The organism is Streptomyces sp. CA-106110 (assembly GCF_050936285.1).
Taxonomy (GTDB): Bacteria; Actinomycetota; Actinomycetes; order Streptomycetales; family Streptomycetaceae; genus Streptomyces.
In genome coordinates this window covers 9,711,432-9,765,517 of the sequence record NZ_JBNJNB010000001.1, presented here as the reverse complement: position 1 = coordinate 9,765,517, position 54,086 = coordinate 9,711,432, and the positions used below count along the sequence as shown (strand labels likewise).

The window sequence follows — 54,086 nt, the reverse complement described above, 5'->3', positions numbered from 1 at the left end:
CATGCCTGCATGCGGGGCCTCCAGCTTGTTCTGTTCGCCTCGGGAGCGCCTCGGCCGGTGCCGGGAGACCTCGCCCGCGCTCAGCCGGGGGACCCCGGGCTCTCTCGCCTCCGACGCGCCCCTTCGGCTCACATCGTGTCCGACCGGGCTCGGACGCATACTAAGCGGTCGCTTGCTGATCAGGGAACAGTCGCGCGCGTCACGGCGGAGGTGTCACGGACGGCTCGGCCGCGCCCGCACATGCATCCGCTCCCCCTGCGGCCCGAAGAGGCTGAGGAACTCCACCGGCCCCTCTCCCGTCGACCCGAACCAGTGCGGCACCCGTGTGTCGAACTCGGCCGCCTCACCCGCCGTGAGCACCACATCGTGCTCCCCCAGCACGAGCCGCAGCCGGCCCGAGAGCACATACACCCACTCGTAGCCCTCGTGTGTCCGCGGGTCCGGTTCGAGCTTCCGCTTCGGTTCGAGCACCTTGAAGGCCTGCAGGCCGCCGGGCTGCCGGGTGAGCGGCCAGTGTGTGCGCCCGTGCCGCACGATCGGCCTGGCCCGCACGCGCGGGTCGCCGACCGGCGGAGCACCCACCAGCTCGTCCAGCGGCACCTGGTGGGCCTGGGCGATCGGCAGCAGCAGTTCGAGGCTGGGCTTGCGCAGGCCGGACTCCAGGCGCGAGAGGGTGCTGACGGAAATGCCCGTCGCCTCGGCGAGCGCCGCCAGGGTCACCTCCCGCTCCTTGCGGATCCGCCGCAGGCGCGGGCCCACGTCGGCCAGAACGTCATCGGTGCTCATGGCCGTATTGTCGCGCGTCTTGCTGAATCGGCAAAGAAGTTTGTCGATTCGGCACCATCCGGGCGACCTTCTCCTCGGAGGTGGTCAACCCATGACCGAGAAGTACGAAGTGGTTGTCGTCGGAGGCGGCGCGGCCGGACTGTCGGCGGCTCTGGTCCTCGGGCGGGCACGGCGCCGCACGCTCGTGGTGGACGCCGGTGAGCCGCGCAACGCGCCCGCTGCCCATATGCACGGCTATCTGTCGCGTGACGGCATGCCGCCGGCCGAGTTCCTCGCCGTGGGGCGTGAGGAGATCGCCCGGTACGGCGTGGAGCTGGTCCGGGACCGTGCGGTGAACGCCGTCCGGGACGCGGACGGCGAGTTCGGCGTGACGCTCGCCTCGGGGCGGACCGTGCACGCCCGGCGTCTGGTGGTCGCGACCGGACTGAAGGACGAGCTGCCCGCGGTGCCCGGCGTCGCCGAGCGCTTCGGACGCGATGTGCTGCACTGCCCGTACTGCCATGGCTGGGAGGTGCGCGACCTGCCGTTCGGTGTGCTCGCCTCGACTCCGATGAGCGTCCACCAGGCCCTGATGGTCTCCCAGTGGTCGAAGGACGTGACCCTGTTCCTGCACACGGTCGCCGAGGACGACATCCCGGACCAGGACCTGCGCAGGCTCGCCGCCGCCGGGGTGGCGGTGGTGCCCGGTGAGGTCGCCGGGCTCGAGGTGGACGACGACCGGCTCACCGGGGTGCGGCTCGCGGACGGTACGGCCCACGAGCGCTCGGTGCTGTTCGTGGCGCCGCGTGCCGTGCCGCAGACCGCTCTGTTCGAGCAACTGGGCGCCGAGCTGAGCGAGACCCCGTTCGGCACCTATCCCGTGGTCGACGAGAGGGGTCTGACGACCGTGCCAGGTCTGTGGGCGGCGGGCAACGCCAGCGGGTTCGCCGAGCAGGTGGTGAACGCCGCCAGCCGCGGATACCGGGCCGGTGCCGCGATCAACGGCGAGCTGCTCATGACCGACCTGGACGCGACCGCGGGGGTGTAGACCGGGCCTCGTCGGTGCACCATGACTGCATGCTGCTGAGCCGGCTCGCCCGTGTGTCCCGGGAGGTCGCCGCCACGTCGGCGCGGTCCAGGAAGATCGCGCTGCTCGGCGAGCTGTTCCGGGCCGCCGATGCGGAGGACGTCCCGGTCGTCATCCCGTATCTGGCCGGGCGCCTGCCGCAGGGGCGGCTCGGCATCGGCTGGAAGCTGCTCGGTCAGCCGGTGGCACCCGCCGCCGAGCCGAGCCTCACCGTCCGTGACGTGGACGCCCGGCTGACCCGGATCGGTGGCGTCACCGGCACCGGCTCGCAGTCCGAACGCAAGCGGCTGGTCGGCGAGCTGATGGCGGCGGCCACCGAGGACGAGCAGCGGTTCCTGGTCGGGCTGCTCACCGGTGAGGTCCGGCAGGGCGCGCTCGACGCCCTCGCCGTCGAAGGGCTGGCCGAGGCGACGGGGGCGGATCCGGTGGACGTGCGCCGGGCCGTCATGCTCGCCGGATCGCTGCAGACCGTGGCGCAGACACTGCTCGAGCACGGGCCGGCCGCCCTGGACCGGTTCCGGCTCACGGTGGGCCGCCCGGTCCTGCCGATGCTCGCGCAGACCGCGTCGTCGGTCGCCGAGGCCGTGGAGAAGCTGGGCGCGTGCGCCGTCGAGGAGAAGCTCGACGGCATCCGTGTCCAGGTCCACCGGGACGGCGCCGAGGTCCGCGTCCACACCCGGACCCTCGACGACATCACCGACCGGCTGCCGGAGGTGACCTCGGCCGCCCTGGAACTGGCCGGCGAGCGGTTCATCCTGGACGGCGAGGTCATCGCCCTGGACGAGCAGGGACGGCCGCGCTCGTTCCAGCAGACCGCCGGGCGGGTCGGCTCCCGGGTGGACGTGGCGACCGCCGCCGCGGCCGTCCCCGTCTCCCCTGTCTTCTTCGACGCGCTGTCCGTGGACGGCCGGGACCTGCTGGACCTGCCGTTCCGCGACCGCCACGCCGAGCTGGCCCGGCTCGTACCGGAGCCGATGCGGGTGCGGCGCACGGTGGTGGACGGGCCCGGGGATGTCGCCGCCGCGGAGGACTTCCTCGCCGAGACCCTTGAGCGGGGCCACGAAGGCGTGGTGGTCAAGGCGCTCGCCGCCCCCTACGGCGCGGGCCGGCGCGGTGCCTCCTGGCTCAAGGTGAAGCCCGTGCACACCCTCGACCTGGTGGTGCTGGCCGCGGAGTGGGGCCACGGCCGGCGCACCGGCAAGCTCTCCAACCTGCACCTGGGCGCGCGCAACCCGGACGGCTCCTTCGCCATGCTCGGCAAGACGTTCAAAGGCATGACGGACGCGATGCTCACCTGGCAGACCGAGCGGCTGAAGGAACTGGCGGTGGACGACAACGGCTGGGTGGTGACCGTACGCCCCGAACTCGTGGTCGAGATCGCGTACGACGGACTGCAGCGGTCGAGCCGCTACCCGGCGGGCGTGACCCTGCGGTTCGCCCGGGTCGTGCGCTACCGGGAGGACAAGCGGCCGGAGGAGGCCGACACCGTGCGGACGCTGCTGGACGCCCACCCGGGCGTGGCACCGTGAGCGACCGGGCCAGGCGCAGCGCGGGTCTGCTGTTGTTCCGGCGCGGCGACCAGCATCTGGAGGTCCTGCTCGGTCATATGGGCGGCCCGTTCTTCGCCCGCCGCGACGCCGGGGCGTGGACGATGCCCAAGGGCGAGTACGAGCCCGGGGAATCCCCCTGGGAGGCCGCGCGCCGCGAGTTCCAGGAGGAGCTCGGGCTGCCGCCGCCCGAGGGGCAGGCCGTCTCTCTGGGCGAGGTGCGGCAGGCGGGCGGCAAGCTCGTCACGGCATGGGCGATCGAGGCGGACCTGGATCCCGCGATCATCGAGCCGGGCACCTTCACCATGGAGTGGCCGCCGAGGTCGGGGCGCCTGCAGGAGTTCCCCGAACTGGACCGCGTGGCGTGGTTCGCTCTGGACCGGGCCCGGGACGTGATCGTGAAGGCACAGGCCGCGTTTCTCGACCGGCTCGTGGAGCACTCGGGCTGAACACGGCCCGCGTTGCGGGAGTCACCGCCCCGCGGGAAGGTCGGAACAGACCCTGTTCTCAGGAGGTCAGCCATGCCCATCGCCACCGTGAACCCGGCGACCGGCGAGACGCTCAAGACGTACGACGCCCTGGGCGAGGAGGAGATCGAGCGCAGGCTCGCCGCCGCCGACGCCGCGTTCCACACGCACCGCACGACCACGTTCGCCGAACGGGCGCTGCGCATGCACAAGGCTGCCGACCTGCTCGACGAGGACCAGCAGCAGATCGCCCGCATCATGACCACCGAGATGGGCAAGCCGATCAAGCAGGCCCGCGCCGAGGCCGCGAAGTGCGCGAAGGCGATGCACTGGTACGCCGACCACGCCGAGGAACTGCTCGCCGACGAGGAGCCCGCCGAGCAGGACGTGAAGGACTCCGGCGCCTCCTGGGTGCTCGTGCGCTACCGGCCGCTCGGCCCGGTGCTCGCCGTGATGCCCTGGAACTTCCCGATGTGGCAGGTGGTGCGGTTCGCGGCACCCGCCCTGATGGCGGGCAACGTGGGCCTGCTCAAGCACGCCTCCAACGTCCCGCAGACCGCGCTCTACCTGGAGGACCTGTTCCGCCGGGCGGGCTTCGCCGAGGGCTGCTTCCAGACCCTCCTGATCGGCTCGGGTGCGGTCGAGCGGGTCCTGCGCGATCCGCGGGTCAAGGCGGCGACGCTCACCGGCAGCGAGCCCGCGGGCCGGTCCGTGGCCTCGGTCGCCGGTGACGAGATCAAGAAGACGGTCCTAGAACTGGGCGGCAGCGACCCGTTCGTGGTCATGCCGTCGGCGGACCTCGTCAAGGCCGCCGAGGTCGCGGTGACGGCGCGGGTGCAGAACAACGGGCAGTCGTGCATCGCGGCCAAGCGGTTCATCGTGCACGCGGACGTGTTCGACGCCTTCGCGGAGCGGTTCACGGCCAGGATGAAGTCGCTGAGGATGGGCGACCCGATGGAGGAGGACACCGAGGTGGGGCCGGTCTCCAGCGAGCGAGGCCGCGCCGACCTCGAGGAACTCGTCGACGACGCGGTCGGCGCCGGCGCGCGCGTGCTGTGCGGCGGCGAGCGCCCCGACGGGCCGGGCTGGTTCTACCCGCCGACGGTCCTGACCGACATCACCCCGGGGATGCGGATCCACCACGAGGAGGCGTTCGGGCCCGTCGCCACGCTCTACCGGGCCGCGGACCTCGACGAGGCGGTGGCCCTCGCGAACGACTCGCCGTTCGGGCTGAGTTCCAACGTATGGACGCACAACGGGATCGAGGTGGACCGCTTTGTGCAGGACCTTCAGGCCGGCGGGGTGTACATCAACGGGATGACGGCATCGCACCCGGCGTTCCCCTTCGGCGGCGTCAAGCGTTCGGGATACGGGCGTGAGCTGTCCGGGCACGGGATCCGCGAGTTCTGCAACATCACCACGGTATGGCACGGGGCGTGAGCGTTCCGCGGCTACGATCCGTTGTGTGAACCGCGATGTGACCCTGCCTCTGATCGTCGACGACCACGGCACGTTGCAGGTTGCTGCCGCGGACGTCAGCAAGCTCCTGCGCACGCTCGGCGGCCGGTGGCTGCGGCTGGTCGAGGCCGGTGAGGACGGGCTCGACGAGGACACGGTGGCAACGCTGACGATCGAACTCGCCAAGCTCGCGGACCGCATCGACGTGGCGTGCATCGCGCACAGTTCGCGTCGATGAGCCGCGCCGGGGGCGGCTTTGCGACCAGCATTTATCGCTTTGCGTAAGCGAACAATTACTGTGCGTTCGTCACTGAAGTGGAGTAGGCCGACGCGATATCCCCACGTCGCCGGGTGATCGTGGGTGGGCACCCCGCGTACGGGTGAACCCGCTTCCGCCGGGGGACCGCAAGTCCCCCGCCAAGGCGAAAGAAGGCGCGCTCCATGGCGACTCTGTGCAGACCCGCGGTCTCGGTTCCGGAATACGTGATCACAATGGAGGAGACGCTCGAACTGGCGCGCTCCCACCACCCTGACCACCCCCAACTCCCGCTGGCACTGCGACTGATCGAGAACACCGGGGTCCGCACCCGGCACATCGTGCAGCCCATCGAGGAGACCCTCAAACACCCGGGCTTCCAGGAGCGCAACAACCTCTACGAGGCGGAGGCGAAGGCTCGCGTCCCCGCGGTCATCCAGCGTGCACTGAGCGACGCCGAACTGCTGACCACCGACATCGACGTGATCATCTATGTGTCGTGTACCGGGTTCATGATGCCCTCACTGACCGCATGGCTGATCAACACGATGAATTTCAAGACCGACACCCGGCAGATACCCATCGCCCAGTTGGGCTGCGCCGCGGGCGGCGCCGCCATCAACCGGGCGCACGACTTCTGCACGGCCTACCCGGACGCCAACGCGCTGATCGTGGCCTGCGAGTTCTGTTCGCTGTGTTATCAGCCGACCGACCTGGGCGTCGGCTCCCTGCTGTCCAACGGCCTGTTCGGCGACGGCATCGCGGCCGCGGCCGTCCGCGGCAAGGGCGGCACCGGGATCAAGCTGGAACGCAACGGCTCGTACCTGATCCCCAAGACGGAGGAGTGGATCGCGTACGACGTCCGGGCCACCGGCTTCCACTTCCTGCTGGACAAGCGGGTTCCTACGACGATGGAACCGCTCGCCCCGGCGCTGCAGGGCCTGGCGCGCCAGCACGGCTGGGACGCCTCGGAACTGGACTTCTACATCATCCACGCGGGCGGCCCGCGGATCCTGGACGACCTGTGCAAGTTCCTGCAGGTCGCACCGGAGGCCTTCCGCTTCAGCCGGGCCACGCTCACCGAGTACGGCAACATCGCGAGCGCCGTCGTCCTGGACGCGCTGCGCCGGCTCTTCGAGGCGGGCGGCGCCGAGCACACGGCGCGCGGGCTGCTGGCCGGGTTCGGACCGGGCATCACCGCGGAGATGGCCCTGGGCCGCTGGCACATCGCCGGCAAGGGCACCAAGTCCGGATGACATGACGGGCGGCACAGGCAGGGAGGCGGCATGAGATGACCGAAGAGACGATCACCGGCGCCATGCCGCCGGTCCACCGGTGGCCCGCCGTCGACCCGACGGGCGTGGACTTCGACCCGGTCCTGACCGAGTTGATGCACGAGGGCCCGATCACCCGGATCCAGCTGTCCGACGGCAGGGGCTGGGCCTGGCTCGTGACCCGCTACGACGATGTGCGGACGGTCACGAAAGACCCTCGCTTCAGCCGCGAGGCGGTCCTGGACCGGCTGGGTACCCGGCCCGCTCCGCATCTGGTCCCGCCGCGGGGCGCGATCGGCTTCCTCGATCCGCCCGACCACAGCCGGCTGCGCCGGGCGGTGGCCGCGGCCTTCACGGCCCGCGGCGTGGAGCGGGTGCGCGAGACGTCACGGCGGATACTCGACGAACTCGTCGACGAACTCCTCCAGGACGGGCCGCCGGCCGATCTCGTCGCCGTCGTGCTCAGTCCCTTTCCCATCGCCGTGATCTGCGAGCTCATGGGCGTGCCGGCCGCCGACCGGCGGAACCTGCACACGTGGACCCAGCTCGTCCTCACCCCGGCGGACGGCCCGGCGGACAGTGAGCGGGCCAAGGCAGCGCTGCGGGCGTACTTCGCCGAGCTGATCCATGTCCGTGAGGGCAGCATCGACGAGGACGTCACCTCCCTGCTCGGAGCCGCCGTCGGCCGCGGCGAGGTGACGCTGGACGAGGCGGTGGGTCTCGCCGTCCTGCTCCAGGTCGACGGAGAGGCGGTCACCGAGAACAGCGGGCAGTTGTTCTACATCCTGCTGACCCGCCCCGACCTGGCACGGCGGCTGCGGGCCGAGCCGGAGATCCGGCCGCAGGCCGTGGACGAGCTGCTGCGCTTCATCCCGCACCGCAGCGCGGTGGGCTTGTCCCGCATCGCGACGGAGGACGTGGAGATCCAGGGGGTGCGGATCCGGGCGGGTGAGGCGGTCTACGTGTCGTATCCGGCCGCGAACCGCGACCCGAGCGTGTTTCCCGAGCCGGGGACGATCGACTTCGCGCGATACCCGAACGCTCATGTGACGTTCGGCTTCGGCCCGCACCACTGCCCGGGCGGGATGGTGGCCAGGCTGGAGTCCGGACTACTGGTGGACGCCCTCCTCGACCGGGTGCCGGGAATGCGGCTCGCGGTGCCGCCCGACCGGGTGCCGTTCAGCAAGGGCCCGTCGATCCGCGGGCCCGAGGCCCTGCCCGTGACGTGGTGAGCCGCTCATGACGACGACCGAGGGAGTAGTGCCCGCCGAGGGAGCGGGAGCCGTCGAAGGGCTGCTCGTGCCACCGGGCCACGGCCGGGTGGTGCGCACGCCGGCCCAGCACGTGACATTCAAGGTGACGGGCAGGCACTCGCGTACGGCCTCCACGTTCGAGGTCGTCGTGCCGCCGGGGTTCGACGTCGGCGCGCATCTGCACACACGCAGCGAGGAGCTGTTCTACGTGCTCGAGGGCGAGCTGGACGTGCTGGCCTTCGAGCCCCGCATCCGGACTCCCGACCACTGGCAGAAGTGGGAGTCCCGATCGGGCAGCCGGGTGGTACGGGCGACGCCCGGCACCGTCATCGTCGTGCCGCCGGGCTGCCCGCACGCCTTCGCCAACCCGACGGAGGCCCCGACGAAGATGCTCTTCCAGGCGTCCCCGCCTCCCGATCACGAACGCTACTTCGAGGAACTCCTCGAGATCCTCGGCGAGGACGGCCCGCCGGATCACGAGGCGATCGAAGAGCTGCGCAGGCGGTACGACATCGAGCAGCTGACGCCCCTGAAGCATCGTTGACCCGGGCCGCACCGCCCCCGCCGCCTAGCGAATGGGCATCCCCGCCAGCGTACGGGCGATCACCAGCCGCTGGATCTCGCTCGTCCCCTCGAAGATCGTGTAGATGGCCGCATCGCGGTGCATCCGCTCCACCGGGTACTCCCGCGTGTAGCCGTTGCCGCCGAGGATCTGTATCGCCTGGGCCGTGACCTTCTTGGCCGTCTCGCTCGCGAACAGCTTCGACATGGAGCCCTCGGCCGCCGTGAACTGCTTGCCGCTGATCGCCATCCACGAGGCCCGCCAGACCAGCAGACGAGCGGCGTCGATCTGCGTCCGCATGTCCGCGAGCTGGAAGGCGACACCCTGGTTGTCGATGATCGGACGCCCGAACTGCTCACGCGTCTTCGCGTAGTCGAGTGCCACCTCGTAGGCGGCCCGGGCGGTGCCCACGGCCATCGCGCCCACGGCGGGCCGGGACGCCTCGAACGTGGCCATGGCCGCGTTCTTCACCCTCTCCCCCGTCCCGCCCGCCTTCGCCTTCTCCCGGGCCCTGGCGAGCCGCTCGTCCAGCTTCTCCTTGCCGCCGAGCAGGCAGGAGCCGGGGACGCGCACGTTGTCGAGGATCACCTCGGCGGTGTGCGAGGCACGGATGCCGTGCTTCTTGAACTTCTGGCCCTGGGCGAGGCCGGGGGTGTTCGGCGGGACGATGAACGAGGCGTGGCCCTTGGAGCCCAGCTCCGGATCGACGACGGCGACGACGACGTGGACGTTGGCTATGCCGCCGTTCGTCGCCCAGGTCTTTGTGCCGTTGATCACCCACTCGTCCTTGGCCTCGTCGTACACGGCCCGGGTACGCATGGAGGCCACGTCGGAGCCGGCGTCGGGCTCCGACGAGCAGAAGGCGGCCACCTTGACATCGTTGACATCGCCGTACATCTTGGGGATCCAGGTGCCGATCTGCTCCTCGGTGCCGTTGGCGATGACGCCCACGGCAGCGAGGCCGGTACCCACGATGGAGAGCGCGATACCCGCGTCGCCCCAGAAGAGCTCCTCCATGGCCATCGGGATGCCGAGGCCTGTGGGATCGAAGTACTGCTGAGTGTAGAAGTCCAGGGAGTAGATTCCGACCTTCGCGGCCTCCTGGATGACCGGCCAGGGAGTCTCCTCACGCTCGTCCCATTCGGCGGCCGCGGGGCGGATCACATCGGCGGCGAAACCGTGCAACCAGTCCCTGACCTCCTTCTGTTCGTCGTTGAGCTCCATGGTGAACTCGGCCATGTCCCCTCCAGCACTGCGCTAGCGTGTTACTTGCGGTAACCGCAGTCTGTTACTCACCAGTAGGAAAGTCAACTCCCTGGCCGGAGCGGCACAGCTTCACCGGGCGGTCGGCAGCTCGTTCGATACCGACCTGCGTTTCAGTGTTAGTTTGCGCAGGCGTCACCGATACAGCACGGGTGGGGAGAGATCATGGACACCACGCAGCGGGCCGAGCAGCAGCGGTCCGCCGACCGCCGACGGCGCGAGCTGCTGGAGGCCGCCGACCGGGTGGTGCTGCGCGACGGCCCTGGGGCCTCGATGAACGCCATCGCCGCGGAAGCCGGCATCACCAAGCCGATCCTCTACCGCCACTTCGGCGACAAGGGCGGCCTCTACGCCGCACTGGCCAAACGGCACACGGACGCGCTGCTCGCATCCCTGCGCGCGGCGCTGGACGCGCCCTCCGACCGACGGGAGCGGGTCGAGTCCACGCTGGACACCTATCTCGCGGCCATCGAGGCACGACCCCAGGTCTACCGCTTCCTGATGCATCCGGCGGAGGGTGCCTCGCAGAGCGACCAGGCCAGCGACCAGGGCTTCGACACGGGACGGCACTCCATTCCGGTGCTGCGCCGGATGGGTGAGGAGCTGGCCGTCTTCATCGAGGAGCGGCTGGACCTCGGGCCGGGCAGCCACCAGCTCGCCCGGATCTGGGGACACGGCATCGTCGGCATGATGCACGCGGCCGGAGACTGGTGGCTGGGAGAACGTCCTTGTTCCCGCGCCGAGTTGGTACGGAGTCTGGCGGATCTGCTGTGGGGCCGGCTGGCCGCTGCCGGGGACCGCATCGGAGGCCCCGGGTTCTGAACCGCCCCGAAAGAGGCGCGGAGCCGTGCCGTGTGCGCCTCCGCCGCATGGGGCGACCGGCCACGGCCCTAGCGGCTCCAGGGCGCCCGGGCGGCCTGCCGCATCACCTTGCGGTGCCGCCAGCCGGTGAGCCGGTCCACGTACAGGCCTCCGTCGAGGTGGTCGCACTCGTGCTGCAGGCACCGGGCGAACCACCCGGTGCCGTGCACGGTGACCGGCTCGCCGTCCACCGTGAACCCCTCGACGACCGCGTGGTCGTACCGCTGTGTCCCCGCTTCGAGCCCCGGCAGCGACAAGCACCCCTCGGGTCCGCGCAGCACCAGGCCGTCGGCCTCGACGAGCCGCGGGTTCACCACATGCCCCACATGCCGGACGTCCTCGTCGTCCTCGCAGTCGTACACGAACACCCGCAGGGACTCCCCGACCTGATTCGCGGCCAGGCCCACGCCCTGGGCGGCGTACATCGTGGCGAACATGTCCTCGACCAGCCGGGCGAGTTCGGGACCGAAGTCGGTGACCGGCTCGCAGGGTGTGTGGAGCACACTGTCACCGAGCAGGGTGACGGGCCTCACGCGCCCTCGCGCGCCCGGGATCGAGCCTTGTCGCATGGCGGCAAGGGTACGGTCCGAAGAGCCGTGCAGGTGCCGGGATGGTGCCGCGATTCGGGTGCGTGAATGGATCTCGATAGGCTGAGGTCCAGACGTTGCCCGGGACAGCGCGCGGCGCCGTACGCAAGGAGGATCGAGAACTGATGGCAGGCAACTCGGACCCGCTGACGCCGCGGGCCAAGCTGGCCGTGACCGCGGGCAAGGCGGTCGCTGCGGCATCGCGGGCCGCGGGGCGCGGCAGCGGATCGGTGATCGGTGGCCGAGTCGCGCTCAGACTCGACCCCGACCTCCTCGCCCGGCTCGCCCAGAACCTGGACGTCATTCTGGTCTCCGCCACCAACGGCAAGACCACGACCACCCGGCTGATCGCGGAGGCGCTGCGCGCCGCGGGCCCGGTCGTCTCCAACGCGCTCGGCGCCAACATGCCCGCCGGTATCACCTCGGCGCTGGCCGGCGGCTCGGAGGCCAAGTTCGGCGTGATCGAGGTCGACGAGAAGTACCTCGCCGGGGTCGCCCGTGACACCGACCCGAAGTGCATCGCGCTGCTCAACCTCTCCCGCGACCAGCTCGACCGCGCCGCCGAGACCCGGATGCTGGCCGAGAACTGGCGTGAGGGCCTGGCCGGTTCCAAGGCTGTCATCGTCGCCAACGCGGACGACCCGCTTGTCGTGTGGGCCGCCTCCTCCTCGCCCAACGTGATCTGGGTCGCCGCCGGCCAGATGTGGAAGGACGACGCCTGGTCCTGCCCGAACTGCGGCGGTGTGATGCAGCGCCCCGGCGACGACTGGTACTGCGGCGCGTGCGGCTTCCGCCGGCCCACCCCGTCCTGGGCCCTGTCCGGCGACCACGTGCTCGACCCGCACGGCTCCGCCTGGCCGATCCACCTCCAGCTGCCGGGCCGCGCCAACAAGGCCAACGCCACCACCTCGGCCGCCGTCGCCGCCGTCTTCGGCGTCCCCCCGCAGGTCGCCCTCGAGCGCATGTACCAGGTCCAGGCGGTGGCCGGGCGCTACGACGTCGTCCAGTTCCAGGGCCGCGACCTGCGCCTGCTGCTAGCCAAGAACCCGGCCGGCTGGCTGGAGACGTTCTCGCTGATCGACCCGCCGCCGGCCCCGGTGATCCTCTCGGTGAACGCGCGCGGCGCGGACGGCACCGACACCTCCTGGCTGTGGGACGTCGAGTACACGCGGCTGACCGGCCACCCGATCTTCGTCATCGGCGACCGGAAGCTGGACCTGGCCGTCCGCCTGGAGGTCGCCAACCAGTCCTTCCAGGTCTGCGAGAACCTCGACCAGGCGGTCCAGCAGGCCCCGCCGGGCCGGATCGAGGTCATCGCGAACTACACCGCGTTCCAGGACCTGCGCCGCCGCGTCGGCAACTGACCACGAAGGACGATCATCGATGAGTGACAACAGCCTGCGTCTGGTGTGGATCTACCCGGACCTGCTGAGCACCTACGGCGACCAGGGCAACGCGCTCGTCGTGGAGCGCCGGGCCCGCCAGCGCGGCCTCGACGTGGCGCGGCTCGACGTGCGCAGCGACCAGCCGATCCCCACCTCCGGCGACATCTACCTGATCGGCGGCGGCGAGGACCGTCCGCAGCGGCTCGCGGCCGAGCGGCTACGCCGCGACGGCGGCCTCTACCGGGCCGTGGAGAACGGCGCGATCGTCTTCTCCGTCTGCGCCGGTTACCAGATCCTGGGCCATGAGTTCATCAACGACCTCGGGCAGCGGGAGCCGGGCCTCGGCCTACTGGACGTGGTCTCGGGACGCGGCGAGGGCGAGCGGTGCGTCGGCGACGTGCTCGCCGACATCGACCCGCGCCTCGGCCTCCCCCAGCTCACCGGCTTCGAGAACCATCAGGGCGTCACCCACGTGGGCCCGACCGCCCGCCCGTTCGCGCAGGTGCGGTTCGGCAATGGCAACGGCACGGGCGACGGCACGGAGGGCGCGTACAACGACACGGTCTTCGGCACGTACATGCACGGTCCCGTCCTCGCGCGCAACCCGCAGATCGCGGATCTGCTGCTGAAGCTGGCGCTCGACGTGAACGCGCTCCCGCCCGTCGACGACCGCTGGTACGAGGCGCTGCGCAACGAGCGCATCACCGCTGCCCAGCAGCCTGCCTAGGCCCTTCGTGCCACGGCCCCGAAACGGTTCCTCAGGGCCCGCCGGGAGCGCGTCGACCCGCCGGACGACCCGGTACGGCGGGCCCGTCTGACGGCCTGTCCGCACAGGTGAGCGGGCACGTCCAGCAGGCGGACGCACGGTGCCTCCCCGCCCCCTGTCGCCGGTAGGGTGGCGGGGATCGAACCGGACAACGTGGTCCGGTCCCCGGCCCACGTTGAGAAGGTATTTCGGGCTATGCGCATTGGTGTCCTCACGTCCGGCGGCGACTGCCCCGGCCTGAACGCCGTCATCCGGTCCGTCGTGCACCGCGCCGTCGTCGACCACGGCGACGAGGTCATCGGCTTCCGGGACGGCTGGAAGGGTCTCCTGGAGTGCGACTACCTCAAGCTCGACCTCGACGCGGTGAGCGGCATCCTGACTCGCGGCGGCACCATCCTCGGCTCCTCCCGGGTCCGTCCCGAGCACCTGCGGGACGGTGTGGAGCGGGCCAGGGGCCATGTCGAGGAGCTGGGTCTCGACGCGATCATCCCGATCGGCGGTGAGGGCACGCTCAAGGCGGCCCGGCTGCTCTCCGACAACGGCCTGCCGATCGTCGGCGTGCCGAAGACCATCGACAACGACATCGCTGTCACGGACGTCACCTTCGGGTTCGACACGGCCGTGGGCGTGGCCACCGAGGCCCTCGACCGGCTGAAGACCACCGCCGAGTCCCACCAGCGGGTGCTGATCGTGGAGGTCATGGGCCGCCACACCGGCTGGATCGCGCTGCACTCCGGCATGGCCGCCGGCGCCCACGCCATCGTCGTGCCGGAACGCCCCTTCGACATCGAGGAGTTGGCGGCCCGGGTGGGCGAGCGGTTCGACGCCGGCAAGCGGTTCGCGATCGTCGTCGCCGCCGAGGGCGCCAAGCCGAAGGCGGGCACCATGGACTTCGACGAGGGCGGCAAGGACGTCTACGGCCACGAGCGCTTCGCGGGCATCGCCCGACAGCTCTCCCTGGAGCTGGAGCAGCGGCTCGGCAAGGAGGCGCGCCCGGTGATCCTCGGCCATGTCCAGCGCGGCGGTACGCCGACGGCGTACGACCGCGTGCTCGCCACCCGCTTCGGCTGGCACGCCGTCGAGGCGGTGCACCGCGGCGAGTTCGGGAACATGACCGCGCTGCGCGGCACCGACATCGTGATGGTGTCGCTGGCGGAGGCGGTGGAGACGCTGAAGACGGTGCCGTCGGAGCGGTACGCCGAGGCGGAGTGCGTCCTGTAATGCGGTACTGATCCCGTAGGTGCCTGAAAGTCCGCCCCCGGTCGCAGCGGCGACCGGGGGCGGTTCTACTCTGGGTGCGGACAGACAGCTGTGGACAGACAGCGCGCAACCCCCACGAACCAGGAGCCGGCGGATGGATCACGGCGGGCACGGCATGACCATGGATCTGCCGCCCTTCACGCTGGGGCGGGGGCTCGAGTGGTCGGCGGACCCGTTCTTCCTGGTCGCCTGCCTGGCCGGGCTCGCGCTGTACGGCTGGGGTGTCGCACGGCTCGTCCGCCGCGGCGACAAGTGGCCCGTGGGACGCACCGTCGCGTATGTCATCGGTGTGCTCACCGTGATGCTGGTCATGTGCACCAAGCTCAACGACTACGGCATGGTCATGTTCAGCGTGCACATGGTGCAGCACATGGTGATCAGCATGCTGTCCCCGATCCTGATTCTGCTCGGCGCGCCGATCACTCTGGCGCTGCGCGCGCTGCCGACCGCGGGCCGCGGCCGCAAGGGGCCCCGCGAACTGCTGCTGATGCTGCTGCACAGCCGCTACATGCGGATCATCACCCACCCGGCGTTCACGATCCCGCTGTTCATCGCAAGCCTGTACGGGCTCTACTTCAGCCCGATCTTCGACTTCCTGATGGGGTCCAAGGCCGGACACATCACGATGATGGTGCACTTCCTCGCCGTCGGTCTGGTGTTCTTCTGGCCGATCATGGGCATCGACCCCGGCCCGCACCGCCCCGGTCACCTACTGCGGATGCTGGAGCTGTTCGCGGGCATGCCGTTCCACGCGTTCTTCGGCATCGCACTGATGATGGCGTCCTCGCCCATGGTCGGCACCTACCTGCATCCGCCCGCCTCACTGGGCATCGACCCCCTGTCGGACCAGACCGCGGCCGGCGGCATCGCCTGGGCGTTCAGCGAAATCCCCTCCGTGCTGGTGCTCCTGGCCCTGCTCTTCCAGTGGTACGGCTCCGAGCAGCGGCAGGCCAGGCGTAAGGACCGCGCGGCGGACCGGGACGGCGACAAGGAACTCGAGGCGTACAACGCCTACCTGGCATCACTCAACGCACGCGGCCGCTGAGTTCTGCCTCACCGCTCGACGCCGCCGACGTCCGGTGAGCCGGCATCGTCGCCGGCGGGCGGCGGACGCACCGCGGGCGGCTCCTCCTCACCGCCCGGCAGCACTCGCCCGCCCGTGTCCGGCTCGGCGACCGGCGCCACCGGTGCGCCCTCCACCGGCAAGTCGCCGTCCACGAGCACTGCGGCCGTCAGTTCGGCGCCCGTGACGTCGGCATCCGCCACCAGCGGACGGCGGCCCAAGGACCACGACCGCGACGTCGCCCGCCGGGGTAAGGGTGGCCTGTTCGTCGGAACTCTTCCGTCATGCACACCGTACTCACGCAGAACGGGGCACCATGGGAGAGGACGAACCATGAGGAGGGTGTCGCGATGCCCGGTTCCACGAAGACGATGGGGGTGCTGACCGTCGGTGGGCTCGTTGTGGTGACGGCCTACACGGTGGCGCTCGGCAGCAGCGGGTGGCTGTGGTTCGGGTGGGTCGTCCTCGGATTGATCACCCTCGGCATGGTGGCCACCCGGGACAGCTGACCGTCACTGCCGGGGCAGTCGTCCCGCCGAGTGCACACCCGGCTGGTACTTCGGCAACCGGGCGGTGATCTTCATGCCCGCTCCCACCGCGGTCTCGATGACGAGCCCGTGGTCGTCGCCGTAGACCTGGCGCAGCCGGTCGTCCACGTTCGACAGGCCGATACCGCCCGACGGACCGGCCTCGCCGGCGAGGATGCGGCGCAGCAGCTCCGGCTCCATGCCGACGCCGTCGTCCTCGATGACGACCAGGGCCTCGGCGCCCGCGTCCTGCGCGCTGATGCTGATGTGGCGCTTGTCGGTGGTGCCCTCCAGGCCGTGCTTGACGGCGTTCTCCACCAGCGGCTGAAGGCACAGGAACGGCAGCGCCACCGGCAGCACCTCGGGCGCGATCTGGAGGGTGACCGAGAGCCGGTCGCCGAAGCGGGCCCGCACCAGCGCCAGATAGTGGTCGATGGCGTGGAGTTCGTCGGCGAGGGTGGTGAAGTCGCCGTGCCGCCTGAACGAGTAGCGGGTGAAGTCGGCGAACTGCAGCAGGAGTTCACGGGCGCGCTCGGGGTCGGTGCGGACGAACGAGGCAATCACGGCGAGCGAGTTGAAGATGAAGTGCGGGGAGATCTGGGCACGCAGCGCCCTGATCTCCGCCTCGATGAGCCGGGTGCGGGACCGGTCGAGGTCCGCCAGCTCCAGTTGCACGGAAACCCAGCGGGCGACCTCGCCCGCGGCCCGGACGAGGACCGCGGACTCGCGGGGCGCACAGGCCACAAGTGCCCCGTGCACCCGGTCGTCCACCGTGAGCGGGGCGACGACGGCCCAGCGACATGGGCAGTCCGGCTCGGCGCACCGGAGGCGGAAGGCCTCACCGCGGCCGCTTTCCAACGGGCCCCCGAGCCGGTCCAGCACCTCGTCGCGATGGTGCTCCCCCGCGCCGTCCCAGGCCAGCACGGTCTCCCGGTCGGTCAGGCAGAGGGCGTCGGTGCCGAGCAGGGTACGCAGCCGGCGCGCGGACCTGCGGGCCGTCTCCTCGGTGAGCCCGGCGCGCAGGGGCGGCGCCGCGAGGGAGGCGGTGTGCAGGGTCTGGAAGGTGGCGTGCTCGACGGGCGTACCGAGGCCACCGAGGTTCTCGGGGCGCGCCGTGCGCCGTCCCAGCCAGAAACCGGCGGCGAGCAAAGGGAGTACGGCCACGCACAGCCCGGCGAGGAAACCGCTCACGTCTGCACCTCCGCGCGCAGTTCCTCGGGCAGATGGAACCGGGCCAGGATCGCCGCCGTACCGCTGGGCACCCGGCCGGGTGTGGCCAGGGACACGAGCACCATGGTCAGGAACCCGAGCGGCACCGACCACAGCGCGGGCCAGGCGAGCAGGGCGTACAGGGTGCCGGTCCCGGTGCCGGGATAGCCCGCCATCGTCGCCGCCACCGCGACGAACGCCGAACCGCCCCCGATCAGCATGCCCGCCGCCGCCCCCGGCGGGGTCAGCCGCCGCCACCAGATGCCCAGCACGAGCAACGGGCAGAACGACGACGCGGACACCGCGAACGCGAGCCCCACCGCGTCGGCCACCGGAAGCCCGCCCACCAGGACGCTCGCCGCGAGCGGTACCGCCATCGCCAGCAGGGTGCCGAGGCGGAAGTGCCGTACGCCCCGCGACGGCAGCACGTCCTGGGTGAGCACCCCGGCCACGGCCATGGTCAGCCCGGAGGCCGTGGACAGGAAGGCGGCGAAGGCACCGCCCGCGATCAGCGCACCCAGCAGATCCGCGCCGATGCCCCCGATCATCCGGTCGGGCAGCAGCAGCACCGCGGCGTCCGCGTCCCCGCTGAGGGTGAGTTCGGGAGCGTAGAGCCGGCCCAGCGCCCCGTAGACGGGCGGCAGCAGGTAGAAGGCGCCGATCAGCGCCAGCACGGCGACGGTGGTGCGGCGGGCCGCGACGCCGTGGGGGCTGGTGTAGAAGCGGACGACGACATGCGGCAACCCCATGGTGCCGAGGAAGGTGGCGAGGATCAGCCCGTATGTGGCGTACAGCGGACGTTCCTCGCGACCGGAGGCCAGCGAGGTCGACATACCTCCGTTGGAGCCACGGTCGGCGACAGGGACGGGGTCGCCCTTGCCGAAGGTCAGCAGGGTGCCGCGCTCGATGCGGTGGGCACCCGTGGCGAGGTGCGCAGGACCCCCGGTGTACCGGCGGCCGTCGACCGTGCCCGTGACGGTGACGTCGAGCGGGCGGGACAGATTCAGCTCCAGGCCGTCGTCGATCCGTACGACCCGATGGTCACGGAAGGCGGGCGGTTCCGCGAAGGCGTCGCGCGGAGCACCGTCCCCCTGCCAGGCCAGCACCAGGAAGAGCGCAGGGACGAGCAGTGCGGTGAGTTTGAGCCAGTACTGGAAGGCCTGGACGAAGGTGATGCTGCGCATGCCGCCGGCCGCGACGGTCGCGACCACCACGATGGCGACGATGACACAGCCCAGCGCGTCGGGCGCGCCGGTGAGCACGGTCAAGGTGAGCCCAGCGCCCTGGAGTTGGGGCAGCAGATAGAGCCAGCCGACGCCGACCACGAAGGCGCCGGCGAGCCTGCGCACCTGCTGCGAGGCCAGGCGCGCCTCGGCGAAGTCGGGGAGCGTGTAGGCACCCGAGCGACGCAGCGGGGCGGCGACGAACAGGAGCAGGACGAGATAGCCCGCGGTGTAGCCGACCGGGTACCACAGCATGTCGGGGCCCTGGACGAGGACGAGCCCCGCGATGCCCAGGAAGGAGGCGGCGGACAGGTACTCGCCGCTGATCGCGGCCGCGTTGAGCCGGGGCCCCACGGTGCGGGAGGCGACGTAGAAGTCGGAGGTGGTGCGCGAGATGCGCAGACCGAACGCGCCGACGAAGACGGTGGCGAGGACGACGAGGGCGACCGCCGGGATCGAGTAGTTCTGGTTCACGACGGCACCTCAGCGGTCCTCTACGAGACGGACGAAGTCCTTCTCGTTGCGCTCGGCGCGGCGTACGTACCAGCGAGCGAGCAGGACCAGCGGCGGATAGAGGCAGAAGCCCAGTACGACCCATTCCAGGTCGGCTTTGCGCGTGGTGGCGAAGACCAGGGGCAGGGGGCCCACCAGGAGCACGAGCACCGTGAGGACGACGAGTGCGGCCCTGAGCTGGCTGCGCATCAGCGAGCGGACATAGGTGTGACCGAGGGTGGTCTGCTCGTCGATCTCGGTACGCGGACGGTAGTACCCGGAGGCCGGGCGGGTGCGCCGGGGCGGCCCGGTGACGACGACGCGGCGTTCGGCGGGGTCCTGGGGCACGTCTCCCCTCACCGTCCCGTGGTCCGGCGCATCAGCAGCTCCCGCAGTTCGCGGGCGTGCCGTCGGCTGACCTGGAGTTCCACGGAGTCGACGAGGACGCTCACCGTGCCCGCGTCCAGGCGGAACTCGTCGATGTGGCGCAGCGCCACGAGGTGACTGCGGTGGATCCGGACGAATCCGCGCGAGCGCCAGCGCTCCTCCAGGGTGGACAACGGGATCCGCACGAGATGGCTGCCCTGGACGGTGTGCAGACGGGCGTAGTCGCCCTGCGCCTCCACATGGGTGATGTCCTCGACGGGCACGAACCGCATCACGCCGCCGAGCTCCACGGATATGTGGTCGGGGTCGGGCTCGTGCAGGGGTATCAGCGGCGCGGTCTCCCGCTGCTGCGCGGCCCGGCGCACGGCCTCGGCGAGCCGCTCCCGGCGTACCGGCTTCAGAACGTAGTCGACGGCCTTGAGGTCGAAGGCCTGTACGGCGAAGCCCTCGTGGGCGGTGACGAACACGACGAGCGGCGGCCGGGCGAAGCCGGTCAGCAGTCTGGCCATCTCCAGACCGTCGAGTCCGGGCATGTGGATGTCGAGGAAGACGACGTCGACCGCGTCGGGGCCGCCGGGACCCGACTCCAGGGCGCGGTTGATGTGACGCAGCGCCTCGGTCGCGTCGCTCGCACCCTCCACGCTGCCGATCCGCGGATCCGCGCGCAGCAGATACAGGAGTTCCTCCAGAGAGGGGCGTTCGTCGTCGACGGCGAGAGCGCGCAGCATGAACGTGGAGTGTAGGTGGATTCCGTACGCCTGCCCATGTGCGGAACATGGACGTTCCTGCTGGATACAGTGCCCGCATGAACAGCAGGCCGACGCCGTTCGACGAGCTCGACCGGAAGATCGTCACCGCACTCGTGGCGAACGCGAGGACCAGTTTCGCCGAGATCGGCGCCGCCGTCGGCCTGTCGTCGACCGCGGTCAAACGCCGCGTCGACCGGCTGCGCGAGACGGGTGTGATCACCGGGTTCACGGCCACGGTGAAGCCGGCTGCGCTGGGCTGGCGCACCGAGGCGTACGTGGAGGTGTACTGCGAGGGCGCGGCGCCGCCCCGGCGTCTGGCGGAGGTGGTGCGCAACCACCCGGAGATCGTCGCGGCGATGACCGTGACCGGTGGCGCCGACGCGCTGCTGCATGTACGGGCGCGGGACGTCGAGCACTTCGAGGAGGTGCTGGAGCGCATCCGTACGGAGCCGTTCATCCGGAAGACGATCAGCGTGATGGTCCTATCCCACCTGCTGCCGGAGAGTCCGGAGGCCGGAGCCAGCCTTGCTGCCCCGGATGGCGCAACAGACATGCGCTGACCAGCTCGAAGACGCAGTATTGCTGCGCGGACGCGCAGTCTTCGTTTCTTGTCGCCCGTCTGCGTCACTTCCTACCTTGGTGCCAACCCTCAGTTCGACACCCCCAGGAAGCGGAGGAACCCCTCTGTGCCCGACATCCGTGTGCCGCGGCGGCGGCGCTTCCTCGTCTGCGAACCCAGACATTTCGCCGTGCAGTACGCGATCAATCCCTGGATGCATCCTGACACCAAGGTCGACGTCGATCTGGCTCAGGAGCAGTGGCTGGCGCTGATGGACACCTACCGTGCCCATGGCCACAGCGTCGACGCGGTGGACCCGGTCGCCGGACTCCCGGACATGGTGTTCGCCGCGAACTCAGCGGTCGTCGTCGACGGCCGCGTCTTCGGATCCCTGTTCCACGCGCCCGAGCGGCGCCCCGAGTCCGTCCACTACGAGACGTGGTTCAAGGCGGCCGGCTTCGACGTCCATCGCCCCGAGTCGGTCTGCGAGGGCGAGGGCGATCTGGTCTGGACGGGACGGTACGTCCTGGCAGGCACCGGATTCCGCACGACCCGTGAGGCGCACCGCGAGGTGCAGGAGTTCTTCGGGCACCCGGTGATCAGCCTGACCCTGGTGGACCCGTACTTCTACCACCTGGACACGGCGCTGTTCGTCCTCGACGACGACAACATCGTGTACTACCCGGAGGCGTTCTCACCCGGCAGCCGCGAGGTGCTCGCCCGGCTGTTCCCGGACGCGGTGCTCGCCACCCGCGACGACGCGATGGCCTTCGGGCTCAACTCCGTCTCCGACGGTCGCCACGTCTTCATCGCGCCGAAGGCGGAGGCGCTGGCCGCCCGGCTCGCCGACCACGGCTACGACCCCGTCCCCGTCGACCTCTCCGAGTTCCACAAGGCCGGCGGAGGCATCAAGTGCTGCACCCAGGAGATCCGTCCATGACCGCACCCGCCCGCACGCGTTCGTCCGCCGAGCTGATCAGCGCCGAGGAGCCGGTCCTCGCGCACAACTACCACCCGCTGCCCGTGGTCGTGGCCCGCGCCGAGGGCGCCTGGGTGGAGGACGTCGAGGGCCGCCGGTATCTCGACATGCTCGCCGGCTACTCGGCCCTCAACTTCGGGCACCGCAACCCGGTGCTCATCGAGGCGGCGCACCGCCAGCTGGACCGGCTGACCCTCACGTCCCGTGCCTTCCACAACGACCAGCTGGCCGAGTTCGCCGAATCTCTCGCCGCCCTGACCGGCCTGGACATGGTGCTGCCCATGAACACGGGCGCGGAGGCGGTGGAGAGCGCCGTCAAGGTGGCCCGCAAGTGGGCGTACGAGGTCAAGGGCGTGCCCGCCGACCGGGCGACGATCGTGGTCGCGGACGGCAACTTCCACGGCCGTACGACGACGATCGTCAGCTTCTCCACGGACGAGACGGCGCGGTCGGGCTTCGGCCCGTTCACCCCGGGCTTCCGGGTCGTCCCCTACAACGACCTGGCCGCACTGGAGGCGGCGGTCGACGAGACGACGGCGGCTGTACTGATCGAGCCCCTCCAGGGCGAGGCGGGTGTGATCATCCCGGACGAGGGCTATCTCGCCGGGGTGCGCGACCTCACCCGCCGTGCCGGGTGCCTGTTCGTCGCCGACGAGATCCAGTCCGGCCTCGGCCGCACCGGCCGCACGATGGCCGTGGAGCACGAGGGGGTCGTGCCGGACGTCCTGCTGCTCGGCAAGGCACTCGGCGGCGGCATCGTGCCGGTGTCCGCGGTGGTGGCGCGCCGGGACGTCCTCGGCGTGCTGCGGCCCGGCGAGCACGGCTCGACGTTCGGCGGCAACCCGCTGGCCGCCGCGGTCGGTTCGGCGGTGGTGGGCCTGCTGGAGACGGGTGAGTACCAGCGCCGGGCCGCCGAGCTGGGCGAGGTGCTGCGGGACGAGCTCGCCGCGCTCGTCGGCAAGGGAGTCGTGGGCTTCCGGTCGCGCGGGCTGTGGGCGGGCGTCGACGTGGACCCTGTCATCGGCACGGGCCGTGAGATCAGCGAGCGGCTGATGCGGGAGGGGATCCTGGTCAAGGACACCCACGGGTCGACGATCCGCCTGGCTCCGCCGCTGACGATCACGGAGGAGGAGCTGCGCTCGGCGCTGCGGACCCTGGAGAAGGCCCTGACGGCCTGACACGACGCACACCCGGGGGCTGCCGCGCCTGTCCCCCGGGTGCCGTCCCGCCGGTCATCGGCCCGACAGCCCGCTGAGGTCCCGTACCCCGGCGGGCATACGCGCGCGCCGAGCCCCGGGGGCTCCCGCCCGTCCGTGCCGATGAGCCGCCGACCCTCACCGAGCCGGCATCAGTCCCACCGCCTGGTGAGCTGCAGCGCCTCGCCAGGCGTCCACGCGTGCCGAGCCCCGGGCGGACCCCGTCCCTCCCCGCCAACGAGCCCCAGCCCTCACCGAGCCGGACCAAGGGCACCGTCAGTCCCACAGCCCGGTGAGCTCCAGCGCCTCGGCAGGCGTTCTCGCGCGCCGGACCCCAGGCGGCTCCCGCCCGTCCCGGTCCACGAGCCGCCACCCCTCCCCCAGCTGGACCACGGGCACCCCGCCCCGACGCACGGCGAGGGCCAGCTCGGAGAGCGTGCCCCAGGATCCGCCCACCACGATGATGGCGTCCCCGCTGTGCACGATCACGCTGTTGCGCGCCTGCCCGAGGCCGGTGGCGATCGCGACGCTCAGATCCGGAGCGGCACCGGCGCGATCGGCCCCCGGCAGCACTCCGACCACGAGGCCGTCGCGCGACCGTGCGCCCGCCGCCACCGCGGCCATGACCCCGCCGTGCCCGCCGCAGATCACCGCGGCCCCGCGCTCCGCCAGCAGCCGGCCCAGCTCGTAGGCGAGGGCTCGCTCCCGTTCGCCGCACTGCGCCGGCCCGCACACCGCAACCTGCACCGCCATGCAGCCCCACCTCCGGCGCGCACGATACTGGCGAAACCGGCGCCGGGGCCGCAGCCTCGCCGCCCCAGGCCGCCCGGCAGAGCGCCTGGGTGAGCTCCAGGGGGCCTTGAAGGCACTCCACGCGGTCCGCCGTACCTGGTGAGCGCCGAGGCACCTCACGGTGGGCCCGGCATCCCGCAGACGCGTCGCGGAGCCGATATGCGGGTGAATACGACGCGTGCCACGCTGATCGAGAGGGGCGGAGCTGCGCCCTTCCCTCACCTCATCGAGGAGTGAGCCGACATGACCGACCGGGGACGCGACCCGTACGCGGATGAATCGGGTCACCTCAGGGACATGACCGAGGAGACCCTCGGCGCCCAGGAGCAGGCACGTCAGGAACGCCAGCACCGGCAGGAGCAGCAGCAGCGCGGCCGCCGGACGGACGACGAGAGTGCCCACCCCGAGCAGGGAGACGACGAATATCTGTGATCATCCACCGCGCAGTGCCACTGTCCGTTTCGTGCGGTCCGCCCCTCGCGGACCGCACGAAACGGTTTCGGGGCTCTGTTTTTCCTGTCGATCCGTCAGGAAGGGTGCCATCAGGCCGAGTACGGCCGCACATGGTTCCGGCGACCCCCGCCTGAGCCTAGACTTGCGCCCCACAACAGGCCGGTTGAGCTGCTGGAACGCGACGGTTGAGCCGATCCGCCGGAGTGAGGAGCGCCCCCTTGTTCTACTACCTGCTCAAATACGTCCTTCTCGGACCGCTGCTCAGGTTGGTCTTCCGGCCGCGCATCGAGGGACTGGAACACGTTCCTGCGGACGGCCCGGCGATCGTCGCCAGCAATCACCTCTCCTTCGCCGACCACTTCTTGATGCCCGCAATTCTCAAGCGGCGCATCACGTTTCTCGCGAAGGCCGAGTACTTCACGGGCCCGGGAATCAAAGGCCGTCTCACCGCAGCGTTCTTCCGAAGCGCAGGACAGATTCCCGTTGATCGCTCCGGCAAAGAGGCCGGGCAAGCAGCGATCCGAGAAGGCCTCCGCGTGCTGCACAAAGGCGAGTTGCTGGGCATCTACCCGGAGGGCACCCGCTCTCACGACGGCCGCCTCTACAAAGGCAAGGTGGGCGTCGCGGCAATGGCACTCAAGGCCCGGGTCCCGGTGATCCCCTGCGCGATGATCGGCACCTTCGAGGCCCAGCCGCCGGGTCAGGTCGTTCCGCGCATCCACCCGGTGGTGATCCGGTTCGGCAAGCCCCTGGACTTCTCCCGCTACGCCGGCATGGAGAACGAGAAGGCCATCCTGCGCGCGGTCACCGACGAGATCATGTACGCCATCCTGACCCTCTCCGAGCAGGAGTACGTCGACCAGTACGCGGCCGTCGTCAAGGCGCAGGAGTCCGAGGAGAAGGCGGAACGGACCCGCAAACTCCCCCGCCTGCCGCTGAGTTGACGGCGCACGGCGGAAAGGGGCATGCCCGCCTCACTCGGTGAATGACAGCTGCATGTCCGTTTTGATGCGCTAAATACCTAAACCCCGATTAGTTAGTTTTGGGGCGATTAGGGAATTTAACTGTCATTGCCCACTTAAATCCGAGCATGACATGCATTCCCCCTTGCGCGCCACCGGCAATCCCGCAAGGCGGGGTGACGCAATTCACTTACGAAGGCGGTTAGTGCCTTACGGATCTTTTAATTTCCCGAATTCCTGGGGTAAACACGGTGATCGTCATGCAGGACAACTAGCCGACTTAGTTGGCAAAGCAATTGTCCTGTTATTTGCGGCGGCTAAGAATGACTCCGCCGCAGCGCACCGCTAAACGAAATGCGGGGCTGTCTGTCGAGGGAACCGGCAGCTGCGGGCAAGTAATCCCCAGAACGAGGTCCGCATCATGCCTATTCCCGCATCCCATCGACGGCCCAGGGCCCGCCGACTCGGGGGTCGCACGACCGTCGTCGGCATGTTCGCCTTGGCCTGCACGGCCGTGCTGAGCACAGTCCAGTCCGCCAGCGCCGCACCCGCCGCCAAGACGCTCGGAACCACCCACACCGTCCAGGACGGCGAAACCCTGTACAGGATCGCCCGGGCCGAGAACGTGCCCGGTGGCTGGCAGGCCCTCGCATCGGCGAACGAGATTTCCAGCCCGTACACCCTGATGCCCGGCCAGGTCCTGGCCCTGCCGTCGGACACCAGCCCCTCCGCGCCCACCAAGGCGTCCCCCTCCACCTACACCGTCCAGCCGGGCGACACGCTGTACCGGATCGCCCACAAGTACCAGGTGCCGGGAGGCTGGCAGGCCCTCGCGGACGCCAACGACGTCTACCGCTACGACCGCCTCGCGATCGGTCAGGTCCTGGTCCTTCCCGACGGCTCGTCCTCGCCCGCCGGCGACACCACCGCCACGAAGGCCGCCGCCCCGGCCAAGGCCGCCACCACCACGAAGGCCGCCACCCCGGCCAAGACCGCCACTCCGGCCAAGGCCGCCACCCCGGCCAAGACCTACGCCAACAACCTGGACGGCTGGATCAAGGAGTCGTTGGACGTCATGGCCCAGCACGGCATTCCGGGGTCCTACAACGGCATCTACCGCAACCTGATGCGTGAGTCCTCCGGCAACCCCAAGGCCATCAACCTGTGGGACTCCAACGCCGCGAAGGGCATCCCCTCCAAGGGCCTGCTCCAGGTGATCGACCCGACCTTCCAGGCGTACCACGTCCCCGGCACCTCATGGGACATCTACGACCCGGTCGCCAACATCACCGCCGCGTGCAACTACGCGTACCACCGCTACGGCTCGATCGACAACGTCAACGGCCCCTACTAAGGGTCTCCAGGGCCGCTGCAGCGCGTCCAACACCTCCCCGGTGCTCCTGACGGCACCAGGGACGACGAGGGGGCGGCCGGGATTCCGGCCGCCCCCTCGCGTTGCGTTGCCCTGCGGTTACGGCTTCGGGGTGGCGTGCGGAGTGCACGTCACGTCGGCGCCGTCCGTCTTGCCGGTCAGCAGGTACGTGTCGACCCGGCTGTTGATGCACGGGTTGACCAGACCGGTCACGCCGTGGGAGCCCGCGTCCTTCTCGATGATCAGACGGGAGCCCTCGAAGCGCTTGTGCAGTTCGACCGCGCCGTCGAACGGCGTCGCGGCGTCACGGGTGGACTGCACGATCAGGACGGTCGGCAGGCCCTTGCCGGTCTTCACGTTCAGCGGGGTCTGCTGCTTGACCGGCCAGGTGGCGCACGGCAGGTTCATCCAGGCGTTCGCCCACGTCATGAACGGGTAGTCCTTGTTGAGCCGGGTGTTGTCCCGGTCCCACTTCTGCCAGCTCGTCGGCCACTTGGCGTCAGTGCACTCGACGGCCGTGTAGACGGCGTTGCCGTTCTCCGACGCGATGTTCCCGGCCGTGTCCGACAGGTCGGGCGCGGCAGCGTCCACGAGCGCCTGGGTGTCACCGGCGACGTACTTGCTGAAGACGGTGGCCACCGGCACCCACGAGGAGTCGTAGTACGGGGCGCTCTGGAAGAAGGAGATCAGCTCGGCCGGGCCCACGACCCCGCCGATGGGGCTCTTCTTCGCGGTGGCCCGCAGCTCGAGCCACTTCGCCTGCACCGCGGCCCGGGTGGTGCCGAGGTGGAAGGCCGCGTCGTTGGCCGCGACCCAGTCCTCCCAGTCCTTCCAGCGGCCCTCGAACGCGACGTCCTGGTCCAGGTTGGCCTGGTACCAGATCTTCTCGCGCGACGGGTTGACCACGCTGTCGACGATCATGCGGCGCAGGTGACCCGGGAAGAGCGTGCCGTAGACGGCGCCGATGTACGTGCCGTACGAGACGCCCAGGTAGTTGAGCTTCTTCTCGCCCAGGGCGGCGCGGATGACGTCCAGGTCACGCACCGTGTTGGGCGTGGTCATCTGCTGCAGCATCGCGCGGCCGGTGCGCTCGAGGCACCCCTCCGCGTACTCACCGGCGAGCTTGCGCTGAGCGAGCTTGTCCGCCTCGGAGTCGGGGACCGGGTCCGCCTTGGGAGCCTTCACGAACTCCTGGGGGTCCGCGCAGGAGATGGGCGCCGAGTGGCCGACGCCGCGGGGGTCGAAGCCCACGAAGTCGTAGGCCTTCGCCACATTGGCCCAGATCGGGTTCTTGTTGGTCACCCGGGTGGGGAAGCGCAGCCCCGAGCCGCCGGGGCCGCCCGGGTTGTAGACGAGAGCGCCCTGGCGCTCGTCCTTGGTGCCCGTGTTCCCGATACGGTCGACAGCGAGCTTGATCTGCTTGCCGTCCGGGTGGGCGTAGTCGAGTGGAACGGTGACCCAACCGCACTGGATGGGCTTCGCCAGACCCCAGTCGGCCGGGCAGTCCTGCCAGTTGATTCCGGTCTTGGCGGCGCGCGCCGCGGCGATCGCGGCCCCGCGCGCTTCCCGGTCCTGGCCGTGGCGCGTGTCGGCGGTGGCCGACGGTGCCGCCACGGCGCCGGCTATCAGCGTCGCCGTGACGAGCGCCCCCGCGGAACCGAGCGCGGTGACTCGTCTCGTCGGTCTGATTCCCCTCAAGTGGGACCTCCCCGTGCCTTGTTCCGAATTGGTACGGGGATCTTGTCGGCTGTGAGCCACCTGAGAATAGGGGTTGCTTGACTTTCTTTACCAATCCGATAACCGGTACGTCACTCTCCGTTGAGCGGAGAGGTCTCGTCAGCCCAGGTCGCGCAGCGCCTCGTCCAGCACCCGGCGCAGCCGCAGGGCATCGGGCGCAACAGCGGTGACCAGGACGGCGGGTCCGGCCAGGGGGGTGAGCGCGGCGTAGTCGCCGAGCATCCTCGCACCCACAGGAGAGGGGCCGAACTCGGGCCGGACGACGGCCAGTTGCCCGAGTGCCCGATGGCCGGCGAGGACGGCCGGCCCGTCCCAACCGCCGGGGGCGCCCGGGCCGCACGACACCTCCTGGTCGAGCAGCGGCCGTCCGTCCAGCCGTACGGTGAGACGGCTGGTGAGCTGGCCGGGTTCCTCACCGAAGCGCCCGAGGACCTGTTCCTCCCGGTGGACGAGCCGGGCGCCCGCCGCGAGGTCGATGCGTGAGGAGACGCGCAGGTCACTGCCCCGCGCCGAGATCAACTGTTCCGGCAGCCAGCGCAGTTCGGCTCCGGCGGCCACGTCCAGCCGGACGTCGTAGCGGGCCTCGCCCTTCGACTGCCCGGGCAGCGCGAGGGTGGCGGCGGCCGATCCCATCTCGAGCCGGGCGCCGCTCGCCACCTCGGCCAGGACCGTGAAGTGGTCGCCGCCGAGAGGCCCGCTCATCGAGCCGACGAGCAGCACGCGCGCCCCGTCACCGCTCGCCCGGGTGCGGCGCAGCGCGAGCGGGCCTTGGCCCGCCAGCACCGGCAGGGACGTACCGCCCCGGCCGTCGTCCCGGGCCACGATCCGCGCGGTGGCCCGCACCCCGGTGGTCACGTCGTCCACGCGGCGAGTCGCGTCCGCACCCACGCGGCGACACTCCCGACGCCCTCCTCGGTCCGCAACGACTGGAAGACGACGGGCAGCCCCGCCCGCTGCGCCTTCGCGTCGGCGGCCATCCGGGCGAGATCGGAGCCGACGTACGGCGCAAGGTCGGTCTTGTTGACGACGAGCAGATCGGCGGTGGTGACACCGGGACCGCCCTTGCGCGGGATGTCATCCCCGCCCGCGACGTCGATGACGAAGATCTGGGCGTCGACGAGTCCTTTGGAGAACGTGGCCGTGAGGTTGTCGCCACCGGACTCCACGAGAACGAGATCGAGCGGCCCTACCGTGTACTCCAGGTCCTCCACGGCTTCGAGATTGGCGGAGATGTCGTCCCGGATGGCGGTGTGCGGGCAGGCTCCCGTCTCGACAGCGGTGATCCGCTCGGGCGGCAGTACGGCCTCGCGCAGCAGGAACTCGGCGTCCTCACGGGTGTAGATGTCGTTGGTGACGACGGCGAGCGACAACTCGTCCCGCAGGGCCCGGCAGAGCGCGGCCACGGTGGCGGTCTTGCCGGACCCGACGGGGCCGCCGAGCCCGATCCGCAGGGCACGGCGGGAGTCGTCGGGGCGGTGGGCGTCGGCGCTGAGGGCGGCGGGGCTTTCGTGGGTGTGGTCGAGGTGCATTGCTACGGCTCCATGTCGGTCCGGGCGGTGATCAAGGACGAGGCCGTTCAGGTCGAACCGGGGGCTGAAAGCCCCCCGGGGACGGAAGAGCAGGGGCGGCGCGGCGGATCCCTCCTACGACGCGAACAGACGCACGGGCCAGGCGGCATGCGCCTCCGCACCGATCTCCAGCAGCGGAGCGGAGGCCGCGGGCAGGGCGTCGGTCCCGTCGTCGAGCACCCTGCTCGCCGCCAGGACCGCCCGGTCGGCCACCCGGTCCGTCTCCGGGGCCAGGCGGGCCAGCACGGCCGTCGCGTCGAAGGGGTCCAGACTCAGCAGCCGCACCGTCGCGGTCGCCGGGCCGCTGACGCTCTCGTAGGCCGCGCAGTGCGCCGCGTCCTGCGGCCCGAGCCCCGCGGCCCGGGCGGCAAGCCCCAGCACGACCGGCTGGTGCGTCCCCTGGGGAAACTCCCGTGCCATCGCGTCGAGTTCGGCGGAGGGCCAGGTCGCCCGGGCCGCTCGCATCAACTGCCGGCCGAGTCTGCGGGCGGCGAGACGCAGCGCGGGCGACGGGGTACGGGCGTCCGCGGCGGCGTCCAGCACGGCCGGGTCCACGCCGAGCGCGGCGGCCGCCGCGAGCGAGGCGGACACCAGCCCCACCGTGTGCAGTCGCCCGCGGCAGAACTCCTCCAGGGTCGCGGCCCCGGTGATCCGCCCCGCGCGCACGGCCGCCTCGGCCCCACCGGAGTGCGCGTGCCCTCCGGCGGGGAAGCGGCCGTCGGCCAGTACGAGAAGCGCAGCGCGGGACATCAGAAGAGGAAGTAACGCTGGGCCAGGGGAAGTTCGGCGGCAGGTGTCGCCTCGACCAGTTCCCCGTCGATATGGACGGCGAAGCTGTCGGGGTCGACCCGCACCCGTGGACGGGCGTCGTTCTCCCGCATGTTCGCCTTGGTGACACCGCGCGTGGACTCGATGGCCACGAACCGCTTCCCCAGTGAGAGCCGCTCCGGCAGACCGTCCTCGATCGCGAGCGGGGCCGCGAAGTTGACGGAGTTCGCCGCCGGTGCTCGCCCGATCGCCCCGAACATCGGCCGTGGCAGGATCGGCTGCGGGGTCGGGATGGACGCGTTGGCGTCGCCCATCTGCGCATAGGCGATCTGTCCGCCCTTGATCACCAGGTACGGCTTGACCCCGAAGAACGCGGGCTCCCACAGCACGAGGTCGGCGAGCTTTCCGGTCTCGACCGAGCCGATCTCATGGGCGAGGCCCTGGGCCAGCGCCGGATTGATCGTGTATTTGGCGACATAGCGACGTACCCGGTGGTTGTCGGCGCGGCCGTCACCGGGCAATGCGCCCCGCCGCCGCTTCATCACATGTGCGGTCTGCCAGGTCCGGATGACGACCTCGCCGACCCGGCCCATGGCCTGGGAGTCGGAGGAGATGATCGAGATCGCGCCCAGATCGTGAAGTACGTCCTCCGCTCCGATCGTGGACGGCCTGATCCTCGACGCGGCGAACGCCAGGTCCTCCGGGACGGCCGGGTTCAGATGGTGGCAGACCATCAGCATGTCGAGGTGTTCCTCGGCCGTGTTGACGGTGAAGGGCCTGGTGGGGTTGGTGGAACTGGGCAGGACGTATGGCTCGGACACCACGGTCATGATGTCCGGCGCGTGCCCGCCGCCGGCGCCCTCGGTGTGGTACGCGTGGATGCCGCGGCCGTCGATCGCGGCGAGCGTGTCGCCCACGAAACCGGCTTCGTTGAGCGTGTCCGTGTGGATGGCGATCTGGATGCCGGTCCGGTCGGCGACGGTGAGGGCCGTGTCGATGACGGCGGGCGTGGAGCCCCAGTCCTCATGCAGCTTCAGACCAAGTGCGCCGCCGCGGATCTGGGAGAGCATCGCGTCCTGGGAGACCGTGTTGCCCTTGCCGAGGAGCCCGAAGTTGACCGGGTACTGCTCCATCGCCTCGAACATCCGCGCCAGGTGCCAGGGGCCGGGCGTGACGGTGGTCGCCTTGGATCCCTCGGCCGGTCCGGTGCCGCCGCCGATCAGCGTGGTGATACCCGAGGCGAGCGCCTCGTCGGCGATCTGCGGGCAGATGAAGTGGACGTGCGCGTCGATGGCGCCGGCGGTGACGATCCGGCCGTTGCCCGCGATGATCTCGGTCTCGGGGCCGATCACCAGATCCGGGTGGACGCCGTCCATCGTGTCCGGGTTGCCGGCCTTGCCGATCGCGCTGATCCGGCCGTCGCGGATGCCGACGTCGGCCTTGGCGATGCCCCAGTGGTCGATGACGACGACACCGGTGATCACGGTGTCGGGGGTTCCGTCGGCGCGCGTGGCCCGTGACTGGCCCATGGATTCGCGGATGACCTTGCCACCGCCGAAGACGGCCTCGTCACCGGCGAGTCCGGGCCCGCCGCAGCGGTCTTCCTCGATCTCGACGAGCAGATCGGTGTCGGCGAGCCGGATGCGGTCCCCGGTGGTCGGTCCGAACAGGTCGGCGTACGCGGCGCGCGCGATCTCAGGCATCGAGGGCGCCTCCGGTGTCCCCGCGCAGTCCGGGCACGATACGGGCCCCGGCGAGCGGTACGAGTTCCACGTCCACGGGGATGCCGGGCTCGAAGCGCACGGCGGTGCCGGCGGCGATGTTCAGGCGTTTGCCGTGCGCGGCCGCGCGGTCGAAGCGCAGCCCGGGGTTCGCCTCGGCGAAGTGGTAGTGGGAGCCGACCTGGACGGGCCGGTCGGCGGCGTTGAGCACGGTCAGCGGGGTGACCTCGCGGCCCTCGTTGAAGACGACCGGGTCGCCCGCGAACAGGATCTCTCCGGGAATCATGCGGCTCCCCCGTCAGACGATCGGGTCGTGGACGGTGACGAGCTTGGTGCCGTCCGGGAAGGTCGCCTCGACCTGGACGTCGTAGATCAGCTCGGGGATGCCCTCCATCACGTCGTCCCGGGTGAGCAGTGTGCGCCCGGAGGCCATCAGCTCGGCCACCGTCCGGCCGTCACGCGCGCCTTCGAGGATGTGCGACGTGATGAGCGCGACCGCCTCCGGGTGGTTCAGCCTGAGTCCGCGGGCCCTTCGCTTCTCGGCCACGTCGGCAGCGACGTGGATGAGCAGCCTCTCTTGCTCGTGCGGGGTCAGTTGCACGTCCCACCTCACAGTCCTCGCTCCGGACCGTGCGGGGCCCGGTTGCCGCGGCCACAGGGAAAGGTCCCTGATGGTGTGGTGGGGCAGGCTAGTTGGACCGGGTTTCGCCCACGTTAACCGAGCTGTGATCCGTTCCGTGCCGCAGAGTGCGGGGTGCCACAGGCTGATCAGCGCATGGCCCTCGCGGTCCACGCTTCGTTCCGGCGCTCGGCCACCGCGTCGGGATGGGATACGGGCTGACGGCCGCGTCCGGCAGCCGTCAGGACGCGTCGGACCCCCGGTGCTCGGCCGTGATGCCGAAGCGGCGGCGCTCCCGCGGGGCCGAGGAGACGTCGCGGACGCTGGAGACCGAGCTGATCACCTGCTCTTCGGCTGCATCCAGCTCGGCGAGCCGTTCGAGGTCAGCGGCGGAGACCAGGGCGACGAGAGGCTTTCCGTGCCGCGTCACGACGACCCGCTCGCCGCCGTACACCACGCGGTTGATCAGATCGGCCAGCTCAGCCCTGGCTTGCGTCACCGGAATCTCGTAGGCCATGTGTTCCAGCTTAGACCGAGGGCCTGACGGTCCTCTTCGAACGAAAGATCCGCCACTGGTCCCCTCGTTTTTCGCTCTCAGCATGCTCACCTCCAGATCCAGCGTACGTCCTGTACATTTTGTACGGAAGCCGATTCCGAGGAGGCGCGTGCCATGAACCGACCGTCCGCCCGCTATGTCCTGCCGGAGTTCACCGAACGCACCGGCTACGGGCAGCGGACCCTCGACCCGTACTCCAAGCTGCTGGACGAGCGGATCATCTTTCTGGGAACGCCCATCGACGACACCTCGGCCAATGACGTGATGGCGCAGTTCATGCATCTCGAGTACCTGGATCCGGACCGGGACATCTCGCTGTACATCAACTCCCCCGGCGGCTCGTTCAGCGCGATGACGGCCGTCTACGACACGATCCAGTACGTCGGCTGCGATGTGGAGACGATCTGCCTCGGCCAGGCGGCGTCCGCCGCGGCCGTTCTGCTCGCCGCGGGCACGCCGGGCAAGCGGTTCGCGCTGCCGGGCGCACGCGTACTGATCCACCAGCCGTCCCTGCCGGAGCCCATCCAGGGACAGGCCACCGATCTGGCCATCCAGGCCGAGGAGCTCATCCGCACGCGCAGGCGGCTGGAGGAGATGCTCGCGCGGCACACCGGGCAGAGTCCCGAGCGGATCGCAGCCGACATCGAGCGGGACAAGATCCTCGACGCCCCGGCTGCAGTGGAGTACGGGCTGGTCGATCGCATCATCCCGAGCCGCAAGGCGTCGCGCACCGCGCCCGGCGCGAGGTGAGCCGTCGATGCTGCCGCCCGAACTGCCTCCGCTGCCCCCGCTGACCCGTGCGGAAGCCGAACTGATCGACCGTTACCTCGACGTGGTCGACCTCGTCGGCCGCATCAACCCCGCGCACTCCGGGGACACCTACGGCTCACTGCGCGCCGCCCAGGCCCTGGTCGGCAAGGCGGTGGCCCTGCGCGAGGCCCTGGCGCTGATGCACCAGCGCGGGGAGAGCGAACTGCACGGCCGCACGCTCGCCCGGGCGCTGCGCGTCCTGGACGGCGAACGCCGCGCGGCCCGCGTCACGGTGCCTCCCGGACCGGACGACTGAGCTGATGGATCGGTGCGGGTGCGGGGCCGGCCTGAGCGACGGCTCCGCCGTCCTCCACCGCCGCACGGGACGGCTGACTGACGGGTAGTGACTGGTGCGCGGGGGCAGGGCAGTTGGCTGGACGGCTGCCGCGCACCGCACATCGGGCGGCGACCCCTACCCCTTTACCGCGGCTCAAACGCGCCGAACGGGTTACCCACACTCGGAGTAGACGTCCATGATCCCAAGGGCCCGCGAGGCATGCGCAACGCGCTTGCCCTTGGGCCGGGATGAGGTGTTCCACCGCAGGTCCGGGCCTCGTCCCACCCCTCAACACGGCCCGAACAAAGGGCTGCCCAGCCGAATGGGTGAGTGGTGAGTAATGCCACAAACCACCGGTTCCATGGTGTTTTTTGGACACTCGTGAGTGAAGATCCCTTGCTGACGACAAGCCCCCGCCACCACGGCGGGGCGGTCCGGGCGGACGCCGAATCCTGCCGCCGCCCGGATGACGGGTCGACAGAAATGGATCGGCAGGAGTGGAGGACCCAGCAAGGCGGGCCGCCGGAGAGATCCGGGCGGTCCTTGGGGTGAAGCCGCGTGAGCGGCCGGGCTACTTCGCCAGCCCGAATCCGACAGGTCATCCTTCACAGGCGGCTGACGAAGGGTTGCGCATGACTGCGCTCAATCGTGTCCCGTCGCTGCTGACCCGGGCCGGCACGGCCTCGGCTCTCACTCTCGCCGCCGTCGGCGGCAGCATCGTGGCCCCCGGCCTCGCCACCGACGCCGCCGCCGCGGCTCCGGCTACCAAGGCGCTGCAGATCGCGGCGTCCAAGAAGGGATCGCCGTACCAGTACGGTGCCACCGGCCCGCGCCGCTTCGACTGCTCGGGGCTCACGGTGTACGCGTTCAAGAAGGCCGGCAAGAAGCTGCCCCGCACTGCCGCGGCGCAGTACAACAAGACGCGCCACATCTCCGCGTCGCACCGCAGGGCGGGAGACCTGGTGTTCTTCCACTGGGGCCGCAGCGTCTACCACGTCGGCATCTACGCCGGGAAGGGAAGGATCTGGCACTCCCCGAAGACCGGGGACGTAGTGAGGCTCCAGAAGATCTGGACGAAGAGCGTGTGGTACGGACGGGTCAGCTGATTCGACCTGCGGGGTGGCGGCACGGCGCGCCGCCGCCCCGCCGGGGCGTGCGCCGGGTCGAATCGGTTACTTGTTCACCATGGCCGACCCACTACCTCACCAGGATCGGAACGAGACACCCCTGGAGCGCGCCGACCGCAACTTCTCCGAGTTGCTTCAGGAGCTGCGGGTCACCCAGACCGGGGTGCAGATCCTCTTCGCGTTCCTGCTGACCCTCGCCTTCACCTCGCGCTTCCCGTCCCTCGACACGGTCCAGCGCATCACGTACGTCACCACGCTCCTGCTGGCCGTACTGGCCGCAGCCCTGTTCACCTCGCCCGCGGCGCTGCACCGCACCCTCTTCCAGCAGCGCGTGAAGCCCTCCGTGGTGCGGATCTCGTCCCGCCTCGCCGCGCTCGGGCTTGTGGTCCTGACGCTGGCGTTCACCGGGTCGGTGCTGCTGGTGGTGGACGTGGCCATGGGTCGCATCGCCGGTATCGCCGCCAGTGCGAGCACCTTCCTGGTCTACGTCGGCCTGTGGCGTGTCATGCCGCGGATGGTCCAGCGCACGATCACCGATCACCGGACGACGGACCAGGCGGACGGCCGGGACACCCCCGGGCCCTCTCGCTGACGTGCGGCCGCTGGTCCGCCCGGGGCGACGACACGACACGGCGCCGAGTGCGCCGGCCGGGTCTCAGGGGCCCTGCTGGCCGCCCGCCGCGACCGGCTCCACGGGGGCGGCCCACGGCAGTTCGATCGCGACCGTCTTGCCGCCCTCGCGGGTGGGCCGCACGCTCAGCTTGCCGCCGTACTCCGCGGCGAGCCAGCGAATGATCACCATTCCGCGGCCGTTGTCCTGTTGCACGGCCGCGGGCAGGCGTTTGGGGAAACGCGGGTGACTGTCGGTGACGCCGATGCGCAATAACTCGTCCCGGTCGAGGACGACGTCCACCGTGAACGTGGGTGACTGCCCCAGGGTGTGCTGGACGGCGTTCGTGGCGAGTTCGGACACGATCAGCCGTACGGTGTCGGCGACTTCGGCGTCGCCCGGCAGTCCCCATTCGATGAGAATGTCGGAGACATATTTCCGGGCGGCGGAGACCGAGGCGGGATCGCTCGGCAGAGTGACGGATGCTTCCTGATGATCTGCCATGGCGACGTCGTCCCTTTCCCACGGGACCGGAGTCCGACACGAGCGGTTGGTTCGAGTAACGGTTCCGGACCTGGTGCTGCTCGCCAGCCTGCCATCACCTGGCCCCCGTCGGGCGCGATCCCCCGAGATATGCATATATCTGTCGCCCAAAGCGGTGAACTCTCCGACGACCGACCGTATTTGGGCGACCCCCCGGGCTCATCCTCTACCGTCGCCGTGAAAACCGCGCGCCATGCGGAGGGAGTCGGCCATGCAGTACGGACCAGCGGTGCGCCGCCGCAAACTCGGCGCCGAATTGCGCGCCCTGCGCGCCCGGACGAGGCTCACGAGCGGTGAGGCAGCCGCCCTGGTCGGCTGGCACCAGTCCAAGGTGAGCCGGATCGAGACGGGTGCCAGCGGGGTCAAACCGGTCGACGTGGGCCGGCTGCTGGACGCGTATGGCGTCGAGGAGCCCGAGCTGCGGGAGCTGCTGCTCATGCTCGCGGGCTCGGAGGACGGCGGCGGGCGGCAGAACTGGTGGAACGCCTACCGCGGGGTGCTGCCGCCGACCTACCGCGATTTCATCAGCCTGGAGTCACAGGCGAGCGGGATACGCACGCTGGAGACCTCCGTGGTGCCGGGGCTGCTCCAGACGCCCGAGTACGCCCGGGCCGTGACCCGGGCCGCTGTCGGCGGTCTGGAGGACGACAAGCTGGACGCCCTGGTGGAGGTGCGGCTGGCCCGGCAGGACGTGCTGCGCGCCGATCCGCCGCTGAGCCTGTGGGCGGTTCTGGACGAGGCGGTGCTGCACCGGGAGGTGGGGGGTCCGGAGGTCATGGCGCGCCAGCTGCAACGGCTCCTGGACGCGGCCAGACTGCCCCAGGTCCGGCTCCAGGTCCTGCCGTTCGCCGCCGGGGCGCATATCGGCGTTACCGGACCTTTCGTTATCTTCTCATTTCCGAGCAGATCTGATCTGGATGTAGTTGTTCTCGACCACTTGACGAGTAGCCTCTACCTGGAGCGGAAAGAAGACCTCCAGGCCTACAGCGAGGCCTTCAACTCCCTTCGGATCCACGCCCTTTCCCCCGAGGACACGTTGGATTACATCGCCGCGTTGGCCGGCGACGCATAAGGAGTCACCATGTCAGCACTGCCTCGACACATCCCTTCCAGCACCTTGCTGCACGGAGTGCGGTGGCTGCGCAGCAGTCGCAGCACGGGAATGAACAACTGCGTCGAGACCGCTCTGCCCGGCCCCGGACGCTGGTCCGGCCTGGTGGCCGTGCGCGACTCGAAGAACGTGAGCGGACCCGCCCTGGTCTTCGGCCCCGACGCCTGGAAGGAGTTCCTGACCGAACTGAGGTGATCACGTTCCTGCGACTCGGTAGCAAATCGGCCAATTTCGAACCGCTTTCCGAGTCACTTCCGTAGCAATTCCTCCCCCACTCTGTTCGTACGAGCTCGTAGGCATCACCCGTACGGCGCGCGAGGCACGGCCGTTTCGCCGACTCACGGTCGCGTTTCGCCGATCACCCCCACGGCGTGCTCGATCTGACCTCCGGTGAGGTCGGCACGAGCGGTCAGCCGCAACCGTGAGATGCCGTCGGGCACCGAGGGCGGACGGAAGCAGCCGACGGCGACACCCGCCGCCCGGCAGTCGGCCGCCCACTGTACGGCCAGTTCGGGGGAGGCTGCCCGCACGGAGACCACGGCGGCGTCCGGACGCACCACCTCATGGCCCTCGGCCGTGAGGCGGGCGTGCAGGGCGCCCGCCACCGCGCGGGCCCGCGCGGCACGCTCGGGCTCGCGGCGCAGCAGACGCAGCGCCGCGAGCGCCGCGCCCACGGCGGCCGGGGCCAGACCGGTGTCGAAGATGAACGTCCGGGCCGCGTTGACCAGATGGTCGATCACATGGGCCGGACCGAGGACGGCGCCGCCCTGGCTGCCCAGCGACTTCGACAGGGTCACCGTCACCACCAGGTCCGGCGCGCCCGCGAGCCCCGCCGCGTTCGGAGCGCCCCGGCCCCCGGCACCGAGGACCCCGAGTCCATGAGCGTCGTCGACGATCAACCCGGCTTCGAACTCCCGGCAGATGGATGCCAGTTCGGCCAGCGGTGCAGCGTCGCCGTCCACCGAGAACACCGTGTCGGACACCGCGACGGCCGGTCCGGTGTGGGTGGCGAGCGCCTTGCGCACTGCCGCGGGGTCGGCGTGCTCGACCACCTGGGTGGTGCCCCGGGCCAGGCGGCAGCCGTCGATGAGCGATGCGTGGTTGCCCGCGTCGGAGACGATCAGCGAGCCGTGCGGCGCCAGCGCGGTGACCGCCGCGAGGTTGGCCGCGTACCCGGAGGAGAAGACGAGGGCCGCCTCGAAGCCACAGAAGTCCGCGAGTTCGCGCTCCAGTTCCCCGTGCAGTTCGGTGGTGCCGGTGACGAGCCGGGAGCCGGTCGAGCCGCCGCCCCACCTCCTGGCCGCCTCCGCCGCGCCCTCGGTCACCTCGGGGTGGCGGGCCAGGCCCAGGTAGTCGTTGCTCGCGAGGTCGAGGAGCGGGGAGTCGGCGGCGCGGGGGCGCAGACTGCGGACGAGTCCGGCCCGGCGGCGCGACCGCGCCTGCTCCTCGATCCACCCGAACGCCATGGGTCCTCCGGTGCTTTTGTAGGCAGTGCACAGACACTAGCCGGACGACCAGCCGCCCAGGGTGTGGCAATACCCACACGTCGAGCGGTGTCTGTTGTGCAATCTCTCCTTGGCCGGGAACGCTTCGGTAGGACAGGATCGGCTCTCATGGACCTGCTGAACACGCTGGTGGACAAGGGGCTTCGGCGCGAGCTGCCGACCCGCGAGGAAGCGCTGGCCGTCCTCGCCACTTCCGACGACGACGTGCTCGATGTGGTGGCCGCGGCCGGCAAAGTGCGCCGCCACTGGTTCGGCCGGCGAGTGAAACTCAACTACCTCGTCAACCTGAAGTCCGGGCTGTGCCCCGAGGACTGCTCCTACTGTTCCCAGCGGCTCGGCTCGAAGGCCGACATCCTGAAGTACACCTGGCTCAAGCCCGACGAGGCCTCGAAGGCCGCGGCGGCGGGCGTCGCGGGCGGGGCGAAGCGAGTCTGCCTGGTGGCGAGCGGCCGCGGCCCCACCGACCGGGACGTGGACCGGGTCTCCGACACCATCAGGACCATCAAGGACCAGAACGAGGGCGTGGAGGTGTGCGCCTGCCTCGGTCTGCTCTCCGACGGTCAGGCCGAACGGCTGCGCACGGCGGGTGCCGACGCCTACAACCACAACCTCAACACGTCCGAGGCGACGTACGGGGACATCACCACCACCCACACGTACGCCGACCGGGTCGACACCGTGCACAAGGCGCACGCCGCCGGCCTGTCGGCCTGCTCCGGGCTGATCGCGGGCATGGGTGAGAGCGACGAGGACCTGGTCGACGTCGTCCTCTCGCTGCGGGAGCTGGACCCCGACTCGGTCCCCGTCAACTTCCTGATCCCGTTCGAGGGCACCCCGCTCGCGAAGGAGTGGAACCTCACCCCGCAGCGGTGTCTGCGGATCCTCGCGATGGTGCGGTTCGTGTGCCCGGACGTGGAGGTGCGCATCGCGGGCGGCCGCGAGGTCCATCTGCGGACGCTGCAGCCGCTGGCCCTGCACCTGGCCAACTCCATCTTCCTGGGCGACTACCTGACCAGCGAGGGCCAGGCGGGCAAGGCGGATCTGGAGATGATCGAGGACGCCGGGTTCGAGGTGGAGGGGGCCGGCCAGGTGACGCTCCCCGAGCACCGCGCGGCGGGCGGCTGCGGATCCCACGAGGGCGCCGGCTGCGGATCCCACGAGAGCACGGGATGCGGATCCCAGGAGTCGGCCGGGGTCTGCGGATCCGCTGTCGCGCCGCAGGCAGGGGAAGCCCGTACGGACCTGGTGGCCGTCCGCCGCCGGGGTGCCGGAACGGATCTCGCGCCCAATGCCTGACCTGTCCGTGGGCGAGCTGCTGGCGCTGGACCGGCAGCACGTCTGGCATCCGTACGGCCCGATGCCCGGGCGGCAGGAACCGCTCGTCGTGGAGTCGGCGAGAGGGGTGCGCCTGCGCCTCGCCGACGGCTCCGGAGAGCTCATCGACGGCATGTCGTCCTGGTGGTCGGCAATCCACGGCTACAACCACCCGGTGCTCAACGAGGCCGCACACGCGCAGCTGGCGCGGATGAGTCATGTGATGTTCGGCGGACTCACCCATGAGCCCGCCGTCCGGCTGGCGAAGCTGCTTGTCGATATGTCGCCGAATGGTCTCGAGCATGTGTTCCTCGCTGACTCCGGCTCTGTCTCGGTCGAGGTCGCGGTCAAGATGTGCCTGCAGTACTGGCGTTCGCTCGGCCGCCCCGCCAAGCAGCGGCTGCTGACCTGGCGTGGCGGCTACCACGGCGACACCTGGCACCCGATGTCCGTGTGCGACCCCGAGGGCGGCATGCACGAGCTGTGGCGGGGCGTCCTGCCCCGGCAGCTGTTCACCGGGGCACCGCCCGCCGACTACGAGGAGTCGTACGCCGACCGGTTGCGCGCGACGATCGAAGAGCACGCCGACGAACTGGCCGCGGTGATCGTCGAACCGGTGGTGCAGGGCGCCGGCGGGATGCGCTTCCACTCCCCCGCCTATCTTCGGGTGCTGCGCGAGGCGTGCGACGCGCACGACGTGCTGCTCGTGTTCGACGAGATCGCCACCGGGTTCGGGCGCACAGGAGCGCTGTTCGCCGCCGACCACGCGGCGGTCACGCCGGACGTGATGTGCGTGGGCAAGGCGCTGACCGGCGGCTATATGACCATGGCGGCGACGCTGTGCACCCCACGGGTGGCCGACGGCATCTCCCGCGGCGAGGTCCCGGTGCTCGCACACGGCCCCACCTTCATGGGCAACCCGCTGGCGGCCGCCGTGGCCTGCGCCTCCATAGAACTGCTGCTCGGTCAGGACTGGCAGTCGGAGGTCAAGCGGATCGAGACGGGCCTGCGGGAGGGGCTCGCCGAGGCGGCGTCCGTGCCGGGGGTGCGCGATGTGCGGATCCTCGGCGCCATCGGTGTCCTCCAGCTCGACCACGAGGTGGACATGGCGGCGGCGACGCGGGCCGCGGTACGCGAGGGTGTGTGGCTGCGGCCCTTCCGCGACCTCGTCTACGCCATGCCGCCCTATGTGACGGCTGACGCGGACGTGGCACGGATCGCGCGCGCGATGTGCGCGGCGGCACAGGAGGGCTGACATGTCGGTAGTGGTCATCACAGGGACCGGGACTGAGATCGGCAAGACGGTCACGACCGCGGCCGTCGCGGCGGCGGCCCTCGCTGCCGGGCGGTCCGTGGCCGTCCTCAAGCCCGCGCAGACGGGCGTGGGGGCCGGGGAGCGCGGTGACGCCGCGGAGGTGGCCCGTCTCGCGGGCGCCGTGACGACGGGTGAACTGGCCCGGTATCCCGAGCCGTTGGCACCCGCGACGGCGTCCCGGCGGGCCGGGATGCCGCCCGTGCGGCCACACGAGGTGGCGGAGGCGGCTGCCAAACTGGCCACCGAACACGATCTGGTGCTCATCGAGGGGGCGGGCGGCCTGCTCGTACGGTTCGACGACGAGGGCGGCACCCTGGCGGACGCGGCCGCGCTGCTGGCGGCACCGGTCCTGGTGGTCGCGCCCGCGGGCCTCGGCACACTGAACGCGACCGAGCTGACCGCGCGCGAACTGCGGCACCGGCGGCTGGACTTGGCCGGTGTGGTCATCGGCAGCTGGCCCGTCGACGCCGACCTGGCCTCCCGGTGCAACCTCGCCGACCTTCCGGTGGTGGCCGGGGCACCACTGCTCGGCGCGCTGCCCACGGGCGCCGGTTCGTACGCTCCCGCCGCCTTCCGTGGCGCGGCACCGAACTGGCTGGCGCCCCGGCTGGGCGGGACGTGGGACGCGGAGACGTTCACCTCGGCGTTCGCGCCGTAGCCGCGGGGACGGGCAGGCGCTCACGCCACGGCGGCGGGCCGGTGTGCACGGGGAGGCGTTCGCCGTACGGCCCGGGCGTGCGTCAGCGGGTCGCTCCTGGGGACAATTCCGGTAACGCCCGCCTTGCCCCCAGGGAGGCCCGGCATGCCCGTTCGTGCCCCCAAGGACGTCGTCCACCACCCCCTCTACGCCCGGTTCTACGCCCGGTTCAGCGTGACCGCCGATCGGGGCATGGGTCCGTACCGCACCGCACTCCTCGCCGGTCTTTCGGGACGGGTGATCGAGATCGGCGCGGGCAACGGCCTGAACTTCGCGCGCTATCCGGGCGCGGTGGCCGAGGTGGTGGCCATCGAGCCGGAGCGTGCGCTGCGGCAGCTCGCGGTGACCGCCGCCCTGCGCGCCGACGTACCGGTGGATGTGGTTCCGGGTGCGGCGGAGGCGCTGCCGGTGAAGAGCGAGGCCTTCGACGCGGCGGTCGTGTCACTGGTGTTGTGCAGCGTGCGCGATGTCCCGCGCGCTCTGGCGGAGATCAGGCGCGTGCTGCGGCCCGGCGGTGAGCTGCGCTTCCTCGAGCACGGCCGGGGCGGCGGGCGCGTCACGGACATCGGCCGGCGGGCGCTGGACCGCACCGTGTGGCCGCGGCTGTTCGGCGGCTGCCGCCTCGACCGGGACCCGGTCGCCGCGATCAGATCCGCGGGCTTCGAACTGGGGCCCTACCGGCGCGTGTCGGTACCCGCCCAAGGCCCCGTGGTGCCCTCTTCGCACTGTGTGCTGGGCACGGCCCGGCGACCCGCTTCCGAGGGGTAGTCACAGGCTCCACTGGCGCAGTTCCTCGGTGATGTCGTGCACCGACGCCTCGCCGCTCTTGACCAGCCGGGCCAGATCCCGCACCTGTTCCGGCGAGGTGGCGACCTTGACGCCGCTGGCGACCAGATATCCGTAGGCGACCGCGGATGCGAACAGCGCGTTGGAGCGCTCCAGCGCCGGGACGTGCAGCAGCAGTTGGAGCAGGGCGGCGGCGCGGGCGTGCGGGGTGTCGTAGACGGGGACGCCGAATATCTCCGCCTCGTGCCGGCTGACCGCGGCGACCAGCGCGCCCCAGTCCGTGACCTGGGGGTCCCCGGGTGTCTTCTGTTCTGCGACCATCAGCAACCAGGCGAGGTCGATTCTGAGGTTGTCCAACGGATCAGCGACGACCTTCGCTCCGGTGCTCGCCCGAGCCCTCGCGGGCGGCGCCGAACTCCTCGGCGAAGACGGACTCGTACTGCTTCATGAAGTCGGCGGTGGCCTCGACGAAGGTGTGACCGACTTCCCCGGTGTCCTGCCGGACCAGTTCTTCTATGTAGCGGTTGACGCTCATGCCACGTTCCAGGGCACGCTCGCGGGCGGCGCGGGCGGTGTCCTCGTCCACCCTCACGTTCAGCTGAGTCTTCGCCATGCCTTCAAAGCTAGCGCCCAGGTGCTAGTAACGGCAAGAGCGCAGTCCAGGTCCACCCCAGGATGGAAAGTGCCCCTTACACCGGCATCAGGGAGTCGCGACTTCGGGGGGATACCGGCTGTGGGGTGCGCCACACTACCCTCGGCCGGATCGGGGAAGACGGGAACATCGGGACGTTCACGAGCGAGGAGGCGGACTTGTCCACTACTGCTGCCGAGCACGCCCGGGGCCGCGCGGAGGCGGACGGGATCGCCGCCCGCGCCCGGGGCCTGACCAAGGCGTACGGCTCGGGTGAGACGGCGGTGCTCGCCCTCGACGCGGTCGATGTGGACATCGCACGCGGCCGCTTCACCGCGGTCATGGGACCCTCGGGTTCCGGGAAGTCCACGCTGATGCACTGCCTCGCGGGCCTCGACACCGTGTCGGCCGGACAGGTATGGCTCGGCGACACGGAGATCACGGGCCTGAAGGACCGCGAACTGACCCGGCTGCGCCGGGACCGTATCGGATTCATGTTCCAGTCCTTCAATCTCATCCCGACCTTGAACGCGATCGAGAACATCACGCTCCCGATGGACATCGCGGGCCAGAAGCCCGACCAGAAGTGGCTGGACCAGGTGATCGACACTCTCGGGTTGCGGGACCGCCTGAAACACCGGCCGGCCCAGCTGTCCGGCGGCCAGCAGCAGCGCGTCGCCTGCGCCCGGGCGCTCGCCTCCCGCCCGGAACTGATCTTCGCGGACGAGCCCACGGGCAACCTGGACTCCCGGGCGGGCCTCGAGGTGCTGGGCTTTCTGCGGGACGCGGTGGACCAGCTGGGGCAGACCGTCGTCATGGTCACGCATGATCCGGGCGCGGCCGCCCATTCCGACCTGGTGCTGTTCCTGGCGGACGGGCGGATCGTGGACAGAATGGAACGGCCGACCGCGGACGCGGTGCTGGAGCGCATGAAGCGTTTCGACACGATCCGGGCGACCTACGACGACACCTCCGACCGCGAGCACTGAGGACCGGGGACTGGGGCACCGTGCTGAAGGCGACTCTGCGCAGCTTCCTCGCGCACAAGGGACGGCTCGCGCTCTCCGCGCTGGCCGTCCTCCTGTCCGTGGCGTTCGTCGCGGGCAGCCTGATCTTCTCGGACACCGTCACGCGGACCTTCGACCGGTTGTTCGCCTCCACGGCCGCCGATGTGACCGTCGGCCCCAAGGAGGACCTGACGTCGCAGGTGCCGTCCGGTGTGACGCCGACCGTCCCCGCCGCACTGGCCGCCGAGGTGGCCAAGGTCGACGGCGTCGCGGCCACCCATGTGGACGCCGCCGTCCAGAACATCACGGTCGTCGACAGCAAGAACGAGCCCGTGGGCCCGACCACCGGCGCGCCCACCATCGCCAAGAACTGGTACGTCACCGAGAGAAGCCCGGTCAAACTGACGTCCGGGCACCCGCCGCAGGGCCCCGATGAGGCGCTCCTCGACGCGGACACCGCCGAGCACAAGAACGTGAAGATCGGCGACACGCTGAGCGTCCTCGCCCGGCCTGGCTCGTTCAAGGTGCGGATCGTCGGCATCGCCACCTTCACGACCACCAACCCGGGCGCCGCGCTGGTGTTCCTCGACACGCCGACCGCCCAGACCAAACTGCTCGGCAACCCCTCGGCGGCCACGAGCATCGCGGTCGACGCGGCACCCGGGGTCGGTGACGCACAGCTCAAGCAGCGGGTCGCGGCGGCGCTCCACTCCTCCGCCTACGACCTCAAGACGGCGAGCGAACAGGCCAAGTCGAACACCGACCAGCTCGGTGCCTTCCTCGACGTGATCAAGTACGTGATGCTCGGATTCGCCGGCATCGCCGTGCTCGTGGGCGTGTTCCTGATCGTCAACACGTTCTCGATGCTCATCGCCCAGCGCACCCGCGAACTGGGGCTGCTGCGCGCCCTGGGGGCGGACCGGCGGCAGGTGCGCCGGTCCGTGCTGACTGAGGCGCTGCTGCTCGGGCTGGCCGGCTCGACACTCGGGCTCGCCGCGGGCATCGGCCTGGCGGCCGGGCTCATCCGGCTGATGAGCGCGTTCGGCATGAACCTGAAGTCCACCGAGATGGTGATCAACTGGCCGACTCCCGTCGCCGCCTACGCCGTCGGGGTCGGGGTGACCTTCGTGGCCGCCTACCTCCCGGCGCGGCGCGCGGCCGCCGTCTCGCCCATGGCGGCCCTGGCGGACGCGGAGGTCGCCGGTGTCGGGCGGCCGTTGAGAGTCCGCGCGGTGGCCGGCGCGATCGTCGGCGCGCTCGGCGTGGCCGCCCTCGCGGGATGCGCCCGGGCCACGAAGACCGCGCCGGCCGCCTCGCTGCTCGGGCTCGGTGTGGTCCTCACGCTGGTCGCGACCGTCATCGCGGGGCCGCTGCTCGTGCGGCCGGTGATCCGCGTCCTGGGCGGGGCCTTCCCCGCCGTGTTCGGTTCCGTCGGGCGGATGAGCCAGCGCAACGCCCTGCGCAATCCGCACCGCACCGGTGCCACCGCCTCCGCGCTGATGGTGGGGCTCGCGCTGGTCGGCGGGATGTCGGTGGCGAGCGCGTCCATGTCCAAGTCGTTCGACCAGCAGATCGACAAGACGCTGGGCGCCGACTTCGTGGTGCAGAACGCCAACTTCCAGCCCTTCCCGCAGGAGATCACCGACCGGTTGCGCGCCACGGACGGTGTGGGGCTCGTGGTCCGCCAGCGGTTCACACCTGTCGCGGTACGGCTGCCGGACGGCCGGCGTGTCGAGACCACCGCCGCGGGCTACGACTCCCGGCTCGACGACGTCGCCCACATCGCCTACACGCAGGGCGACACGGCCACCGCGCTCGCCGAGGGTGCCCTCGCGATGGACGCGAAGTTCGCGAAGAGCCACGGCGTCCGCCTGGGCAGCGCACTCCCCGTCGAGTTCCCGGCCGGGCGCCGCACCGAACTGAAGGTGGGCGCACTGACCGACCAGGGCGGTTCCGGCGGCTTCGGCACTCAGGGCGGGCTGTACTTCGGCATGGCGACGCTCCAGAAGTACGTGCCCGAGGGGCAGGACTCCGGCCTGTATGTGAACGCCGCGCCCGGGACGCCGAAGGACCAGCTTCGGTCCCGGCTGGAGAAGACCCTCGCCCCGTACCCGCAGGTCCAGGTCCGCGACCAGGCCGACTACAAGAAGCTGGTGCACGACCAGATCGCGGTGCTGCTCTACCTCGTGTACGCGCTGCTCGGGCTGGCGATCGTCATCGCCGTCCTCGGCGTGGTCAACACCCTGGCTTTGTCGGTCGTCGAGCGCACCCGTGAGATCGGTCTGCTGCGGGCCATCGGACTCGGCCGGCGCCAGTTGCGGCGCATGATCCGGCTGGAGTCGGTGGTGATCGCCGTGTTCGGGGCCGTGCTCGGGCTCGCACTGGGGCTGGTGTGGGGCGTGTGCACCCAGCAGGTGCTCGCGCTACAGGGCATGAAGGCGCTGGCGATCCCCTGGAGCACGATCGTCGCCGTGGTGGTGGGTTCGGCGGTCGTGGGCGTGGTGGCGGCCCTGCTGCCGGCATTGCGAGCGTCGCGCATGAATGTGCTGGCGGCGATCGCGCACGAATGATGTACTCGGCACACATCAAGTCGCGCTCGGCCGAGGAGAGTTCGTGCCACGTCCGTTCCGCTTCGGCGTCAACCTGCTCGAACCTGCACCGGCCGGCGAGTGGCGGAACACGTGCCGGCGCGCCGAGGAACTCGGCTACGACGTCATCCTCGTCCCCGACCACCTCGGCCTTCCGGCCCCGTTCCCGGCGCTCGTCGCGGCGGCCGAGGCGACGGAGCGTCCACGGGTCGGCACGTTCGTGCTCAACGCCGGATTCTGGAATCCGGCGCTTCTGGCCCGCGAGGTGGCGACCACCGACGCACTGACCGGCGGCCGTCTCGAACTCGGTCTCGGCACCGGATACGTACAGGCCGAACACGACCGGGCGGGCCTGCCGTACGGCTCGCCGGGCGAGCGCGTGGACCGTCTGCGCCGCACGGTGGAGGAACTGGGCCGGCTGCTCGGTGGTGAGGAGCACCGCCCCCGGCCGGTGCAGCGGCCCCGGGTGCCGCTGCTGATCGGAGCGGGCGGCGACCGGATGCTGAGGCTGACCGCCGAGCACGCCGACATCGCGGCGTTCACCGGCGCGCGCTCAGTGCCGGGGAGCACGACGGGGCGGCTCGCACCGCTCACAGCCGAGGAACTCGACGGGCGCGTGGCCCTGTACCGGAAGCTGGCCGAGGGCCGTGCGCAGCCGGCCGAGCTGAACCTGCTCATCCAGCTGGTCGCCATCACCGAGGACCGCGCGGCCGCGGTGCGTCCGCTCGTGGACCGCGCCCCGGACCTGAGCCTTGAACAGGCACTGGGGCTGCCCGTCGTCCTGCTCGGCACGCTGGACCAGATCGTCGAGCAGGTCCGGGACCGGCGCAGGCGGTACGGGTTCTCCTACCTGACCGTTCTGGAGCCGCACATGGAGGCGTTCGCGCCGGTGATCGAGGCACTGCGCGGCGAGTAGGCGTCCGTATGCCGGAATTCCGGGTATCCGGCGGCGACGCGTGCTGTGATCACCGCATGACCGATCTCCGGATACGGGCCGCCCGGCCCGAGGACCTGGACGGCTTGCTCTCCTTCTGGAAGACGGCCGCCGAGGGCACGAGCATCAGCGACGACCGCGACGGTGTGGAGCGGCTGCTCGCCCGCGATCCCGAGGCGCTGATCCTCGTCGAGGAGGGCGGCGCCCTGGTGGGCACCGTGATCGCGGGCTTCGACGGTTGGCGCTGCCATCTGTACCGGCTCGCGGTGCACCCCGACCGGCGGCGGAAGGGCATCGGCTCGGCGCTGCTCGCCGCGGCGGAGGAACGGTTCGTGCGGCTCGGCGGACGCCGTGGGGACGCGATGGTGCTCCAGCGCAATGAGACCGCCCACCATGCGTGGCGGGCGGCCGGGTACATGCCGGAGGAGCACTGGCGTCGTTGGGTGAAGCTCCTGGGGGAGTAACGACTTTGCCGATCCTTTACCATGAAGAGGTCAAGCGTTCCTCCGGACGGGTCAACTCGTCCCACCATGGAAAGGTGTGAGCGTCCGCCGATGGGCGAGCCTCCCAGCAGCCGACCTCGCGCGGTCCCCACGTCCCGGACCGATCCTGGGACAGAGGTGACCCGATGACCGAAGTGCTGTTCCTGCTGGTGGCGGTGGCGCTCTCGCTCGCCTGCGGCGGTTTCGTCGCGGCGGAGTTCTCGCTCACCACCGTCGAGCGCAGCGCCCTCGAGGATGCCGCGCGGCACGGTGAGCGCGGCGCTGCCGGCGCGCTCAAGGCCGTACGAAGCCTGACCTTCCAGCTGTCCGGGGCGCAGCTCGGCATCACGGTCACCAATCTGGTGGTCGGCATGCTCTCCGAGCCGTCGATCGCGAGGCTCCTCGCGGGCCCGCTCCGTTCGCTGGGGCTGTCCCGTTCCGCGGCCATGTCCGTCGCCCTGGTCGTCGGCACGGGTCTGTCGACCCTGTTCCTGATGGTGGTCGGCGAGCTGGTGCCCAAGAACTGGGCCATCTCCTCACCGCTGACCGTGGCCAAGCGGGCCGGGTCGCCGCTGCGCTGGTTCAGCGCCGCCTTCCGGCCTTTCATCACCCATCTGAACAACGGGGCCAACCGCGTCGTCCGCCGCTTCGGCATCGAGCCCGCCGAGGAACTGGCCTCCGCGCGCGGGCCCCAGGAGCTGGTGGCACTCGCCCGGCACTCCGCGAAAGAGGGCGCCCTGGAGGCGGACACCGCTGAGCTGTTCGTCCGCACCCTCAACCTCGCCGACCTCACCGCGGAGAACGTCATGACTCCGCGTGTCCAGGTCGTCGCCCTCGAGGTCCAGGCGACCTGCGAGGACGTGGCCAACGCGACCCGCGCGACGGGCCTGTCGCGCTTCCCGGTCTACCGCAGCAGCCTCGACTCGGTCGTGGGCATCGCCCACATCAAGGACGTCGTGGCCACCCCGGCCGAGGAGCGGCCGCACTGCCCTGTCGCACAGGTGATGCGCGAACCGCTGTTCGTGCCCGCGTCCCTCACCGTCGACAGGCTGCTGGACCGGCTCTCCGGCAAGATCGCCATGGCTGTCGTCATCGACGAGTACGGGGGAACCGCCGGAGTGGTCACGCTGGAGGACATCGTCGAGGAGGTCGTCGGGGAGGTGCGCGACGAGCACGACCCGCAGGAGGCGCCGGACCTGGCCCCGGCCGGCACGGACGAGTCCGGCCGCGCGCTGTTCCGGGCCGACGGCTTCGCCCGGATCGACCAGCTCGCCCGTGTCGGGCTGCGGGTGCCCGAGGGCCCCTACGAGACGCTGGCCGGTCTCATCGCCGCCGAGCTCGGCCGGATACCGGTCAAGGGCGACAGCGTGGAGGTCGCCGGCTGGCGCCTCGACGTGGTGGACGCCTCGGGACGCAGGGCCGCGCGGGTGCGCCTGCACAAGCCGGCCACCGCCTTGCGGGAGGAGGACCGGTGACGATCGTCCAGTTGCTGATCGGCCTGCTGACGCTGGTCGGGAACGCCTTCTTCGTGGGCGGCGAGTTCGCCCTGATCTCGGTCCGCCGCAGCCAGATCGAGCCCCGCGCCGAGGCGGGCGATCGGCGTGCCCGCAGCGTGCTGTGGGGTCTGGAGCATGTGTCGGCACTGCTCGCGGCCGCACAGCTCGGCATCACCCTGTGCACCCTGGTCCTCGGTGTCGTCGCCGAACCCGCGATCGAACATCTGCTGGAGCCCGTGTTCCACGCCGTGGGTATCCCGTCGGGTGCGGGCCGCGTGGTGTCGTTCGTGATCGCGCTGACGCTGGCGACCTATCTGCACATGCTGTTCGGCGAGATGGTGCCCAAGAACATCGCGCTCGCCGAACCGGTGCGTCTGGCCCTGCTGCTCGGGCCTCCGCTGGTCGGCCTGTCCCGGGCCCTGCGCCCGGTGATCTTCACGGTGAACGCCTTCGCGAACACCCTGCTGACGCTGATGCGCGTCGAGACCAGGGACGAGGTCTCGGCCACCTTCTCGGACGACGAGCTGGCCCGCCTCGTCAAGGACTCCACCGAGGCGGGGCTCATCGACGACCGCGCCCGGGAGCGGCTGCACGACGCCCTGGAGCTGGGCCGTATGCGCGTGCGCGATGTGCTGGTGCCACTCGAACGTGTGGTCTACGCACGCGTGGGCGTGACGCCGGAGGAACTGGAGGGACTCTCCGCCGAGTCCGGATTCTCCCGCTTCCCGGTCGTGGACGAGAACCGCCGGAACGTCGGGTATCTGCACGTCAAGGACGCACTGGACGCCCTGCCCCGGGACCGGCCCTTCCAGCGGCAGGACATCCGTCCCGTCCCCCGGGTGCGCGAGGACACTCCGCTGGACGACGTGCTCACGGCGATGCGCCGCGACCGTACGCACCTGGCGGGGGTGACCGGTGAGGACGGACGGCTGGTGGGCCTGGTGACGATGGAGGACGTACTGCGGGAGCTGTTCGGCCAGGCGAGCGAACCTGGACCGGCCGCCTGACCCGAACCCCGCCCCGGCGGCGCGGGCGGGGCCTTCGAGCCGCGCGAACCTGTCCCCCGGGCGCCGCAGGCCCTCCCCGCCCAGTGCGTGTGGGGGCCGAGCGGCCCCGGGACCGGGGGTGTACGGGGTGACCGACCGTGGGGTATGTCCGCGGGATAGCATCAGCCACGCCATGCACACGAACCCCACATATACGAGCCTGGTCGCCGTCGGCGACTCCTTCACCGAAGGCATGTCGGACCTGCTGCCCGACGGCTCCTACCGCGGCTGGGCGGATGTCCTGGCAGGCCGGATGGCCGCACAGACGCCTGGATTCCGGTACGCCAATCTCGCCGTGCGGGGCAAGCTGATCGGGCAGATCGTCGACGAGCAGATCGACCTGGCCGCGGCGATGCGGCCCGACGTGATCACACTGGTCGGCGGACTGAACGACACGCTGCGTCCCAGGTGCGACATGGGACGCGTACGGGGGCTGCTGACGGAGGCCGTGGAGCGTCTGGCCCCGGCGTGCAAGCAGCTCGTCCTGATGCGCAGCCCCGGCCGCCAGGGCCCGGTCCTCGAGCGCTTCCGCCCCCGTATGGAAGAGCTGTTCGCCTGCATCGACGAGCTCGCCGAGCGAAACGGCGCGCTCGTGGTCGACCTCTACGGCGCGGCATCACTCGCCGACCCCCGTATGTGGGACGTGGACCGGCTGCACCTGACGGCGGACGGACACCGCCGGGTGGCGGAAGCCGTGTGGCAGACGCTCGGGTACGAAGCGGAGGATACGGAGTGGCGCACGCCGCTGCCCGTGTCCGCGCCGCCGAACTGGGTGACCCGGCGGACCGCCGACATACTCTTCACCCGGCAGCATCTGCTGCCCTGGATAGGCCGGCGGCTGACGGGCCGCTCCTCGGGCGACGGCCGCCCGGCCAAGCGCCCGGAGCTGCTGCCCTACGAGGGGCCGGCCGCGTAGGGACACGCAACGCTTCGAAGGGAGTCGCGTGTGATCACCGAGGTGATCAACCTGAAAGGCCGCATTCAGGAGTTCGGCTCGCGGCTGGAACACGCACCCGAGGAAGTCGTCTACATCGGCCGGCGCCTCACCCGGGGCGGCTGGGACCTCCCACAGCACCCGCTCTACAACCCATTCCAGCTCGACACCGCCAAGAAGAAGCACGACGGGACGCGGGCTGAGGTGATGGCCAAGTACCGGGAGTATCTGATGGCACGCCCCGACCTGCTGGAGCTCGTGCCCGCACTGCGCGGCAGGACGCTCGCGTGCTGGTGCGCGCCCGAGCTGTGCCACGGGGACATCCTGGCGGAGGTCGCAGACTCGTCGAAACGCCCGGCACACCGGCGGTAGCCCGGGGTCACCACCGCGGTCCCCAGGCGGCCCGTGCGGCGAGGCAGCCGGCGCCCGTGCACGCCGCCGCGCCGACGGTGCGGGGATGCGCCGGCCTCTGCCGTCCGCACCGGCAGCTGCGGCCGGTGGACGGTGAACGGACTCAGCCCGAGCCGGTCGGCACGACGTCCTCGTGACCCACGTCCGGCTCGGCACCCGCCGGCCGGAGTGTCTGCTCGGTTCCCTGCCGCGGCAGCGGCTTCTTCCGGGCCATCCCAGCGGCGGCGCGAGCCAGCTGCGCCTGCAGCTGGTCGTACGCTGCCGCCCCTGACAGCTCCCGCAACCTACGGCTTCTGCTCATACAAGCTCAACGCCCCCACCCCATCGGCCGTCACCGCCGTTCGGCCGAACGGGGCACATCGTGAAGGGGCCGGCCCGCTGCTCTCCCGACCGCCGGAGACGGGGCCCGTTCGCACCCGCTGACCTGGCTCGGTGCACGCCTGGACGCGCCGGACCCCTGATGGACGGCGGGTAAACTCCGTGTACGTGACTGCTGCGCCCGCAAAGCCCCGTATCCCGAACGTCCTCGCCGGACGCTACGCCTCCGCCGAGCTCGCCACGCTCTGGTCGCCCGAGCAGAAGGTGAGGCTGGAGCGACAGCTCTGGCTCGCCGTGCTGCGGGCCCAGAAGGACCTGGGGATCGAGGTGCCGGACGCGGCGATCGCCGACTACGAGCGTGTGCTCGACCAGGTCGACCTCGCCTCGATCGCCGAGCGCGAGAAGGTCACCCGGCACGATG

The 54,086-nt window shown here is 70.7% G+C and carries 61 protein-coding genes, 1 pseudogene and 1 riboswitch (2 of these 63 cut by a window edge); of the genes and pseudogenes, 39 read left to right on the top strand and 23 right to left on the bottom strand.

Annotation, left to right across the window (positions count from 1 at the left end; genetic code table 11):
- Both ACQEXA_RS45070 and ACQEXA_RS45065 read right to left on the bottom strand, forming a co-directional pair.
- Positions 1–11, bottom strand: partial view of an NADPH:quinone oxidoreductase family protein gene (locus ACQEXA_RS45070; protein ID WP_432925190.1) — the 5' end (the start) only. It extends 961 nt beyond the left edge of the window; the window shows 11 of its 972 coding nt (coding positions 1–11); the start codon lies at positions 9–11; its stop codon lies beyond the left edge, outside the window.
- Positions 12–213: 202 nt separating this feature from the next.
- Positions 214–786, bottom strand: a complete 573-nt coding sequence (locus ACQEXA_RS45065; RefSeq protein WP_432925192.1) for a helix-turn-helix domain-containing protein — start codon at positions 784–786, stop codon at positions 214–216.
- Positions 787–877: 91 nt separating this feature from the next.
- Here ACQEXA_RS45065 and ACQEXA_RS45060 point away from each other — a divergent pair, with 91 nt between their 5' ends.
- The 8 genes and pseudogenes from ACQEXA_RS45060 (at position 878) to ACQEXA_RS45025 (ending at position 8,651) form a co-directional block, all read left to right on the top strand.
- Positions 878–1,813, top strand: coding sequence for an NAD(P)/FAD-dependent oxidoreductase (locus ACQEXA_RS45060; protein WP_359391359.1), 936 nt, complete (start codon positions 878–880; stop codon positions 1,811–1,813).
- A gap of 29 nt (positions 1,814–1,842) precedes the next feature.
- Positions 1,843–3,381 (top strand): ATP-dependent DNA ligase, encoded by a 1,539-nt coding sequence (locus ACQEXA_RS45055; protein WP_432925195.1) that lies wholly within the window; start codon positions 1,843–1,845, stop codon positions 3,379–3,381.
- Complete coding sequence (locus ACQEXA_RS45050; protein ID WP_432925197.1) at positions 3,378–3,848, top strand: NUDIX domain-containing protein; 471 nt, start codon at positions 3,378–3,380, stop codon at positions 3,846–3,848. Before ACQEXA_RS45055 ends, ACQEXA_RS45050 begins: the two co-directional genes overlap by 4 nt.
- A 72-nt stretch (positions 3,849–3,920) precedes the next feature.
- Positions 3,921–5,306, top strand: a complete 1,386-nt coding sequence (locus ACQEXA_RS45045) for an NADP-dependent succinic semialdehyde dehydrogenase (RefSeq protein ID WP_433132824.1) — start codon at positions 3,921–3,923, stop codon at positions 5,304–5,306.
- A 25-nt stretch (positions 5,307–5,331) separates the two neighbouring features.
- On the top strand, positions 5,332–5,562 hold the full coding sequence (locus ACQEXA_RS45040) for a DUF6213 family protein (protein ID WP_432925201.1): 231 nt from the start codon (positions 5,332–5,334) through the stop codon (positions 5,560–5,562).
- Positions 5,563–5,759: 197 nt separating this feature from the next.
- Positions 5,760–6,836: pseudogene (locus ACQEXA_RS45035) on the top strand (type III polyketide synthase); the annotation flags it as partial.
- A 35-nt stretch (positions 6,837–6,871) separates the two neighbouring features.
- Positions 6,872–8,086 (top strand): cytochrome P450, encoded by a 1,215-nt coding sequence (locus ACQEXA_RS45030; protein WP_432925203.1) that lies wholly within the window; start codon positions 6,872–6,874, stop codon positions 8,084–8,086.
- 7 nt (positions 8,087–8,093) lie between these two features.
- The gene (locus ACQEXA_RS45025) at positions 8,094–8,651 is read left to right on the top strand and encodes a cupin domain-containing protein (RefSeq protein ID WP_359391344.1); all 558 of its coding nucleotides are present in this window, start codon (positions 8,094–8,096) and stop codon (positions 8,649–8,651) included.
- Between the two features lie 24 nt (positions 8,652–8,675).
- Here the strand turns inward: ACQEXA_RS45025 and ACQEXA_RS45020 are convergent, their stop codons facing one another.
- Positions 8,676–9,908, bottom strand: coding sequence for an acyl-CoA dehydrogenase family protein (locus ACQEXA_RS45020; RefSeq protein ID WP_432925205.1), 1,233 nt, complete (start codon positions 9,906–9,908; stop codon positions 8,676–8,678).
- 189 nt (positions 9,909–10,097) lie between these two features.
- Here ACQEXA_RS45020 and ACQEXA_RS45015 point away from each other — a divergent pair, with 189 nt between their 5' ends.
- The gene (locus ACQEXA_RS45015; RefSeq protein ID WP_432925207.1) at positions 10,098–10,754 is read left to right on the top strand and encodes a TetR family transcriptional regulator; all 657 of its coding nucleotides are present in this window, start codon (positions 10,098–10,100) and stop codon (positions 10,752–10,754) included.
- Positions 10,755–10,822: 68 nt separating this feature from the next.
- On the opposite strand, the gene def is transcribed toward ACQEXA_RS45015, so the two are convergent.
- A complete protein-coding gene (def, locus tag ACQEXA_RS45010; protein WP_432925209.1) occupies positions 10,823–11,362 on the bottom strand; it encodes a peptide deformylase in 540 nt (179 codons plus the stop codon).
- 143 nt (positions 11,363–11,505) lie between these two features.
- On the opposite strand from def, the gene ACQEXA_RS45005 reads away from it, so the two are divergent.
- The 4 genes from ACQEXA_RS45005 (at position 11,506) to ACQEXA_RS44990 (ending at position 15,836) form a co-directional block, all read left to right on the top strand.
- Positions 11,506–12,744, top strand: a complete 1,239-nt coding sequence (locus tag ACQEXA_RS45005; protein WP_432925211.1) for a MurT ligase domain-containing protein — start codon at positions 11,506–11,508, stop codon at positions 12,742–12,744.
- A gap of 19 nt (positions 12,745–12,763) precedes the next feature.
- The gene (locus ACQEXA_RS45000) at positions 12,764–13,492 is read left to right on the top strand and encodes a type 1 glutamine amidotransferase (protein WP_359391333.1); all 729 of its coding nucleotides are present in this window, start codon (positions 12,764–12,766) and stop codon (positions 13,490–13,492) included.
- A 234-nt stretch (positions 13,493–13,726) separates the two neighbouring features.
- Positions 13,727–14,752 carry a 6-phosphofructokinase gene (locus ACQEXA_RS44995; RefSeq protein WP_432925213.1) on the top strand — a complete coding sequence of 342 codons (1,026 nt, stop codon included), beginning with the start codon at positions 13,727–13,729 and terminating at the stop codon, positions 14,750–14,752.
- 133 nt (positions 14,753–14,885) lie between these two features.
- Positions 14,886–15,836 (top strand): cytochrome c oxidase assembly protein, encoded by a 951-nt coding sequence (locus ACQEXA_RS44990; RefSeq protein WP_359391329.1) that lies wholly within the window; start codon positions 14,886–14,888, stop codon positions 15,834–15,836.
- An 8-nt stretch (positions 15,837–15,844) separates the two neighbouring features.
- Here ACQEXA_RS44990 and ACQEXA_RS44985 read toward each other — a convergent pair whose 3' ends face one another.
- Complete coding sequence (locus ACQEXA_RS44985; RefSeq protein ID WP_432925215.1) at positions 15,845–16,057, bottom strand: hypothetical protein; 213 nt, start codon at positions 16,055–16,057, stop codon at positions 15,845–15,847.
- A gap of 147 nt (positions 16,058–16,204) precedes the next feature.
- Between ACQEXA_RS44985 and ACQEXA_RS44980 the strand changes: the two genes are divergently transcribed.
- Entirely contained in the window at positions 16,205–16,363 is a 159-nt protein-coding gene (locus ACQEXA_RS44980; RefSeq protein ID WP_359391325.1) for a hypothetical protein, read from the top strand.
- A 3-nt stretch (positions 16,364–16,366) separates the two neighbouring features.
- Here the strand turns inward: ACQEXA_RS44980 and ACQEXA_RS44975 are convergent, their stop codons facing one another.
- From ACQEXA_RS44975 to ACQEXA_RS44960, 4 genes are read right to left on the bottom strand one after another with little or no spacing between them, the layout of a single operon-like run.
- On the bottom strand, positions 16,367–17,572 hold the full coding sequence (locus tag ACQEXA_RS44975; RefSeq protein WP_432925217.1) for a sensor histidine kinase: 1,206 nt from the start codon (positions 17,570–17,572) through the stop codon (positions 16,367–16,369).
- Positions 17,569–19,287, bottom strand: coding sequence for a cation acetate symporter (locus tag ACQEXA_RS44970; RefSeq protein ID WP_432925219.1), 1,719 nt, complete (start codon positions 19,285–19,287; stop codon positions 17,569–17,571). Before ACQEXA_RS44970 ends, ACQEXA_RS44975 begins: the two co-directional genes overlap by 4 nt.
- Before the next feature lie 9 nt (positions 19,288–19,296).
- On the bottom strand, positions 19,297–19,653 hold the full coding sequence (locus ACQEXA_RS44965) for a hypothetical protein (RefSeq protein ID WP_432925221.1): 357 nt from the start codon (positions 19,651–19,653) through the stop codon (positions 19,297–19,299).
- Between the two features lie 8 nt (positions 19,654–19,661).
- Complete coding sequence (locus tag ACQEXA_RS44960) at positions 19,662–20,420, bottom strand: LytR/AlgR family response regulator transcription factor (RefSeq protein ID WP_432925223.1); 759 nt, start codon at positions 20,418–20,420, stop codon at positions 19,662–19,664.
- A gap of 77 nt (positions 20,421–20,497) precedes the next feature.
- Between ACQEXA_RS44960 and ACQEXA_RS44955 the strand changes: the two genes are divergently transcribed.
- From ACQEXA_RS44955 to rocD, 3 genes are all read left to right on the top strand, one after another.
- The gene (locus tag ACQEXA_RS44955; protein ID WP_432925225.1) at positions 20,498–21,001 is read left to right on the top strand and encodes an Lrp/AsnC family transcriptional regulator; all 504 of its coding nucleotides are present in this window, start codon (positions 20,498–20,500) and stop codon (positions 20,999–21,001) included.
- Between the two features lie 126 nt (positions 21,002–21,127).
- Complete coding sequence (gene ddaH, locus ACQEXA_RS44950) at positions 21,128–21,940, top strand: dimethylargininase (RefSeq protein ID WP_432925227.1); 813 nt, start codon at positions 21,128–21,130, stop codon at positions 21,938–21,940.
- Positions 21,937–23,157, top strand: coding sequence for an ornithine--oxo-acid transaminase (gene rocD / locus ACQEXA_RS44945; protein WP_432925229.1), 1,221 nt, complete (start codon positions 21,937–21,939; stop codon positions 23,155–23,157). The genes ddaH and rocD overlap by 4 nt, the downstream gene beginning before the upstream one ends.
- Before the next feature lie 294 nt (positions 23,158–23,451).
- Here the strand turns inward: rocD and ACQEXA_RS44940 are convergent, their stop codons facing one another.
- Positions 23,452–23,928 (bottom strand): TIGR00725 family protein, encoded by a 477-nt coding sequence (locus ACQEXA_RS44940; protein ID WP_359391309.1) that lies wholly within the window; start codon positions 23,926–23,928, stop codon positions 23,452–23,454.
- A gap of 282 nt (positions 23,929–24,210) precedes the next feature.
- On the opposite strand from ACQEXA_RS44940, the gene ACQEXA_RS44935 reads away from it, so the two are divergent.
- The 3 genes from ACQEXA_RS44935 (at position 24,211) to ACQEXA_RS44925 (ending at position 26,736) form a co-directional block, all read left to right on the top strand.
- A complete protein-coding gene (locus ACQEXA_RS44935) occupies positions 24,211–24,399 on the top strand; it encodes a hypothetical protein (RefSeq protein WP_432925231.1) in 189 nt (62 codons plus the stop codon).
- Between the two features lie 239 nt (positions 24,400–24,638).
- On the top strand, positions 24,639–25,364 hold the full coding sequence (locus ACQEXA_RS44930; RefSeq protein ID WP_433132822.1) for a lysophospholipid acyltransferase family protein: 726 nt from the start codon (positions 24,639–24,641) through the stop codon (positions 25,362–25,364).
- A gap of 508 nt (positions 25,365–25,872) precedes the next feature.
- Entirely contained in the window at positions 25,873–26,736 is an 864-nt protein-coding gene (locus tag ACQEXA_RS44925; protein WP_432925235.1) for a LysM peptidoglycan-binding domain-containing protein, read from the top strand.
- Between the two features lie 117 nt (positions 26,737–26,853).
- Here the strand turns inward: ACQEXA_RS44925 and ACQEXA_RS44920 are convergent, their stop codons facing one another.
- The 8 genes from ACQEXA_RS44920 to ACQEXA_RS44885 form a co-directional block, all read right to left on the bottom strand.
- Positions 26,854–28,452, bottom strand: coding sequence for an alpha/beta hydrolase (locus ACQEXA_RS44920; protein ID WP_432925237.1), 1,599 nt, complete (start codon positions 28,450–28,452; stop codon positions 26,854–26,856).
- 138 nt (positions 28,453–28,590) lie between these two features.
- The gene (locus ACQEXA_RS44915; RefSeq protein WP_432938985.1) at positions 28,591–29,346 is read right to left on the bottom strand and encodes an urease accessory protein UreD; all 756 of its coding nucleotides are present in this window, start codon (positions 29,344–29,346) and stop codon (positions 28,591–28,593) included.
- A complete protein-coding gene (ureG, locus tag ACQEXA_RS44910; protein ID WP_432925239.1) occupies positions 29,343–30,020 on the bottom strand; it encodes an urease accessory protein UreG in 678 nt (225 codons plus the stop codon). Before ureG ends, ACQEXA_RS44915 begins: the two co-directional genes overlap by 4 nt.
- Before the next feature lie 114 nt (positions 30,021–30,134).
- Positions 30,135–30,809, bottom strand: a complete 675-nt coding sequence (locus ACQEXA_RS44905; RefSeq protein WP_432925241.1) for an urease accessory protein UreF — start codon at positions 30,807–30,809, stop codon at positions 30,135–30,137.
- Positions 30,809–32,530 (bottom strand): urease subunit alpha, encoded by a 1,722-nt coding sequence (locus tag ACQEXA_RS44900; RefSeq protein ID WP_432925243.1) that lies wholly within the window; start codon positions 32,528–32,530, stop codon positions 30,809–30,811. The genes ACQEXA_RS44905 and ACQEXA_RS44900 overlap by 1 nt, the downstream gene beginning before the upstream one ends.
- Positions 32,523–32,834 carry an urease subunit beta gene (locus ACQEXA_RS44895; RefSeq protein WP_432925245.1) on the bottom strand — a complete coding sequence of 104 codons (312 nt, stop codon included), beginning with the start codon at positions 32,832–32,834 and terminating at the stop codon, positions 32,523–32,525. Before ACQEXA_RS44895 ends, ACQEXA_RS44900 begins: the two co-directional genes overlap by 8 nt.
- 12 nt (positions 32,835–32,846) lie before the next feature.
- The gene (locus ACQEXA_RS44890; RefSeq protein WP_432925247.1) at positions 32,847–33,149 is read right to left on the bottom strand and encodes an urease subunit gamma; all 303 of its coding nucleotides are present in this window, start codon (positions 33,147–33,149) and stop codon (positions 32,847–32,849) included.
- Between the two features lie 259 nt (positions 33,150–33,408).
- The gene (locus ACQEXA_RS44885) at positions 33,409–33,684 is read right to left on the bottom strand and encodes a type II toxin-antitoxin system Phd/YefM family antitoxin (protein ID WP_359391287.1); all 276 of its coding nucleotides are present in this window, start codon (positions 33,682–33,684) and stop codon (positions 33,409–33,411) included.
- Between the two features lie 153 nt (positions 33,685–33,837).
- On the opposite strand from ACQEXA_RS44885, the gene ACQEXA_RS44880 reads away from it, so the two are divergent.
- The 4 genes from ACQEXA_RS44880 to ACQEXA_RS44865 all read left to right on the top strand — a co-directional run bounded on the left by ACQEXA_RS44880 (position 33,838) and on the right by ACQEXA_RS44865 (position 36,529).
- Complete coding sequence (locus ACQEXA_RS44880; RefSeq protein ID WP_359391285.1) at positions 33,838–34,473, top strand: ATP-dependent Clp protease proteolytic subunit; 636 nt, start codon at positions 33,838–33,840, stop codon at positions 34,471–34,473.
- Positions 34,474–34,480: 7 nt separating this feature from the next.
- Positions 34,481–34,789, top strand: coding sequence for a hypothetical protein (locus tag ACQEXA_RS44875; RefSeq protein WP_359391283.1), 309 nt, complete (start codon positions 34,481–34,483; stop codon positions 34,787–34,789).
- Between the two features lie 464 nt (positions 34,790–35,253).
- Positions 35,254–35,438: riboswitch (cyclic di-AMP (ydaO/yuaA leader) on the top strand.
- A 4-nt stretch (positions 35,439–35,442) separates the two neighbouring features.
- Positions 35,443–35,916 carry a C40 family peptidase gene (locus tag ACQEXA_RS44870; protein WP_432925250.1) on the top strand — a complete coding sequence of 158 codons (474 nt, stop codon included), beginning with the start codon at positions 35,443–35,445 and terminating at the stop codon, positions 35,914–35,916.
- A gap of 79 nt (positions 35,917–35,995) precedes the next feature.
- Positions 35,996–36,529 (top strand): DUF6328 family protein, encoded by a 534-nt coding sequence (locus tag ACQEXA_RS44865; protein ID WP_361000310.1) that lies wholly within the window; start codon positions 35,996–35,998, stop codon positions 36,527–36,529.
- A gap of 63 nt (positions 36,530–36,592) precedes the next feature.
- On the opposite strand, the gene ACQEXA_RS44860 is transcribed toward ACQEXA_RS44865, so the two are convergent.
- On the bottom strand, positions 36,593–37,051 hold the full coding sequence (locus ACQEXA_RS44860; protein WP_432925252.1) for an ATP-binding protein: 459 nt from the start codon (positions 37,049–37,051) through the stop codon (positions 36,593–36,595).
- Between the two features lie 250 nt (positions 37,052–37,301).
- Between ACQEXA_RS44860 and ACQEXA_RS44855 the strand changes: the two genes are divergently transcribed.
- Together ACQEXA_RS44855 and ACQEXA_RS44850 are read left to right on the top strand one after the other, a co-directional pair.
- Positions 37,302–38,162: a helix-turn-helix domain-containing protein gene (locus ACQEXA_RS44855; RefSeq protein ID WP_432925254.1), complete on the top strand. Its 861-nt coding sequence runs from the start codon at positions 37,302–37,304 to the stop codon at positions 38,160–38,162.
- Between the two features lie 9 nt (positions 38,163–38,171).
- A complete protein-coding gene (locus ACQEXA_RS44850) occupies positions 38,172–38,396 on the top strand; it encodes a DUF397 domain-containing protein (protein ID WP_359391273.1) in 225 nt (74 codons plus the stop codon).
- Positions 38,397–38,539: 143 nt separating this feature from the next.
- On the opposite strand, the gene ACQEXA_RS44845 is transcribed toward ACQEXA_RS44850, so the two are convergent.
- On the bottom strand, positions 38,540–39,667 hold the full coding sequence (locus ACQEXA_RS44845) for an 8-amino-7-oxononanoate synthase (RefSeq protein ID WP_432925256.1): 1,128 nt from the start codon (positions 39,665–39,667) through the stop codon (positions 38,540–38,542).
- A gap of 147 nt (positions 39,668–39,814) precedes the next feature.
- Between ACQEXA_RS44845 and bioB the strand changes: the two genes are divergently transcribed.
- The 4 genes from bioB to ACQEXA_RS44825 all read left to right on the top strand — a co-directional run bounded on the left by bioB (position 39,815) and on the right by ACQEXA_RS44825 (position 43,800).
- On the top strand, positions 39,815–41,002 hold the full coding sequence (gene bioB / locus ACQEXA_RS44840; RefSeq protein WP_432925258.1) for a biotin synthase BioB: 1,188 nt from the start codon (positions 39,815–39,817) through the stop codon (positions 41,000–41,002).
- Entirely contained in the window at positions 40,995–42,275 is a 1,281-nt protein-coding gene (locus ACQEXA_RS44835) for an adenosylmethionine--8-amino-7-oxononanoate transaminase (RefSeq protein WP_433132820.1), read from the top strand. The genes bioB and ACQEXA_RS44835 overlap by 8 nt, the downstream gene beginning before the upstream one ends.
- 1 nt (position 42,276) lies before the next feature.
- The gene (bioD, locus tag ACQEXA_RS44830; protein ID WP_433132818.1) at positions 42,277–42,993 is read left to right on the top strand and encodes a dethiobiotin synthase; all 717 of its coding nucleotides are present in this window, start codon (positions 42,277–42,279) and stop codon (positions 42,991–42,993) included.
- 144 nt (positions 42,994–43,137) lie between these two features.
- Entirely contained in the window at positions 43,138–43,800 is a 663-nt protein-coding gene (locus ACQEXA_RS44825) for a class I SAM-dependent methyltransferase (RefSeq protein WP_432925264.1), read from the top strand.
- On the opposite strand, the gene ACQEXA_RS44820 is transcribed toward ACQEXA_RS44825, so the two are convergent.
- Together ACQEXA_RS44820 and ACQEXA_RS44815 are read right to left on the bottom strand one after the other, a co-directional pair.
- A complete protein-coding gene (locus ACQEXA_RS44820; RefSeq protein WP_359391260.1) occupies positions 43,801–44,175 on the bottom strand; it encodes a fic family toxin-antitoxin system, toxin component in 375 nt (124 codons plus the stop codon). It abuts the gene before it with no gap.
- Positions 44,176–44,179: 4 nt separating this feature from the next.
- Entirely contained in the window at positions 44,180–44,431 is a 252-nt protein-coding gene (locus ACQEXA_RS44815) for an antitoxin (RefSeq protein WP_432925266.1), read from the bottom strand.
- A gap of 197 nt (positions 44,432–44,628) precedes the next feature.
- Between ACQEXA_RS44815 and ACQEXA_RS44810 the strand changes: the two genes are divergently transcribed.
- The 8 genes from ACQEXA_RS44810 (at position 44,629) to ACQEXA_RS44775 (ending at position 53,308) form a co-directional block, all read left to right on the top strand.
- Positions 44,629–45,438 carry an ABC transporter ATP-binding protein gene (locus tag ACQEXA_RS44810; protein ID WP_359391256.1) on the top strand — a complete coding sequence of 270 codons (810 nt, stop codon included), beginning with the start codon at positions 44,629–44,631 and terminating at the stop codon, positions 45,436–45,438.
- 20 nt (positions 45,439–45,458) lie between these two features.
- Positions 45,459–48,026 carry an ABC transporter permease gene (locus tag ACQEXA_RS44805; protein ID WP_433132816.1) on the top strand — a complete coding sequence of 856 codons (2,568 nt, stop codon included), beginning with the start codon at positions 45,459–45,461 and terminating at the stop codon, positions 48,024–48,026.
- Positions 48,027–48,069: 43 nt separating this feature from the next.
- On the top strand, positions 48,070–48,960 hold the full coding sequence (locus ACQEXA_RS44800; RefSeq protein WP_433132814.1) for an LLM class F420-dependent oxidoreductase: 891 nt from the start codon (positions 48,070–48,072) through the stop codon (positions 48,958–48,960).
- A 56-nt stretch (positions 48,961–49,016) separates the two neighbouring features.
- Positions 49,017–49,442 (top strand): GNAT family N-acetyltransferase, encoded by a 426-nt coding sequence (locus tag ACQEXA_RS44795; RefSeq protein WP_432925273.1) that lies wholly within the window; start codon positions 49,017–49,019, stop codon positions 49,440–49,442.
- A 164-nt stretch (positions 49,443–49,606) separates the two neighbouring features.
- The gene (locus ACQEXA_RS44790; RefSeq protein WP_433132812.1) at positions 49,607–50,935 is read left to right on the top strand and encodes a hemolysin family protein; all 1,329 of its coding nucleotides are present in this window, start codon (positions 49,607–49,609) and stop codon (positions 50,933–50,935) included.
- Entirely contained in the window at positions 50,932–51,963 is a 1,032-nt protein-coding gene (locus tag ACQEXA_RS44785) for a hemolysin family protein (protein ID WP_432925277.1), read from the top strand. The genes ACQEXA_RS44790 and ACQEXA_RS44785 overlap by 4 nt, the downstream gene beginning before the upstream one ends.
- Before the next feature lie 172 nt (positions 51,964–52,135).
- On the top strand, positions 52,136–52,918 hold the full coding sequence (locus ACQEXA_RS44780; RefSeq protein WP_359391247.1) for an SGNH/GDSL hydrolase family protein: 783 nt from the start codon (positions 52,136–52,138) through the stop codon (positions 52,916–52,918).
- Between the two features lie 30 nt (positions 52,919–52,948).
- Positions 52,949–53,308, top strand: coding sequence for a DUF4326 domain-containing protein (locus ACQEXA_RS44775; protein WP_432925279.1), 360 nt, complete (start codon positions 52,949–52,951; stop codon positions 53,306–53,308).
- Between the two features lie 142 nt (positions 53,309–53,450).
- On the opposite strand, the gene ACQEXA_RS44770 is transcribed toward ACQEXA_RS44775, so the two are convergent.
- Positions 53,451–53,648, bottom strand: coding sequence for a hypothetical protein (locus tag ACQEXA_RS44770; RefSeq protein WP_433132810.1), 198 nt, complete (start codon positions 53,646–53,648; stop codon positions 53,451–53,453).
- A gap of 185 nt (positions 53,649–53,833) precedes the next feature.
- Between ACQEXA_RS44770 and purB the strand changes: the two genes are divergently transcribed.
- On the top strand, positions 53,834–54,086 hold the 5' end (the start) of the coding sequence (gene purB, locus ACQEXA_RS44765) for an adenylosuccinate lyase (protein ID WP_432925281.1). It continues 1,190 nt past the right edge of the window; only the first 253 of its 1,443 coding nucleotides appear in the window; the start codon lies at positions 53,834–53,836; its stop codon lies off the right edge, out of view.

Excerpts from the sequence above, each read along its gene's own strand:
- ACQEXA_RS45065 (WP_432925192.1), bottom strand. The coding sequence starts at position 786 with ATGAGCACCGATGACGTTCTGGCCGACGTGGGCCCGCGCCTGCGGCGG.
- ACQEXA_RS45060 (WP_359391359.1), top strand. The coding sequence starts at position 878 with ATGACCGAGAAGTACGAAGTGGTTGTCGTCGGAGGCGGCGCGGCCGGA.
- ACQEXA_RS45055 (WP_432925195.1), top strand. The coding sequence starts at position 1,843 with ATGCTGCTGAGCCGGCTCGCCCGTGTGTCCCGGGAGGTCGCCGCCACG.
- ACQEXA_RS45045 (WP_433132824.1), top strand. The coding sequence starts at position 3,921 with ATGCCCATCGCCACCGTGAACCCGGCGACCGGCGAGACGCTCAAGACG.
- ACQEXA_RS45030 (WP_432925203.1), top strand. The coding sequence starts at position 6,872 with ATGACCGAAGAGACGATCACCGGCGCCATGCCGCCGGTCCACCGGTGG.
- ACQEXA_RS45025 (WP_359391344.1), top strand. The coding sequence starts at position 8,094 with ATGACGACGACCGAGGGAGTAGTGCCCGCCGAGGGAGCGGGAGCCGTC.
- ACQEXA_RS45020 (WP_432925205.1), bottom strand. The coding sequence starts at position 9,908 with ATGGCCGAGTTCACCATGGAGCTCAACGACGAACAGAAGGAGGTCAGG.
- ACQEXA_RS45015 (WP_432925207.1), top strand. The coding sequence starts at position 10,098 with ATGGACACCACGCAGCGGGCCGAGCAGCAGCGGTCCGCCGACCGCCGA.
- def (WP_432925209.1), bottom strand. The coding sequence starts at position 11,362 with ATGCGACAAGGCTCGATCCCGGGCGCGCGAGGGCGCGTGAGGCCCGTC.
- ACQEXA_RS45005 (WP_432925211.1), top strand. The coding sequence starts at position 11,506 with ATGGCAGGCAACTCGGACCCGCTGACGCCGCGGGCCAAGCTGGCCGTG.
- ACQEXA_RS45000 (WP_359391333.1), top strand. The coding sequence starts at position 12,764 with ATGAGTGACAACAGCCTGCGTCTGGTGTGGATCTACCCGGACCTGCTG.
- ACQEXA_RS44995 (WP_432925213.1), top strand. The coding sequence starts at position 13,727 with ATGCGCATTGGTGTCCTCACGTCCGGCGGCGACTGCCCCGGCCTGAAC.
- ACQEXA_RS44990 (WP_359391329.1), top strand. The coding sequence starts at position 14,886 with ATGGATCACGGCGGGCACGGCATGACCATGGATCTGCCGCCCTTCACG.
- ACQEXA_RS44980 (WP_359391325.1), top strand. The coding sequence starts at position 16,205 with ATGCCCGGTTCCACGAAGACGATGGGGGTGCTGACCGTCGGTGGGCTC.
- ACQEXA_RS44960 (WP_432925223.1), bottom strand. The coding sequence starts at position 20,420 with ATGCTGCGCGCTCTCGCCGTCGACGACGAACGCCCCTCTCTGGAGGAA.
- ACQEXA_RS44955 (WP_432925225.1), top strand. The coding sequence starts at position 20,498 with ATGAACAGCAGGCCGACGCCGTTCGACGAGCTCGACCGGAAGATCGTC.
- rocD (WP_432925229.1), top strand. The coding sequence starts at position 21,937 with ATGACCGCACCCGCCCGCACGCGTTCGTCCGCCGAGCTGATCAGCGCC.
- ACQEXA_RS44940 (WP_359391309.1), bottom strand. The coding sequence starts at position 23,928 with ATGGCGGTGCAGGTTGCGGTGTGCGGGCCGGCGCAGTGCGGCGAACGG.
- ACQEXA_RS44935 (WP_432925231.1), top strand. The coding sequence starts at position 24,211 with ATGACCGACCGGGGACGCGACCCGTACGCGGATGAATCGGGTCACCTC.
- ACQEXA_RS44925 (WP_432925235.1), top strand. The coding sequence starts at position 25,873 with ATGTTCGCCTTGGCCTGCACGGCCGTGCTGAGCACAGTCCAGTCCGCC.
- ureG (WP_432925239.1), bottom strand. The coding sequence starts at position 30,020 with ATGCACCTCGACCACACCCACGAAAGCCCCGCCGCCCTCAGCGCCGAC.
- ACQEXA_RS44905 (WP_432925241.1), bottom strand. The coding sequence starts at position 30,809 with ATGTCCCGCGCTGCGCTTCTCGTACTGGCCGACGGCCGCTTCCCCGCC.
- ACQEXA_RS44900 (WP_432925243.1), bottom strand. The coding sequence starts at position 32,530 with ATGCCTGAGATCGCGCGCGCCGCGTACGCCGACCTGTTCGGACCGACC.
- ACQEXA_RS44895 (WP_432925245.1), bottom strand. The coding sequence starts at position 32,834 with ATGATTCCCGGAGAGATCCTGTTCGCGGGCGACCCGGTCGTCTTCAAC.
- ACQEXA_RS44885 (WP_359391287.1), bottom strand. The coding sequence starts at position 33,684 with ATGGCCTACGAGATTCCGGTGACGCAAGCCAGGGCTGAGCTGGCCGAT.
- ACQEXA_RS44880 (WP_359391285.1), top strand. The coding sequence starts at position 33,838 with ATGAACCGACCGTCCGCCCGCTATGTCCTGCCGGAGTTCACCGAACGC.
- ACQEXA_RS44875 (WP_359391283.1), top strand. The coding sequence starts at position 34,481 with ATGCTGCCGCCCGAACTGCCTCCGCTGCCCCCGCTGACCCGTGCGGAA.
- ACQEXA_RS44870 (WP_432925250.1), top strand. The coding sequence starts at position 35,443 with ATGACTGCGCTCAATCGTGTCCCGTCGCTGCTGACCCGGGCCGGCACG.
- ACQEXA_RS44865 (WP_361000310.1), top strand. The coding sequence starts at position 35,996 with ATGGCCGACCCACTACCTCACCAGGATCGGAACGAGACACCCCTGGAG.
- ACQEXA_RS44860 (WP_432925252.1), bottom strand. The coding sequence starts at position 37,051 with ATGGCAGATCATCAGGAAGCATCCGTCACTCTGCCGAGCGATCCCGCC.
- ACQEXA_RS44855 (WP_432925254.1), top strand. The coding sequence starts at position 37,302 with ATGCAGTACGGACCAGCGGTGCGCCGCCGCAAACTCGGCGCCGAATTG.
- ACQEXA_RS44850 (WP_359391273.1), top strand. The coding sequence starts at position 38,172 with ATGTCAGCACTGCCTCGACACATCCCTTCCAGCACCTTGCTGCACGGA.
- ACQEXA_RS44845 (WP_432925256.1), bottom strand. The coding sequence starts at position 39,667 with ATGGCGTTCGGGTGGATCGAGGAGCAGGCGCGGTCGCGCCGCCGGGCC.
- bioB (WP_432925258.1), top strand. The coding sequence starts at position 39,815 with ATGGACCTGCTGAACACGCTGGTGGACAAGGGGCTTCGGCGCGAGCTG.
- ACQEXA_RS44835 (WP_433132820.1), top strand. The coding sequence starts at position 40,995 with ATGCCTGACCTGTCCGTGGGCGAGCTGCTGGCGCTGGACCGGCAGCAC.
- bioD (WP_433132818.1), top strand. The coding sequence starts at position 42,277 with ATGTCGGTAGTGGTCATCACAGGGACCGGGACTGAGATCGGCAAGACG.
- ACQEXA_RS44825 (WP_432925264.1), top strand. The coding sequence starts at position 43,138 with ATGCCCGTTCGTGCCCCCAAGGACGTCGTCCACCACCCCCTCTACGCC.
- ACQEXA_RS44815 (WP_432925266.1), bottom strand. The coding sequence starts at position 44,431 with ATGGCGAAGACTCAGCTGAACGTGAGGGTGGACGAGGACACCGCCCGC.
- ACQEXA_RS44795 (WP_432925273.1), top strand. The coding sequence starts at position 49,017 with ATGACCGATCTCCGGATACGGGCCGCCCGGCCCGAGGACCTGGACGGC.
- ACQEXA_RS44790 (WP_433132812.1), top strand. The coding sequence starts at position 49,607 with ATGACCGAAGTGCTGTTCCTGCTGGTGGCGGTGGCGCTCTCGCTCGCC.
- ACQEXA_RS44780 (WP_359391247.1), top strand. The coding sequence starts at position 52,136 with ATGCACACGAACCCCACATATACGAGCCTGGTCGCCGTCGGCGACTCC.
- ACQEXA_RS44770 (WP_433132810.1), bottom strand. The coding sequence starts at position 53,648 with ATGAGCAGAAGCCGTAGGTTGCGGGAGCTGTCAGGGGCGGCAGCGTAC.